At 61.1% G+C, this 55,823-nt stretch carries 53 protein-coding genes, 1 tRNA gene, 2 pseudogenes and 1 riboswitch (1 of these 57 running past the window's edge); of the genes and pseudogenes, 21 read left to right on the top strand and 35 right to left on the bottom strand.

Annotated features, from left to right (window positions below):
- The 6 genes from IHV84_RS06660 to IHV84_RS06635 form a co-directional block, all read left to right on the top strand.
- A protein-coding gene (locus tag IHV84_RS06660) for a monovalent cation/H+ antiporter subunit D (RefSeq protein ID WP_233099850.1) crosses the window boundary here: on the top strand, positions 1-1,119 show its 3' portion. It extends 600 nt beyond the left edge of the window; the window shows 1,119 of its 1,719 coding nt (coding positions 601-1,719); its start codon lies beyond the left edge, outside the window; its stop codon occupies positions 1,117-1,119.
- Positions 1,120-1,124: 5 nt separating this feature from the next.
- A complete protein-coding gene (locus tag IHV84_RS06655; RefSeq protein WP_198846336.1) occupies positions 1,125-1,616 on the top strand; it encodes a Na+/H+ antiporter subunit E in 492 nt (163 codons plus the stop codon).
- Positions 1,613-1,891 (top strand): K+/H+ antiporter subunit F, encoded by a 279-nt coding sequence (locus IHV84_RS06650; RefSeq protein WP_044398599.1) that lies wholly within the window; start codon positions 1,613-1,615, stop codon positions 1,889-1,891. The genes IHV84_RS06655 and IHV84_RS06650 overlap by 4 nt, the downstream gene beginning before the upstream one ends.
- Entirely contained in the window at positions 1,888-2,268 is a 381-nt protein-coding gene (mnhG, locus tag IHV84_RS06645; RefSeq protein WP_198846279.1) for a monovalent cation/H(+) antiporter subunit G, read from the top strand. Before IHV84_RS06650 ends, mnhG begins: the two co-directional genes overlap by 4 nt.
- Before the next feature lie 85 nt (positions 2,269-2,353).
- Positions 2,354-2,737: a fluoride efflux transporter CrcB gene (crcB, locus tag IHV84_RS06640; RefSeq protein ID WP_066693595.1), complete on the top strand. Its 384-nt coding sequence runs from the start codon at positions 2,354-2,356 to the stop codon at positions 2,735-2,737.
- 93 nt (positions 2,738-2,830) lie between these two features.
- Positions 2,831-3,694, top strand: a complete 864-nt coding sequence (locus IHV84_RS06635) for a TIGR00730 family Rossman fold protein (RefSeq protein ID WP_198846335.1) — start codon at positions 2,831-2,833, stop codon at positions 3,692-3,694.
- A gap of 73 nt (positions 3,695-3,767) precedes the next feature.
- On the opposite strand, the gene cobO is transcribed toward IHV84_RS06635, so the two are convergent.
- Genes cobO through IHV84_RS06600 form a run of 7 tightly spaced genes read right to left on the bottom strand, consistent with a single transcriptional unit; the run spans position 3,768 to position 11,056 of the window.
- Positions 3,768-4,337, bottom strand: coding sequence for a cob(I)yrinic acid a,c-diamide adenosyltransferase (gene cobO / locus IHV84_RS06630; protein WP_044398606.1), 570 nt, complete (start codon positions 4,335-4,337; stop codon positions 3,768-3,770).
- Positions 4,327-5,121, bottom strand: a complete 795-nt coding sequence (locus IHV84_RS06625; RefSeq protein ID WP_044398608.1) for an ABC transporter ATP-binding protein — start codon at positions 5,119-5,121, stop codon at positions 4,327-4,329. Before IHV84_RS06625 ends, cobO begins: the two co-directional genes overlap by 11 nt.
- A 44-nt stretch (positions 5,122-5,165) precedes the next feature.
- Positions 5,166-6,227, bottom strand: coding sequence for a FecCD family ABC transporter permease (locus IHV84_RS06620; RefSeq protein ID WP_370541211.1), 1,062 nt, complete (start codon positions 6,225-6,227; stop codon positions 5,166-5,168).
- Positions 6,224-7,183, bottom strand: coding sequence for an ABC transporter substrate-binding protein (locus IHV84_RS06615; protein ID WP_198846278.1), 960 nt, complete (start codon positions 7,181-7,183; stop codon positions 6,224-6,226). Before IHV84_RS06615 ends, IHV84_RS06620 begins: the two co-directional genes overlap by 4 nt.
- Positions 7,180-7,773 carry a bifunctional adenosylcobinamide kinase/adenosylcobinamide-phosphate guanylyltransferase gene (gene cobU, locus IHV84_RS06610; protein ID WP_198846277.1) on the bottom strand — a complete coding sequence of 198 codons (594 nt, stop codon included), beginning with the start codon at positions 7,771-7,773 and terminating at the stop codon, positions 7,180-7,182. The genes IHV84_RS06615 and cobU overlap by 4 nt, the downstream gene beginning before the upstream one ends.
- An 8-nt stretch (positions 7,774-7,781) precedes the next feature.
- Positions 7,782-9,152 (bottom strand): cobyrinate a,c-diamide synthase, encoded by a 1,371-nt coding sequence (locus tag IHV84_RS06605; protein WP_198846276.1) that lies wholly within the window; start codon positions 9,150-9,152, stop codon positions 7,782-7,784.
- 23 nt (positions 9,153-9,175) lie between these two features.
- Positions 9,176-11,056 (bottom strand): TonB-dependent receptor domain-containing protein, encoded by a 1,881-nt coding sequence (locus IHV84_RS06600; RefSeq protein WP_198846275.1) that lies wholly within the window; start codon positions 11,054-11,056, stop codon positions 9,176-9,178.
- Between the two features lie 84 nt (positions 11,057-11,140).
- Positions 11,141-11,379, bottom strand: a riboswitch (cobalamin riboswitch).
- 48 nt (positions 11,380-11,427) lie between these two features.
- Between IHV84_RS06600 and IHV84_RS06595 the strand changes: the two genes are divergently transcribed.
- The 3 genes from IHV84_RS06595 to IHV84_RS06585 all read left to right on the top strand — a co-directional run bounded on the left by IHV84_RS06595 (position 11,428) and on the right by IHV84_RS06585 (position 13,253).
- Positions 11,428-11,661: a hypothetical protein gene (locus IHV84_RS06595; protein WP_044398618.1), complete on the top strand. Its 234-nt coding sequence runs from the start codon at positions 11,428-11,430 to the stop codon at positions 11,659-11,661.
- Positions 11,658-12,005, top strand: coding sequence for a cell division protein ZapA (locus tag IHV84_RS06590; protein ID WP_198846274.1), 348 nt, complete (start codon positions 11,658-11,660; stop codon positions 12,003-12,005). Before IHV84_RS06595 ends, IHV84_RS06590 begins: the two co-directional genes overlap by 4 nt.
- A gap of 432 nt (positions 12,006-12,437) precedes the next feature.
- Positions 12,438-13,253 (top strand): sulfite exporter TauE/SafE family protein, encoded by an 816-nt coding sequence (locus IHV84_RS06585; RefSeq protein WP_044398622.1) that lies wholly within the window; start codon positions 12,438-12,440, stop codon positions 13,251-13,253.
- Between the two features lie 77 nt (positions 13,254-13,330).
- Here the strand turns inward: IHV84_RS06585 and IHV84_RS06580 are convergent, their stop codons facing one another.
- From IHV84_RS06580 to hemN, 4 genes are all read right to left on the bottom strand, one after another.
- Complete coding sequence (locus IHV84_RS06580) at positions 13,331-15,721, bottom strand: bifunctional diguanylate cyclase/phosphodiesterase (protein ID WP_198846333.1); 2,391 nt, start codon at positions 15,719-15,721, stop codon at positions 13,331-13,333.
- A 32-nt stretch (positions 15,722-15,753) separates the two neighbouring features.
- A complete protein-coding gene (locus tag IHV84_RS06575) occupies positions 15,754-17,076 on the bottom strand; it encodes an HD-GYP domain-containing protein (protein ID WP_198846273.1) in 1,323 nt (440 codons plus the stop codon).
- A gap of 316 nt (positions 17,077-17,392) precedes the next feature.
- Positions 17,393-18,130 carry a sulfite exporter TauE/SafE family protein gene (locus IHV84_RS06570; protein ID WP_044398627.1) on the bottom strand — a complete coding sequence of 246 codons (738 nt, stop codon included), beginning with the start codon at positions 18,128-18,130 and terminating at the stop codon, positions 17,393-17,395.
- Between the two features lie 17 nt (positions 18,131-18,147).
- Positions 18,148-19,530: an oxygen-independent coproporphyrinogen III oxidase gene (gene hemN / locus IHV84_RS06565; RefSeq protein ID WP_044398629.1), complete on the bottom strand. Its 1,383-nt coding sequence runs from the start codon at positions 19,528-19,530 to the stop codon at positions 18,148-18,150.
- A gap of 188 nt (positions 19,531-19,718) precedes the next feature.
- On the opposite strand from hemN, the gene fnr reads away from it, so the two are divergent.
- Entirely contained in the window at positions 19,719-20,441 is a 723-nt protein-coding gene (gene fnr, locus IHV84_RS06560; protein WP_066782453.1) for a fumarate/nitrate reduction transcriptional regulator Fnr, read from the top strand.
- Positions 20,442-20,529: 88 nt separating this feature from the next.
- On the opposite strand, the gene IHV84_RS06555 is transcribed toward fnr, so the two are convergent.
- The 9 genes from IHV84_RS06555 to IHV84_RS06515 form a co-directional block, all read right to left on the bottom strand.
- The gene (locus IHV84_RS06555) at positions 20,530-20,823 is read right to left on the bottom strand and encodes a hypothetical protein (protein ID WP_066782455.1); all 294 of its coding nucleotides are present in this window, start codon (positions 20,821-20,823) and stop codon (positions 20,530-20,532) included.
- A 67-nt stretch (positions 20,824-20,890) separates the two neighbouring features.
- Positions 20,891-21,166 (bottom strand): FixH family protein, encoded by a 276-nt coding sequence (locus IHV84_RS06550; protein ID WP_044398696.1) that lies wholly within the window; start codon positions 21,164-21,166, stop codon positions 20,891-20,893.
- A gap of 45 nt (positions 21,167-21,211) precedes the next feature.
- Positions 21,212-22,669, bottom strand: coding sequence for a cytochrome c oxidase accessory protein CcoG (gene ccoG, locus IHV84_RS06545; RefSeq protein WP_066693625.1), 1,458 nt, complete (start codon positions 22,667-22,669; stop codon positions 21,212-21,214).
- A 77-nt stretch (positions 22,670-22,746) separates the two neighbouring features.
- Positions 22,747-23,655 carry a cytochrome-c oxidase, cbb3-type subunit III gene (gene ccoP, locus IHV84_RS06540; protein ID WP_198846272.1) on the bottom strand — a complete coding sequence of 303 codons (909 nt, stop codon included), beginning with the start codon at positions 23,653-23,655 and terminating at the stop codon, positions 22,747-22,749.
- A 24-nt stretch (positions 23,656-23,679) separates the two neighbouring features.
- Positions 23,680-23,817, bottom strand: coding sequence for a cbb3-type cytochrome c oxidase subunit 3 (locus IHV84_RS06535; protein WP_044398638.1), 138 nt, complete (start codon positions 23,815-23,817; stop codon positions 23,680-23,682).
- A gap of 14 nt (positions 23,818-23,831) precedes the next feature.
- The gene (gene ccoO, locus IHV84_RS06530; RefSeq protein WP_066693629.1) at positions 23,832-24,464 is read right to left on the bottom strand and encodes a cytochrome-c oxidase, cbb3-type subunit II; all 633 of its coding nucleotides are present in this window, start codon (positions 24,462-24,464) and stop codon (positions 23,832-23,834) included.
- Positions 24,465-24,482: 18 nt separating this feature from the next.
- Complete coding sequence (gene ccoN / locus IHV84_RS06525; RefSeq protein ID WP_066693632.1) at positions 24,483-25,922, bottom strand: cytochrome-c oxidase, cbb3-type subunit I; 1,440 nt, start codon at positions 25,920-25,922, stop codon at positions 24,483-24,485.
- A gap of 64 nt (positions 25,923-25,986) precedes the next feature.
- A complete protein-coding gene (gene ccoS / locus IHV84_RS06520; protein WP_066693634.1) occupies positions 25,987-26,124 on the bottom strand; it encodes a cbb3-type cytochrome oxidase assembly protein CcoS in 138 nt (45 codons plus the stop codon).
- Positions 26,124-28,640 (bottom strand): cation-translocating P-type ATPase, encoded by a 2,517-nt coding sequence (locus IHV84_RS06515; RefSeq protein WP_233099848.1) that lies wholly within the window; start codon positions 28,638-28,640, stop codon positions 26,124-26,126. The genes ccoS and IHV84_RS06515 overlap by 1 nt, the downstream gene beginning before the upstream one ends.
- A gap of 101 nt (positions 28,641-28,741) precedes the next feature.
- Between IHV84_RS06515 and IHV84_RS06510 the strand changes: the two genes are divergently transcribed.
- The 3 genes and pseudogenes from IHV84_RS06510 to IHV84_RS06500 form a co-directional block, all read left to right on the top strand.
- A complete protein-coding gene (locus IHV84_RS06510; protein WP_066691481.1) occupies positions 28,742-29,185 on the top strand; it encodes a universal stress protein in 444 nt (147 codons plus the stop codon).
- Between the two features lie 160 nt (positions 29,186-29,345).
- On the top strand, positions 29,346-29,474 hold the full coding sequence (locus IHV84_RS20615; RefSeq protein ID WP_255523531.1) for a hypothetical protein: 129 nt from the start codon (positions 29,346-29,348) through the stop codon (positions 29,472-29,474).
- A 184-nt stretch (positions 29,475-29,658) separates the two neighbouring features.
- Positions 29,659-30,195 (top strand): annotated as a pseudogene (locus IHV84_RS06500) (LysR substrate-binding domain-containing protein); the annotation flags it as partial.
- 136 nt (positions 30,196-30,331) lie between these two features.
- Here IHV84_RS06500 and IHV84_RS06495 read toward each other — a convergent pair.
- Positions 30,332-30,760 (bottom strand): DUF3592 domain-containing protein, encoded by a 429-nt coding sequence (locus IHV84_RS06495; protein ID WP_198846271.1) that lies wholly within the window; start codon positions 30,758-30,760, stop codon positions 30,332-30,334.
- Positions 30,761-30,917: 157 nt separating this feature from the next.
- On the opposite strand from IHV84_RS06495, the gene IHV84_RS06490 reads away from it, so the two are divergent.
- Positions 30,918-32,144 carry an AAA family ATPase gene (locus IHV84_RS06490; RefSeq protein WP_198846270.1) on the top strand — a complete coding sequence of 409 codons (1,227 nt, stop codon included), beginning with the start codon at positions 30,918-30,920 and terminating at the stop codon, positions 32,142-32,144.
- A gap of 44 nt (positions 32,145-32,188) precedes the next feature.
- Entirely contained in the window at positions 32,189-33,805 is a 1,617-nt protein-coding gene (locus IHV84_RS06485) for a VWA domain-containing protein (protein ID WP_198846269.1), read from the top strand.
- 230 nt (positions 33,806-34,035) lie between these two features.
- On the opposite strand, the gene IHV84_RS06480 is transcribed toward IHV84_RS06485, so the two are convergent.
- From IHV84_RS06480 to lgt, 6 genes are all read right to left on the bottom strand, one after another.
- Positions 34,036-35,610 (bottom strand): malonyl-CoA synthase, encoded by a 1,575-nt coding sequence (locus IHV84_RS06480; protein ID WP_198846268.1) that lies wholly within the window; start codon positions 35,608-35,610, stop codon positions 34,036-34,038.
- A gap of 22 nt (positions 35,611-35,632) precedes the next feature.
- Positions 35,633-36,436 (bottom strand): enoyl-CoA hydratase/isomerase family protein, encoded by an 804-nt coding sequence (locus IHV84_RS06475; RefSeq protein WP_198846331.1) that lies wholly within the window; start codon positions 36,434-36,436, stop codon positions 35,633-35,635.
- 138 nt (positions 36,437-36,574) lie between these two features.
- Entirely contained in the window at positions 36,575-37,573 is a 999-nt protein-coding gene (locus IHV84_RS06470; protein ID WP_198846267.1) for a tripartite tricarboxylate transporter substrate binding protein, read from the bottom strand.
- A gap of 87 nt (positions 37,574-37,660) precedes the next feature.
- Positions 37,661-39,160, bottom strand: a complete 1,500-nt coding sequence (locus tag IHV84_RS06465) for a malonyl-CoA decarboxylase (RefSeq protein ID WP_198846266.1) — start codon at positions 39,158-39,160, stop codon at positions 37,661-37,663.
- The gene (locus tag IHV84_RS06460; RefSeq protein WP_198846265.1) at positions 39,157-39,825 is read right to left on the bottom strand and encodes a GntR family transcriptional regulator; all 669 of its coding nucleotides are present in this window, start codon (positions 39,823-39,825) and stop codon (positions 39,157-39,159) included. Before IHV84_RS06460 ends, IHV84_RS06465 begins: the two co-directional genes overlap by 4 nt.
- A 507-nt stretch (positions 39,826-40,332) precedes the next feature.
- Positions 40,333-41,154: a prolipoprotein diacylglyceryl transferase gene (gene lgt, locus IHV84_RS06455; protein ID WP_044398671.1), complete on the bottom strand. Its 822-nt coding sequence runs from the start codon at positions 41,152-41,154 to the stop codon at positions 40,333-40,335.
- Between the two features lie 227 nt (positions 41,155-41,381).
- Between lgt and bfr the strand changes: the two genes are divergently transcribed.
- Complete coding sequence (gene bfr, locus IHV84_RS06450; RefSeq protein WP_067512193.1) at positions 41,382-41,858, top strand: bacterioferritin; 477 nt, start codon at positions 41,382-41,384, stop codon at positions 41,856-41,858.
- Positions 41,859-42,103: 245 nt separating this feature from the next.
- Here bfr and ilvD read toward each other — a convergent pair whose 3' ends face one another.
- The gene (gene ilvD, locus IHV84_RS06445) at positions 42,104-43,963 is read right to left on the bottom strand and encodes a dihydroxy-acid dehydratase (RefSeq protein ID WP_198846264.1); all 1,860 of its coding nucleotides are present in this window, start codon (positions 43,961-43,963) and stop codon (positions 42,104-42,106) included.
- Positions 43,964-44,148: 185 nt separating this feature from the next.
- Positions 44,149-44,391 carry a TIGR04438 family Trp-rich protein gene (locus IHV84_RS06440; RefSeq protein WP_044398679.1) on the bottom strand — a complete coding sequence of 81 codons (243 nt, stop codon included), beginning with the start codon at positions 44,389-44,391 and terminating at the stop codon, positions 44,149-44,151.
- A gap of 113 nt (positions 44,392-44,504) precedes the next feature.
- Between IHV84_RS06440 and IHV84_RS06435 the strand changes: the two genes are divergently transcribed.
- Positions 44,505-44,810: a c-type cytochrome gene (locus IHV84_RS06435; RefSeq protein WP_066699349.1), complete on the top strand. Its 306-nt coding sequence runs from the start codon at positions 44,505-44,507 to the stop codon at positions 44,808-44,810.
- Between the two features lie 129 nt (positions 44,811-44,939).
- On the opposite strand, the gene IHV84_RS06430 is transcribed toward IHV84_RS06435, so the two are convergent.
- Positions 44,940-45,404 carry a LapA family protein gene (locus IHV84_RS06430; RefSeq protein WP_198846263.1) on the bottom strand — a complete coding sequence of 155 codons (465 nt, stop codon included), beginning with the start codon at positions 45,402-45,404 and terminating at the stop codon, positions 44,940-44,942.
- Positions 45,405-45,688: 284 nt separating this feature from the next.
- Positions 45,689-47,683, bottom strand: a complete 1,995-nt coding sequence (gene acs, locus IHV84_RS06425; protein ID WP_198846262.1) for an acetate--CoA ligase — start codon at positions 47,681-47,683, stop codon at positions 45,689-45,691.
- A 189-nt stretch (positions 47,684-47,872) separates the two neighbouring features.
- Here acs and IHV84_RS06420 point away from each other — a divergent pair, with 189 nt between their 5' ends.
- Positions 47,873-48,472: a TIGR00645 family protein gene (locus IHV84_RS06420; RefSeq protein ID WP_044402557.1), complete on the top strand. Its 600-nt coding sequence runs from the start codon at positions 47,873-47,875 to the stop codon at positions 48,470-48,472.
- Positions 48,473-48,522: 50 nt separating this feature from the next.
- Here IHV84_RS06420 and fumC read toward each other — a convergent pair whose 3' ends face one another.
- Complete coding sequence (fumC, locus tag IHV84_RS06415) at positions 48,523-49,926, bottom strand: class II fumarate hydratase (protein ID WP_198846261.1); 1,404 nt, start codon at positions 49,924-49,926, stop codon at positions 48,523-48,525.
- Between the two features lie 178 nt (positions 49,927-50,104).
- Here fumC and IHV84_RS06410 point away from each other — a divergent pair, with 178 nt between their 5' ends.
- A complete protein-coding gene (locus IHV84_RS06410; protein WP_066694756.1) occupies positions 50,105-51,661 on the top strand; it encodes a fumarate hydratase in 1,557 nt (518 codons plus the stop codon).
- A gap of 178 nt (positions 51,662-51,839) precedes the next feature.
- Positions 51,840-52,730 carry a glutamate racemase gene (murI, locus tag IHV84_RS06405; protein ID WP_066696930.1) on the top strand — a complete coding sequence of 297 codons (891 nt, stop codon included), beginning with the start codon at positions 51,840-51,842 and terminating at the stop codon, positions 52,728-52,730.
- Between the two features lie 81 nt (positions 52,731-52,811).
- Here the strand turns inward: murI and IHV84_RS06400 are convergent, their stop codons facing one another.
- From IHV84_RS06400 to IHV84_RS06390, 3 genes are all read right to left on the bottom strand, one after another.
- Positions 52,812-53,336 carry a M48 family metallopeptidase gene (locus IHV84_RS06400; protein WP_067512151.1) on the bottom strand — a complete coding sequence of 175 codons (525 nt, stop codon included), beginning with the start codon at positions 53,334-53,336 and terminating at the stop codon, positions 52,812-52,814.
- 114 nt (positions 53,337-53,450) lie between these two features.
- Positions 53,451-54,077, bottom strand: a complete 627-nt coding sequence (locus tag IHV84_RS06395) for a DUF6806 family protein (RefSeq protein ID WP_044402542.1) — start codon at positions 54,075-54,077, stop codon at positions 53,451-53,453.
- Between the two features lie 13 nt (positions 54,078-54,090).
- Positions 54,091-54,182 (bottom strand) — tRNA-Leu (locus IHV84_RS06390).
- Between the two features lie 929 nt (positions 54,183-55,111).
- On the opposite strand from IHV84_RS06390, the pseudogene IHV84_RS06385 reads away from it, so the two are divergent.
- Positions 55,112-55,777, top strand: a pseudogene (locus IHV84_RS06385) (hypothetical protein); the annotation flags it as partial.
- Between the last annotated feature and the right edge of the window lie 46 nt (positions 55,778-55,823).

Raw genomic sequence — 55,823 nt, 5'->3', positions numbered from 1 at the left:
ACGCTCAACATGGCAGACCTTGCCCGCAGCATCGCCGGCGTGGCCAGCACCGACCGGGGGCTGCTGCACGCTGCCTGCGCCATTCTGGGCGTGGCCTTTCTCATCAAGGCAGCCCTGTGGCCGCTCAACTTCTGGCTGGTGCCCGCCTACAGCGCCGCCACCGCCCCAGTAGGCGCACTGTTTGCGCTGATGACCAAGGTGGGCGTGTACGTCATCCTGCGCCTGTGGACCTTGCTGTTCAGCCCCGATGCCGGCCCCTCGGCCCAGTTCGGCAGTGCCTGGCTGGTGGGTGGCGGCATGGTGACCATGGCATTTGGCGCGGTGGGCATGCTGGGCTCGCAGCGGCTGGGGCACCTGGCGGGCTTTGCCGCCATCAGTTCATCGGGCACGCTGCTGGCGGCCGTGGGCATGGGCCACAACCAGCTCACCGGGGGCCTGCTGTACTACCTGCTCAGCTCCACCGTGGCCGTGAGTGCGCTGTTCCTGCTCACCGACCTGATTGAGCGCTGGCGCAACGACGGCTTCAGCGTGGCCCCCTATGAACGCAAGGACGACGCCCCCTTCCTCTCGGCCGACCTGGTGCACAGCGCCTCTGCGCCGCTGGACGACGATGAACAGGAAGTGATCGGCGAGGTCATTCCCGCTGCGGCCGCATTTCTGGGGCTGGCCTTCATCACCTGCACGCTGGTGGTCGCAGGACTTCCGCCGCTGTCGGGCTTCATCGGCAAATTTGCGCTCATCCACGCCCTGCTCAACCCGCTGGGCCTGGGCGCCGCGGGTGCCCCGCTGGCCATGAGCAGCTGGGTCATGGTGGGGTTGATGCTGGTGTCGGGCCTGTTCGCCCTGGTGGCGCTCACACGGGTGGGTGTCTTGCATTTCTGGTCGGCCCACGACCGCGCTGCACCCAAGCTGCTGGTAATGGAAGGCCTACCAGTGGCCCTGCTGGTGCTGATGTGCGCAGCCCTGGCCTGGAAGGCCGGGCCCGTGCTGCGCTACACCGAGGCCACCGCCAACGCGCTGCATGCACCGGCGGGTTACATCCGTGCCGTCATGTCTGCCCAGCCCGTTCCCAACCCCACGGCCGCACCCGCAGGGTCGCAGCAAGAAACCAGGCCATGAAACGCATCGTCCACGCCCTCTTGCCCACGCCCGTGCTGTCTATCGCGCTGCTGGTGCTGTGGCTGCTGCTCAACCGTTCGATGAGTGCAGGGCACATCTTGCTCGGCACGCTGCTGGCCCTGGCCATTCCCCGCCTCACGGCCGGTTTGCGCCCGCTGCCAGTGCACATCCACAGCCCTTGGGCAGCGTTCAAGCTGGCCTGCACGGTGGTGGTTGATACCACCCAGTCCAACATGGCCGTGGTGCGGCTGCTGCTGCGGCCCAGTTCCCGAAAGCACTCGGCGCGTTTTGTGCGCATTCCCCTGGAGATGCGCGACCCCAACGCCCTGGCAACGCTGGCCATGATTGTCTGCATCACCCCAGGCACCGTCTGGGCAGAGCTGGCGCTGGACCGCAGCGCCCTGCTGCTGCATGTGCTGGAGGTGGACGACCCCGAGGCCGTCATCGCCCATGTCAAGCAGCGCTACGAACGCCCCCTCATGGAGATTTTTGAATGACCCCCGTGCTGCAATGGGCCCTGCCGCTGGCCCTCATCATGCTGGCGCTGGCCATGGGTTGCGCGCTGCTGCGCATGCTCAAAGGCCCCTCGGCCCAAGACCGCGTGCTGGCGCTGGACTGCATGGCGCTGAACGGCATGTTGCTCATGCTGGTGCTGGGCTTGCACTACAGCAGCAAGAACTACTTTGAAGCCGCCCTTCTGCTGGCGCTGCTGAGTTTTGTGAGCACCATGGCCATGGCCAAATTTCTGCTGCGTGGCGAGGTGATCGAATGAGCCCCGCTGCCGTGGCTGCCCTGCCCCTGTGGGCCGAATGGCTGGTGGCGGCGCTGGTGCTGCTGGGCGCCGGGTTGGCGCTGCTGGGCACCATCGGCCTGCTGCGCCTGCCCACCTTCTTCGAGCGGGTGCACGCACCGGCCATCATCTCGACGCTGGCCTGCTGGTGCATTGTGTGGGGTTCAGTGCTGTACTTTTCGATGGAAAGCGGCGAGCTGGCGCTGCACGCCCTGCTGATTGCCGCCTTCGTGTCCATCACCGTGCCGGTGAGCACGATTTTTCTGATGCGTGCGGCGCTGTTTCGTGCGCGGCAGGCCAATGACAACGTGCCCCCCAACCTCAGCGCCCCGACCGGTAGCCCCCGCAAAAGCTCCTGATTTGATAGCACCTTGCGCTTGATGGACGAGCTTGCAGCCCGAAATTGTGCTGAATCCACCCCCGCTTGAGCACTAGAATCGCGCCATGATCGCTCCCCTTGCCATTTGCATCGGTGCCAGCCTGGGTGCTCTGGCCCGCTGGCGCCTGGGGTTGTGGCTCAGCCCCGGCGGGTTGATCCCCTGGGGCACCTTGGTGGCCAACCTCATCGGGGGTTACCTCATTGGTGTGTGTGTGGCCGTGTTCCAGGCCCTGCCCCAGCTGGACCCGGCCTGGCGCCTGGCGCTGGTCACCGGCTTTCTGGGCGCGCTCACCACCTTCTCCAGCTTTTCTGCCGAAGTGGTGGGCATGCTGCAGCAGCAGCGCTACCTGCTGGCCCTGGGCACCGCCGCTGCTCACTTGCTGGGCTCACTGCTGCTCACCATCGTCGGGCTGCACAACGCTACATTCTTGATAGCAGATCGCGCTTGATACACCTGCCTTGACGCCACTTTTCACTATCAAAACAGGCCGCGCGCCAAAGCACTCGCCATTCCTTTTGTGACCCTATCCGACGCCAAGACCATGGAAGCCAACACCCAACTCAACGAACGCCGCCTGGCCGATGCCTGGGCAGAGCTGCACGCACACACCACCAACGGAAACCCGCTGCAAGCCGACGCCAATCGCATTGCTTTTGCTGACCCTGAATTCCTCTTCCGCCGGGAAACGCGCGGCATCCGTTTCCAGCTCGAAATGCTCAAGCCCGACCTGGGGCAGGCCGAAGCAGGCATTGAAAGCACCGTGGTGGTGTTCGGCAGCGCCCGGTTTGTAGACCCGGAGACAGCCCAGCAGCGCTTGACCGATGCCGAGGCCAGCGGCGACGCAGCCCGCATCGCACTGGCCAAGCGCGACGTGCGCAACGCCCGCCATTACGACCTGGCACGCCAGTTCTCACGCCTGGTGGCGCAATACAGCAATGGCAAGCCTGAAGCCGAACGCCTGTACATCTGCACCGGCGGCGGCCCCGGCATCATGGAAGCGGCCAATCGCGGCGCGCACGACACGGGTGCCATGAACGTGGGCCTGAACATCGCCCTGCCCCATGAGCAAAACGGCAACCCGTACATCACGCCGTCGCTGTCCTTCAAGTTCCACTACTTCGCCCTGCGCAAGATGCACTTCATGATGCGCGCCAAGGCGCTGGTGGCCTTCCCCGGCGGTTTTGGCACGCTAGACGAGTTGTTTGAAGTGCTCACGCTGGTGCAAACCGGCAAAGCCAAACCGGTGCCCATCGTGCTGTTTGGCACGGCCTTCTGGAAGAAGCTCATCAATTTCGAAGCCATGGTCGAAGAAGGCACGATCTCGCCCCAAGACCTGGGCCTCTTCCTCTATACCGATGACCCGCAAGAAGCCTGGGATTTCATCAAGGGGTTCTACGGGCTGTAAAAAAGCCTGTTGACGGTCACTGGCCCGCACCGGCACCGCACCAGGCTGCCGGGTGCGAAGACGAAACCTCAGCTCAGTCCTCAATGCCGCGCTGTGCCGGCACGCCTGCCTTGAAGGCGTGCTTGATGAGCTTCATCTCGGTCACTGTGTCAGCCAGCTCGATGATCTCTTCGGGGCAGCGGCGGCCGGTGAGCACCACGTGCACGTCCTTGGGCCGGTCGCGCAGGGTTTGCAGCACGCCTTCCAGCGGCAGCCAGCCGTAAATCAGCGGGTAGGTGATCTCATCGAGCACCACCATGAAATGCTCGCCCCCCATGATGGTGGCGCGGGCCTTTTCCCAGCCGTCGCGGGCGAGTTGGGCGGAATGTTCCAGGTCCTGGCTCTTCCAGCTGAAGCCGTCGCCCAGCCCTTCGATGGGGATGCCGATCTGCTCGAACATGCGGTGCTCGCCAAAGCGGGCGGTGGGCACTTTCATGAACTGGTAAATCTTGACGGCCTTGCCCCGGCCATGGGCGCGCAGGGCCAGGCCAAAGGCGGCCGTGCTTTTGCCCTTGCCATCGCCCGTGTTGACGATGATGAGGCCACGGCGTTCGCCCTCGGGTTTTTCGTAGCGCTTTTCTGTGGGGGCGGCTTCAATTTGCATGGGATGGGTTCTCGTTCAAATCAGGGGAAGGCGGCGCAGCCGCGGGATGCAGTCGCGGCAGCGCCATCCATTGCCCGGCCACGCTGTGGATGGCAATGCGGTGGTCAAACACGCGCTCTACGGCGCGGTGTGTGTCGGGGTCTGCCGCGGCGCCGTGGTGCACGATGCGCCCGCGCGCCAGCACGGCCACATGATCCGCCTGCAGCGCCATCGATACCTCGTGCAGCACGCTCACCACCGTCTTGCCTTCGGCCACCAGGGCGCGCACCAGCAGCAGCCAGTCGGCCTGGTGGGGGGGGTCGAGGTTGGCCAGGGGTTCGTCCATCAGCAGCACCTGCGCCTGCACGGCCAGGGCGCGGGCCAGCAGCACGCGCTGACGCTCGCCGCCCGAGAGGCCGCCCAACGTGCGCTGGCGCCAGTCCCACGCGTGGGTGGCGCGCAGGGCTTGCTCTACTGCGGCGTGGTCGGCGGCACTGGGCGGGGCCAGCCAGGGCTGGTGCGGCAGGCGGCCCAGCATGGCCACGTCATACACCGTGAGGTCGTCCGCCGCCGCTTCGTTCTGCCCCAGCCACGACAGCGCCCGCGCCTTGTCGCGCCGGGGCCAGTCGGCCAGCTCACGGCCCAGAAGGTGCACCGTACCGGTGTGCGGCATCAGCCCCGCCAGTGCGCGCAGCAGGGTGGATTTGCCGGCGCCGTTGGGGCCGACGATGCTCGTCCAGCACCCCGCCAGCACGGGCAGGTGAATGTCTTGCAGTACAGGGCACGGACCGACGCTAGCGCCCATCTGGTGGGCATGGATAGCTATCAATTGAGGAGCATGCAACGTGGTCACAGCACGCCCCCTTGGCCGGTGCGCCGGTGCATCAGCCACAACAGGTAGCCGCCGCCCAGCACGGCGGTGAGCACGCCCACCGGCAGCTCTTGCGGGGCAATCACCCAGCGGGCCAGCACGTCGGCGCCCATCAGCAACACGCCGCCCATCAGGCTGGCCAGCAACACCAGCCAGGCGTGGGTGACTTTGGCCATGGAGCGCACCAGGTGCGGCGCGGCCAGGCCCACAAAGGCGATGAGCCCGGTTTGCGCCACGGCCGTGCCAGTGGCCAGGGCCAGCACCACCACCAGCGCCAGGCGCATGGGGGCCAGCGGCAGGCCCAGGCTGGCGGCCGTGGCCTCGCCCAGGCTCAGCCCATCCAGTGCACGGCTGAACACCCACGCAGCCAAGGCGCACACGCACCAAGCCGCTGCCATCAGCACGCAAGACGCCCAGCCAATGAAGCCCGCACTGCCCAGGTTAAAGCCCTGCATGGACGGAATGATGTCGGGCGCGGCCAGCGTGATGAGGTCTTTGACGGCGCCCAGCACCACGCCCACGATCACGCCGGCCAGCAGCAGCCGCAGGGTGTGCTGCACGCCCCGCGCCAGTTGCAGCGTGAGCAGCACGGCCAACACGGCGCCCACAAAGGCTGCGCCCGTCAGGCCCAGCTTGGCAAGCCACACCGTGGCAGGCGCCACGCCAAACAACGCCAGGGCCGAGGCCACACCCAGCGATGCGCCCGAGGCACTGCCCAGCAAGAACGGGTCGGCCAGCGGGTTGCGAAACAGCCCCTGTGCCACGGCGCCTGCCAGGCCCAGCAAGGCCCCCGCCAGCCAGGCGCCCAGGCTGCGCGGCAGGCGAATGTCCCACACGATGCGAGCGGCCAGGGGGTCGTCGGCCACGCGCAGCACGCTATCAAAACCCGTGCTGCCCACGCTGGCGCCCAACCCCGCCAGCAACACGGAAAGCGCCATCAAGCCCAGCAACAGCCAGGCCGCGCGCTGGCGTGCCGTGGCAATGCGGGCGTGGGGCGTGGGGCTGCGGGCAGCGGCTGGGGGCATGGTGGATTCGCTCATGGCCGGGCCGCCGTTGGCTTGGGTTGGCGGGCCATCTTGTCGTTGATGCACTGGGCCATCAGCCGAGTCGCCTCGGCCATGCGGGGGCCGGGGCGCACCACGGTGTCTGAATCGTCAGGCCCAAACACGCACACGCGCTGCTCGCGCACAGCCTTGATGGTGTCCCACCCCGGGTACGGCACCATGCTTTGCATGCTGCGGTTGCCCATCATGATGAGGTCGGGGTTGGCGCGCACCACAAACTCGGGGTTCAGGCGCGGAAACGGCCCGAGCGATGCGGGCACGATGTTCTTCACGCCCAGGCGCGTGAGCGTCTCGCCAATGAACGACGACTCGCCCGCGCCGTAGGGGCCCCGGCTCACTTCAAAGTACACGCGGGTGTTGCGCGCCTCGGGCGCCAGGCTCTGGGCGGCGGCAGACACAGCGGCATCGATCACGCGCCACACCTTGCGCGCGGCATCGTCCGGCTGGCCGAGCAGGCGGGCCATGGTGGCCAGCACGCGCTGCACGTCGGCATGGGTCTTGGGCTCCAGCGTGACGACTTTTACGCCCAGCGCCTCCAGCCTCTCGCCCGCGCGGGATGAGACGGACATCACCACCACGTCGGGCCGCAGGGCCACGATGGCCTCGATGTTGGGGTCCAGCCCACCGCCCACCTTGGGCAGCTTTTGCACGCTGGCGGGGTAATTGGAATAGCGGTCCACACCCACCAGGCGGTGACACTGGTCCAGCGCGCAGACGGTTTCGGTCAGCGATGGCAGCAGGCTGACGATGCGCTGTGGCGCCTGTGGCAAAGCCACGGTGCGGCCCCGGTCGTCTGTGACGCGCACGCCCGTGGCAGCGGGCGATGCATTCGCCGCAGCGCCCTGCGCGCGCGCCAGTGACACCATCAGCACCAGCAAAAACAGCACGATGGCCAGCACCATCAGAATGCGGCGCACGGGGGTGGGTTTCATCGCAAGGGTTCTTTCAAGGTCAGGGGCAAGCCAGCCGCCATCAGCGTGACGCGTTCGCACGCCTGCGCCACTTGCTGGTTGAGCACGCCCAGCGCATCGACAAAGGCACGCACTTCGCGGCCCATGGGGATGACGCCCAGGCCAATCTCGTTGCCCACCAGCACCACAGGGCCTGGGGCTTGCTCAATCGCTATTAAAAAGTGAGCTGCTTGCGCTTTCCAGTCAAGCGCCAGAGCCTGTTTTTGCTTTAAATCCAGAGCCTCATCGCCTGCAGGCATGAGCCAGTGGGTCAGCCACAGCGTGAGGCAGTCCACCACCACCAGCGTGTGCGCCGTGCTGTGCTGCGCCAGTGCGGTGGCCAGGTCGCGGGGTTCTTCCAGCGTTTGCAGGCCGGGCACGCGCTCGGCCCGGTCGCGCTGGTGGCGGGCAATGCGCTCGCGCATCTCGCCGTCCCACGGCTGGGCGGTGGCGATGAGCAGGGCGTGGTGCGCGGGCGATTGGGCCAGCCAGTCACGCGCCAGCAACTCGGCACGGCGGGACTTGCCGCTTTTCTGGCCGCCGAGGATCAGCTCAGAGCGGCTGACTTGCATGGCGCGGCTCACGCAGCCACCCCACCCAGCAGCCGCGCCACCGCCAGCGAATTGGAGGGGAACCAGGCGTGGAAGTAGCTGGCGTGGATGCTGCCCAGGCGGTACAGCGCCTCGCCCGCACCGGCGGCCACGGGCTCATCGGGCCGCGAGGTGCGCGACACCACGGGGGCATCGCTTTGCACGGTGGAATAGTGGAAGGTGTGCCCACGCAGCGTGTGCCCGTCCACCACCAGTTGCTGCGGGCCCAGTGCGGCCAGGCGCTTGTGCACCGTGACATGGCCGGGCAGCAGGCCCCACACGGGGTGCTGGGTGCCATCGGTATGGGTGATGGATTCGAACAGCGCCATCATGCCGCCGCACTCGGCCCACAGGGGTTTGCGCTGCAGCACATGGGCCATCAGGCTGGCCTTCATGCCGGTATTGGCTGCGATGCGGTCGGTGTGCAGCTCGGGGTAGCCGCCGGGCAGCCACACGGCGTCGCATTCGGGCAAGGCGGCATCATCCAAGGGCGAGAAGAACACCACGCGCGCGCCCAGTTGCTCCAGCGTTTGCAGGTTGGCCGCGTAGGTAAAGCAAAACGCAGCATCACGCCCCACGGCCACGGTGCGGCCCGCAAGCAAGGTGGGTACAGGCGTTGTGTTGTCAGGCACAGGGAAGTCCACCGCCCAGCGCTGCAGGTCTTGCGCGGTCATCTGGCCCAGCGGGGTGGCGGCCAAGGCATCGGCCGCAGCGTCCAGGCGCTGGGCGCTGTCGGCCAGCTCGTGTGCCGCCACCAGGCCCAGGTGGCGCTCGGGCAGCAAGGCGGCGCCCTGTTTGCTGGCGGCGGGGGCATCGCCATGGCTCACGCGCATCAGCGCGCCCATCCAGTCGGCGCTGTCGCGCAGGCCATCGCGCAGCATCTGCGCATGCCGCTCGCTGCCCACGCGGTTGGCCAGCACACCCGCCCAGGGCATGCCGGGGCGGTAGTGCTGCAGGCCAAAGGCCAGCGCGCCAAAAGTGCCCGCCATGGCCGATGCATCGACCACCGCCAGCACCGGCACGCCAAAGTGCTGTGCCAGGTCGGCCGCGCTGGGGGTGCCGTCGAACAGGCCCATCACGCCTTCGATGAGGATGAGGTCGTTGCTTTGCGCCGCCGCATGCAGGCGCTGGCGGCAGTCGGCCTCGCCATTCATCCACAGATCCAGCTGGTGCACCGGCTGGCCGCTGGCGAGCTGGTGCCAGTGCGGGTCCAGAAAGTCTGGCCCGCACTTGAACACCTGCACGCGAAGACCCCGGCGCGCATGCAGCCGCGCCAGCGCCGCCGTCACCGTGGTCTTGCCCTGCCCCGAGGCCGGGGCGGCAATCAGCAAAGCGGGGCAGCGGGCGGCGGGCTGTGTCATGGCATTCCAGGGCGATGGTGTGGTCACTGGGGAGCCCACTTCAGGCCCACAAACAGCGTGCGGCCGGGCGTGGCATAGGTGCGGGCCAACTGGTAGTCCTTGTCGGCCAGATTGTCCACGCGGGCCAGCAGGGTGTAGTCGCGCGCAATGCGGGTGCTGGCGTACAGGTTGACCAGGGTGTAGCCGCCCAGCACGTTGGTGTTGGCCACCGTGTCAAAGCGGCGGCCCGAGGCCTGCACCTCGGCCCCCAGCGTCCAGCCAGCCCATTGCGCATCAGCCCCGAAAGTGCCGTGGTGCTTGGCGCGGCGGGCCAGTTGCTTGCCGGTATCGAGGTCACGCGGGCGCTGCACATCAAGCGAGCCGTGCAACTGCACGGAGCCGATGCGGTGCGAGGCTGCGAAGGTCACGCCCTTGTATTCGGCGCGGGCCGTGTTGGCATAGCAGCCAAACGTGGAGGCACAAGGCCCTGCCCCGGCGAACGAAATCAGGTCACGCACCCGGTTGCGAAACGCCACCACCGAGAAGCTGCTGCTGCCCTGGGCATAGCGCAAGCCCAGCTCGGCGTTGCGCGCGGTTTCAGGGCTCAGTGAAGCCACGCCGTACTGGCTGAAGCGCTGGTACAGCGTGGGCGCACGGAAGGCCGTGCCCACCGATGCCGTGGCGCGCCACTGGGGCGTGATGGCGTAGCCATAGGCCACGCTGCCGGTGCCCTTGCCACCAAACTCGCTGTCTTCGTCGTGGCGCAGGTTCACCTGCACCGTGTGCCCACCGGCGTTGTAGCCATAGCCCAGCGCCACACCGTTTTGCGAGCGGTCGCGGTCGATGGGGTTGTTCTCCAGGTGGTCTTCGCGGCGCTCCAGTGCTGCCGTCAGCTGGTGAGCACCATGGCGCCATTCGTTCTGGAACAGGTAGCCGCGCAGGCGCGTGTCCGACAGGTAGACCGAGGGCTTGGTTTCGTATTCGTCGCGCGAATCGGTCACGCTGAACTTGGTTTTGTAGGCGCTGCTCCACTGTGCCTGCCAATGGAGGCCCAGCGCATGCATGGTGTGCAGGGCGCGGTCATCCTTGCCCAGGCCACTGTCGTAGCCGCTGTTGGTGTCGCCCACCATCAGCGTGCCTTCGAGGCGGTGCACGCTGTTGAGCTGCACGCCCACGCGGGCATTGCCAGCGGTATTGCGGTAGCCATCCTTGTCAGGGTTCTGGCCAGCGATGGGGCGGGCGTTGAAGCCATCGCTCTCGTCACGCAGCAGGCCCAGTGCGTAGTCCACGGTGCCACTGGCACCGCTGACACCAGCTTCGAGCTTGGTGGTGCCCCGGTTGCCTACGCCCACGGAGACAAACGGCGCAAAGCCCTTCTCACCGCGTTTGGTAAAGATCTGGATCACACCGCCCAGGGCGTCCGAGCCGTACACCGCGCCTGCCGGGCCGCGCAGCACTTCGATGCGGTCAATCAGTCCGAGCGGAATGGATTCCCACGCGGCGCCGCCGGTGGATTGCGAGTCCATGCGCACACCATCGATGTACACGGCGGTAAAACGTGATTCGGCACCACGCAAAAAGAGGCTGGTGGTCGTGCCAGGGCCGCCATTGCGGGACATTTCCACCCCGGGCAGACGGGCCAGCAAATCACCAAGGCCTGTGGCGCCACTGCGTTCAATGCTGTCGCGGTCCACGATGGACACATCGGCCACCAGGTCGGACAACGGTTGCGCAGTGCGCGTGGCGGTCACCACGGTTTCAGACAAAGCGGGCGCGCGCAGGTTCTGCGCCAGCAGCGCGGAATCTGCCATGTTGACCTGGGCCTGGGCCGTGAAAACGCACAGCCCTGCACAGGCCAAAGCCAGCCGACGGGGGCGCAAGAACGACAACGCCTGGGTGCGGGCGCGCGGTGTGAAGTACTTCATGATGGGAACGCAATCATCAAATAACCCGTGCCGGCCTCCCCGCCAGCGTCTGGGTGATACGGCTGCGCAGCGTCTTTTATCAACGCTGGCAACCACCATGTTGGCCGGTATCCGGGCTGGCAGAGCACCCTCCAATGCCTTCCCAGGGCTTGTTCAAGGCTCCCAGTGGCGTGTGAGTGGAGAGGGGATCGGGCGATCCGTCTGCTGACCGTTGCGGGGGCAGCGCAGGTGGGGCTTGCCACGGCGGTGGGGTTACCTTCCTGCTTCCCGTTGAACTGCAGTCTGTGAACCAGCCTGCGAGCACCAACCGTCGGATTTTAGAACCTTGCGGCACCCCGTCCCAAAAAGACAACCCTACAATTGCGATCTCTATGGCTGAACCCTCCACCACCGACCAGATCGCCGAGCGTGTCGAGCGCCTGCTCTTGCGCCACGCCGAGTTGCAACGCACCAATGCCTTGTTAGCAGATCAGGTCAGCGCCCTGACGCAGGAACGCGACTCCCTGAAATCGCGCCTGAACGCGGCTCGCGCCCGGATTGACGCACTGCTCGAGCGGCTGCCTGCCAACGCCCCTGCCACCCCTGTCCACAAGGACGCCGAATGAAGCAAATCGAGGTCCAAATCCTGCAGCAAAGCTACCTGCTGGCCTGCCCAGACGGACAGGAATCACGTTTGCTGGACGCCGTGGAACGGGTGGACACGGCCATGACCCGAATCCGCGATGCAGGCAAGGTGCGTGCACGCGAGCGCATTGCTGTATTGGCGGCGTTGAACCTGGCTTTTGAAGTGGCCGACCGTGATGCCGCCGCAGCCCAGGCAGCCGCGCAACCTGCGCCAGCCGCTGCACCCACCTCTGCAGTCGCTCCAACTGAAGAAGATACATTGCGCCTGCAGAGCTTGCTGGGTCGGCTGGACCAAGCCCTCGGGCAAGACGGACAGTTGTTGTAACTCCCTTCCAGCTGGGTGAGGCCATCGCTACGCGGTGCACTCCCCCCCCGCGCCACCCTCACAGGGGTGATGCCCCATGGGCTTGAAGATGGGCACGCACCAGCGACCTGACCCGAGCGCCCGCCACGGTACTGCCTATCCTCCTGCAGGGCGATAGCCAAGCGCCTACAATGCAAGGGTCTGCGGTGCTGCCGGGCTTTATATTTCCTTGAACCAATGCTCACTGAGCACGGGCTTGGTACATCGCCTGATGAGCGTGATCGTCTCGCGTCAGATGAACCCAACGTTAGGCTGCCCTCGCCCACCTGAACCCCCGGTTCAGGATGCCGGTCCGGTGGCATTCGCAGACACCTTCTTCCTGGCTGGTGGCCCCACTCATCATCTCGGGTGTGGCCTCTACGCCCCCTTCAATGCCCCTCCTGTGATTCTTCGATGCTGGATCCCCTATTGATTGTTGAGCTGGGTTTATTGGGTTTGTGCACCGGCTTCCTGGCGGGGCTCTTGGGCATTGGTGGCGGCATGCTGCTGGTGCCTTTTCTGACCTACCTGCTGGGCGCAAGGCAGGTGGCACCAGACCTGGCCGTCAAGATGGCCATCGCCACATCGATGGCCACCATCGTGTTCACCTCGGTATCCAGCGTGCGTGCACACCACAAGCGTGGAGCCGTGCGTTGGGACATCGTCACCAAGCTCGCTCCAGGCATTGTGCTGGGTGGCTTTGTGGCCAGCCTCGGTGTGTTCGCACTGCTCAAAGGCAGCTTCCTCGCCGTTTTCTTTGGCCTGTTTGTGAGTTTCTCAGCCGTGCAGATGTTTCTGGACAAGAAGCCTGCCCCCACTCGCCAGATGCCTGGAACCGCAGGCCAACTGGGCGCTGGTGGCTTCATCGGCTTTCTGTCTGGGCTGGTCGGTGCAGGGGGTGGCTTTGTCAGCGTGCCCTTCATGACATGGTGCAACGTACCCATCCACAATGCGGTTGCCACCAGTGCTGCCCTGGGTTTTCCCATCGCGCTGGCCAACGTGGTGGGCTATGTGATCAGCGGCCAGTCGGTTACCTCATTGCCTGCAGGTTCTTTGGGCTATGTGTGGCTACCTGCTCTGGGCGTCATTGCCACCTGCAGCGTGCTCACTGCCCCTCTGGGAGCCAAGGCAGCGCATAACCTTCCGGTCAAAAAGCTCAAACGGGTGTTTGCCAGCCTGCTCTTCGGCTTGGCCGCGTACATGTTCTGGAAGGGCGCCTTCGCGTCCTGACGCGCCAGCGGCTGGGCGGGCTCTGACTGCATTGAACGGCACCCCGCCATGCGCAGGGCGCAGCGCCTCGGAACTGGTCAACCCTGAATCCGCTGCTGCACCAGCTCAGGGTTGAGCAGCAGTTCACCCAAGTCCTCGGGCGTAAGGCCCGGGGCACATAAAAAACCTTGGAATTGGTCGCAGCCCATGTGCTGCAGCAGCTCTTTTTGGGCCAACGTTTCCACCCCCTCGGCCACCACTTCTATGCGCAGTGCATGCCCCATGCTGATGACGGCACCCACGATGGCACGGTCGCCCTCATCTTCAGGCAAGCCACGCACGAAGGACTGATCCACCTTGAGTTTCTGGATGGGCAGCTTCTTGAGGTAGCCCAGGTTGGAGTACCCCGTCCCGAAGTCATCAATGGCCAGGCGCACACCCAGGTCGCCCAGAAGTCTCAAACGCTGCTCTGTTTCATGCGCATCTTGGAGCAGGATGCTTTCCGTCAACTCCAATTCCAGCCAATGAGCCGGGAGCTGGTACGTGGCCAGCAACGCAGTCAGCCGATCGATAAAGTCAGGCTGCCTGAACTCCAGTGCAGATACGTTGACCGACACCACCATGGGGTGCCCCAACTCCACCCATCCGGCGCACTGACGGATGGCCTGCTCCATGACCCAGGCGCCCAAGGCAACGATGTAGCCACACTCCTCCGCCAAAGGAATGAACACTGCAGGAGACACCGCACCAAGATCAGGATCCCGCCACCGAAGCAAGGCTTCTGCCCCCGTGATGCGACCTGTCTCCAGATTGACCTGAGGCTGGTAATGCACAGCCATGCGATCCAATCCCAATGCCTGCCGCATGGAATGCTCCAGCTTCATACGGGATAGCAAGTTGGCATTCATTTGGGGTTGGTAAAAGCCATAGCTGCCGCGCCCCCGGTCCTTGATACGGTACATGGCCGTATCTGCCTGCTTGATCAGATCGTCCAGTGACAAGCCATCGTGCGGATACAACGCAATACCGATGCTGCACTGAATGGAGAAGCCCATGTCATCCAGCGTGAACGGCCGCAGCATCTCATCCAGAATACGCCGCGAGACACCCTCGGCCACCGTGGCATTTCCTCCATGCAGGTAGATCACAAACTCATCTCCACCCAGCCGACAGAGCATGTCGGTCTGGCGCAGGCAGGTTTGCAGTCGCTCCGCCACCAGCTGAAGAACCCGGTCACCAAAGGGATGCCCCAGCGAATCGTTGATGATCTTGAAACGATCAAGATCCAAAAACAACACGGCGAAGCCACCAGACTGCTCATGCGCATCCGCAATCGCGGTTTCCACGCGCTGTGACAGCAACAATCGGTTGGGCAATCCCGTGAGAACATCGGTGTAAGCGAGCTCCTTGATCCGCTTTTGAGCGTTATGCTGGGCAGTCAGATCGCGCATGAAGCCAATGCTCTGCATGACCTTCCCGCCATCGTCGTACACGACGACCCAGGAAAGCTGCACCGGACAAGGCGGCAAGCCGACCCGCGGCAGCCAAAGCTCCCCCTCCCAGAAACCCGATGTTTCCCATCCCGCTTTCACGTCAGTCATCCAGCGGGCTGGGCTTTCTAGCTCAAAGAGCGAGACTGCGGCCTGGCCCACGTGCAACTCTGTTGCCGAGCCAATCAGCTTCAGGCAACCAGGGTTCATGCGCAGGATACGGTGCTGGCTGTCTGCGATGAAAATGGCGTCGAGACTAGATTCGAACACCCGGGCAGCCAGACGCAAATGGGCCTGCGTTTCTGCCTGACGCGTGACGTCACGGAATGAATACACCCTGCCCACCGGCAGACCATGACTGAACTGCGGTACCGAGCGGCGCTCCAGCACGGTGCCTTCGGTCAGTTCAAGGATGTCCGAGCTCTCCTGCATCGGATCGGCAGCAATCTCCCGCAACCGCTCGGAATACAGCTCTGCCTCACGCACCTGTTTTGCCATGTGCGCAAAAACGGCCGGATCATCACGTCGCGTGAGCAGTTCCGCAGGGATACGCCAGATGTTGACCAACCGCTGGTTGAAAGCTCGAATGCTGCCATCCATGGCGCACACCAGCATGCCATCTGCTGCGGAGTCCAGGGTAGCCCTCAATTCCGATAGCAAAGTCTCCAGCTCTCGCTCGGTAGAACGTTGAGCCGTCAGATCAATCATGGTCAGGAGGAGAGCCGCTCCCCCATTTGGGAGGGTCACTCCGCGCACGCTTCGCTCTACAGGCACGAGGACACCGCTGGCATGCAACACGCTGGTCTCTGAATGAATGCCCTCTGCCAGGGCCTGCACCGACTGAGACCAAAACACAAAGTCTTGAGGAGTGGCTGCCAAATTTTGAACGGGCGTGTTTACCAATTCATGGACGGGCTTACCCACCAGCTCGGCCACAGCGCGGTTGGCGGCAAGAATGTGCAGGGAGGTCTCATCTACCAGGCAAACCGCTTCCAGCATCGCGTCCAGCCAGGACTGCGGCAAGGAATAAGTCACGACGCCTGGGCCTCTGAGTCAGGAGCGTCGGAGTTCACGGCACGCTCAAAGAAATAGCAGATGCGCTTGCGTGGAGACAGATAGTCCAGCGCGTCACGGGGCAACTGAGATGGCTTAAGGCTGCGACGAATACCCAGTTCGGGGACGGACTCCAGGTCCAAGATCGGGGCCTCGTCTTTGGGAATGCGCGAGTCGTGCACGATCACCCGAGGGCGCAGGGGGCGCGAGGAGTTGACGGAGGTAACGATTGCATAACGGTCATTCACCAATTGCACGATGGAGCCGGGGGGATAGACCCCCATCATGCGGATGAAAGCGCCGAGCACAACAGAATCGAACCGAGACTTGTGCTGCGCAAAAATGATCGACAGGGTTTCGTGGGGGGTCAGACCTCCGCCCCCGACCGGACTGCACATGCGGTCGTAGTGATTGACCAGGGCCACCACCTGGCTGGAGCGCCCCAACTCTGAAGCACGCCTTTGCAGAGGGAATCCAGAACCATCCACCATTTCGTGGTGCTGGGCAATCGTCGCGAGAATTGCCTTGCCCCATCCCATGCGGGTGGCAAGAGTGACCGATGCAGCAACATGGCTTTCATACTTCACACGCTCTGCTGGGGTCATGGCGGGTGAGGCAAAAGCGACGCGCAACGGCATGCCGACCTTGCCGATGTCATGCAACAGCGCTGCGACTCCCAAATCATGGAGCTCAGCGCTTTTCATCCCCAGTGCCTTGCCCAGCAGCAGACTGAGAACCATCACATTGACGGGGTGCAAGGCCCCGGGTTCTCCTACCCCCTCGGAAAGAAGACGAATGGCCGAGTCACCATTTTCCAGAAGGTCTGTAACGCACTCGGCAACCAGCGACTGCCCTTCTGCCTGAGCCAGCTGGGGCTGCTGGGCCACCAGCTTTTCCATCGACATGTATTGCTTGGTAGCCTGGCGAAACCGCCGGTCACAAGCGAGGAGCGATGCATTCTGAGCTGCGAGCAACATTCTGCGGCGCAACGCTGCCGACTCGCCTGGCGAGGAGTAAGTGGGCTGTTCTGCAGGCGCGCCGCTGGAGTCCGCCGAGCCATCAGTTGCATTGCCAGATGAATCTGCAGGGGTGGCCAGCAACCCATCACGAAATTCTGGATCGCTCTTTTTGGGAAGAACTTTGACGCTTGTGAGCCCCAATTCGCGCAAAGTGGCAATCTGCTCTGCCGAACCAATACGAAAGCTGCTCACCGGAAAGGGATGGTGCATCCAGCCCAGATCCAACTGGATATACATGCCAATACGCAAGTGGCTTATATCGATGAGAACGAACGTATTCACAACAGCCCGGGAATAGGAAGCAAAAGGTAACAATAGAACCACAATTGTTGGGGCCCATTATCACCACTTCTGATGCTTCCTTGAGGAACGTGGTGTCTCGCCTCGGATGCAAATGTCTTTTGCATGCCCAGTGCAGACAGCCTCTTGTACAAGGGGAAAGATTGGTTCACGTTAGCTGCGATGACATGCTCCTGGCGTATACAGAGCGCGGGCTCACCACACAAAGGAATGCGGAGCGGCTCGAACGTCAATGCGCACGGTCGCCCTTCGACACGCTCGGTCCTGAAAACGCTGCTGCCTCAGGCCTACGAACACCTCAACGGCACCAGAGCGAGGGCTTGTATACCAAATCCATCCACAACGCCCACACGGCGACACCGCAGAGAAGAGCGCCACTGATGCGCGTGCCCCAGTCACCCCGCAGTGAACCCAGACGCTGCCGTACCCACCGCCAGGCCAAGGGGCCACCCACGAGCCAAAGACCGCTGCCCACAGCAAACAGCGCCATGGTCCAAGCACCCTGCAAAGGCCCGCCGCTGAGTGCCGCCACCAGCAAGGCCGAATAGAGCAAACCGCACGGCATGAATGCCCACAATGCGCCAGCACTGGCCACACCTGTTGACGAACCAAGCAGCGGCTGGACACGCCCCCAGACTGAACGGCCCGCCTGTTCAATCCAGGCTGGCTGTCGCGACTGGATCAGCATCATCAACCCCCACGCCAGAATGGCCACGTGCGTCAGGGTCCACAAGGGCCGAAGCGCCATGGTTTGCTGTGTGAGCCAAGCCAAACTGTCCATGGCCCAGGCCGCCATGGCACCCAGCGCCGCATACCCAACGATGCGCCCCCCATGAAAAACCCCTGTGCGCAACCACGGCTGGACGGAACGAGGCTTTTTATTTGTCCATTGAATAGGCTGCTCAAGCGCAGTCAAGCCTTCCGGCTTGCGCCCTGCCCCCACCACCGCAGCGCACGGAGCGGAGCACATGGCCAAGCAGTGGCTACCACCCACCAAACCCATGACCAGGGCGGTCCATGCAACAGTAGCCGACATGCTGTTCGTAGCCCTGCTCAGATGATGCGGGAGAAGCGGGCGCGGGTGCGATCGGCCTGCAGGTAACGATCAAAGACCATCGCAATACCGCGCACAAAGAACCAGCCCATGGGCGTCACTCGAACCCCTTCACTGCCCAACTCCACCAGACCTTGGGTTTCCATGTCCTTCAAACGGTCCAGTTCAGCAGCAAAGTACTTTTTGAAGTCGATCAACCATGCTTGCTCCATCGGCTCAATCAGCAGTTCACCTTGGCACATCAACGCCATGATCGCAGCGCGTCTCACCAAGTCATCCCGGTTCAATGCCAGCCCCCGAACGACTGGCAGGCGACCCTGGTCAAGGAAATCGTAATACTCATCCAGGGTCTTGGCGTTTTGGCTGTAGGTCGCCCCAATGCGTCCAATCGCTGACACGCCCAGCCCAATCAAATCGCAATCGGGTTGGGTGCTGTATCCCTGGAAATTGCGGTGCAGGCGCCCCTGCCGTTTTGCAATGGCCAACGCATCGGTAGGCAAAGCGAAATGATCCATGCCGACGTATACATAGCCAGCGTCAATAAATGCATCCAGCGAACGCGAAAGCATGGCGACTTTGGCACCTGCTGTGGGCAACTCCGCTGAAATGATGCGACGCTGGGGCTTGAAGCGCTCAGGCAGATGTGCATATGCGTACAACGCAATGCGATCGGGTCGAAGCTGGGCAATCTGTGACAACGTCCGATCAAATGACTCAGGGGTTTGGCGTGGCAAGCCGTAAATCAAGTCCACATTGATGGAGTCAAACCCGATGGTGCGTGCAGATTCGACCAAAGCAAAAACTTGCTCTGCGGGCTGAACACGGTGGACTGCCTTTTGGACTTCAGAGTCGAAGTCTTGGACGCCAAAACTCAACCGGTTGAAACCCAACTCTGCCAACAATGCCAGACGCTCCGCGTTGACCGTGCGGGGATCCACTTCGATGGAATATTCCCCACCGGGAGCCAGAGTGAAGCTGCGCTTGAGCATGGACATCAACTCACGCAGCCCATCATCAGACAGGAACGTGGGGGTCCCGCCGCCCAGATGCAACTGGCTAACCACCTGCCCCACACCGCATTGGGCTGTATGCAAGTCGATTTCGCGGCTCAGGTACCGCAAATAGACATCAGCACGATCATGGTGTTTGGTAATGATCTTGTTGCAAGCGCAGTAGTAGCATAGCGACTCGCAAAATGGGATGTGTACATACAGCGACAACGGCATGGCTTTGGAGCCTGTCCCCAAATGCCTTTGGGCCAACGCCAAGGCATAGTCCTCCTGACCAAAAGCCTCCACAAAACGGTCTGCCGTTGGATAAGAGGTGTATCGGGGACCCGGCACATCAAACCGGGTAAGGAGTTCTGGGGTAACAGCGGTCATGAGATATCCTTGCGTACTCGGTTACTGTGCCGCACCTTACCCCCTTCGTCCTTGACCTGAATCAAGTGAACCCACTGCTGGTGGAGCGACAATTTGATGCATATCATCCGCTTCTAAGCACTGTGCGAGGCACTTCGGCCTCTCTCGTCGAGCACGATATGCTCGAACAACCAACTGGTTTCTGCGCCATGAATCCGCTCACCATCAAAGTCGCCTGCTCCAACTGCAATCTCCGTGAGCTTTGCATGCCTGTGGGGCTCAACGAAGAGCAGCTGCAACGCATCGACGAAGTGGTAGCCGTGCGGCGCAAGATCAAACGCGGCGGAACGCTTTTCCGCAACGGAGAAGCTTTCACCTCTTTGTATGCCATTCGCACGGGCTTCTTCAAGACCTGCGTGGCGACAGAAGATGGTCGCGACCAAGTCACAGGATTCCAGATGGCCGGTGAAATCATTGGTCTGGATGGCATTGTGAATGACCATCACACCTGCGACGCCGTCGCTCTGGAAGACGCGGAAGTTTGCGTCATGCCCTTTGATCGCATAGAGGAACTTTCGCGCGAAGTCACTGCGCTACAGCACCATGTGCACAAAATCATGAGCCGTGAAATCGTGCGTGAGCACGGCGTAATGCTGCTGCTCGGAAGCATGCGTGCAGAAGAGCGTCTGGCGGCATTTTTGCTCAATTTGGTGCAGCGCCTGCACGCGCGAGGCTTCTCTCAATCAGAACTGGTGTTGCGAATGACGCGAGAAGAAATCGGCAGTTATCTCGGCCTCAAGCTTGAAACCGTGAGCCGCACGTTCTCCAAGTTCGTGGAAGAAGGCACCGTGGAAGTGCGGCAAAGACATGTCCGTATTCTGGATACCGATGCCTTACGCCGCATCGTGAACAACCAACAAGCTTGCCACTGAAAAAATTTCGAGAGAGGTGCCCGAAAACTGCCGAGCACCTTGCTGACGCAGCCGACCATGCCGCGCTCTACAGCGCGGCATTTTTTATTCATGTACAGGAGGGGTGCTTGCGGCAATCGTCAGGGCGCTCCTCGTCTGGCACCGGGCAACGATTCAGCTCAAAGGGAGACATCGCAAGCAAGGTGGTGAGCGCGCTGGACACCATGGTGAGCGCCCAGAACCCAAAGAACGCCAAGGTGTAGACGCCTGTTCTCGACAAGGTAACAGGCTGCCCGAACCAGTGAAGGTCTTGCGGGTCCACCATCGCAAAAACGAGCATCTCAATCACGCCTGCCACCAAAAAGGCTGGCCAGGCAATCCACATCAGGCGCTGTGTCCACATCGTGCTGTTTCCTTGCGGTGTTGTATTGGGTCGTTGCGAAATTCAGTGAACCAGAGTGACTTCACAATCACCGGGGCTGCGCTTCTGGCGGGGTCGCAGCGTGATTGCGCCCTTTCATCGCGGGCGCCAAGCTCTTCTCTGGGTGTTCCAGGGTCTTGTTGATGTCGATACCTCGCTGGTAGTAATCCTCCGCGACCACAGGGTCTGGGCGCGACATCGCAAGCCACAAAGTAATGAACCCCGCAACAATGACCACCAAGGGGCCCGCCAATACCAGCCACACATGGCCAAACTTCCACCATGGGGCTGCGGCTGGCGTGGCTGAGGAAGAAACAGTAGACATAGCAAACTCCATTAACTCAGGCTTGTACGTTGAATGAGAACGGTACTACCTGGGAACCAAAAATACGGTTTTTTCTGCCACGTGGGCACCGCCACCCTCGGCACCAATTTCAAAGGTGATGGGATGAGACCCAGGTGAAGCAGACCCATAAGGCACCTGCAATCGCACAGCGACCCAGCGAGACTGAGCGGGATCGACCTCCACCGACACTTCAGACACCACTTCAAGCCCCTCAAGACCCTTGGCATCTATGCGGTAGCGCTGCGGAGTTTCGGTAGCGTTCATGATCTGAATGCGGTAGATGTTTTCCAACTTACCCCCAGCCACGATGCGCGACAAGGCGGCCCGGTCGCGAACCACGTCCACTTTCAGCGGTGTTCTCGTCACCAGGCTCGCCAACATCGCCACACACAAGGCGACAAGCACGGCACTGTAGACCAAGACGCGGGGACGCAGCACACGCCGCAACATCTGCGATTGGGTCCAGCGTTTGACCACACCATTCTGGGTAGTGAAGCGAATCAACCCGCGTGGGTACTTCATCTTGTCCATGACGGTATTGCACGCATCAACGCACAAACCGCAACCGATGCACTCGTACTGCAAACCCTTGCGGATATCGATGCCCACAGGGCAGACCTGAACACACAACGTGCAATCAATGCAATCGCCCAGGCCTTTCGCCTTGTAATCCACCGTCTTGTTACGTGGGCCACGAGGCTCACCGCGCTCTACGTCATAGCTGACGATCAAGGTGTCCTTGTCGAACATGGCGCTCTGGAAGCGGGCATAAGGGCACATGTACTTGCACACCTGCTCGCGCATGAAGCCAGCGTTCCCATAGGTAGCGAACCCGTAGAAGAGCACCCAGAAAATCTGCCAACCGCCCTGCCATGCCAGCAACTCCGCACCCAACTCGCGGATCGGCACGAAGTAGCCCACAAAAGTAAAGCCTGTCCACAAGGCTACGGTGATCCAGACAATCTGCTTGAAGAATTTTTTGCGGATCTTCTCGAAAGTCCAAGGCCCACCATCCAGGCGCAAACGGGCACTGCGATCACCTTCGATCTTGTGCTCGATCCACATGAAAATTTCGGTGTACACCGTTTGCGGGCATGAAAAGCCACACCACAAACGCCCAGCCACGGCGGTGAACAGGAACAGCGAGAGTGCTGAAATGATCAGCAAACCCGTCAGGTAGATGAAGTCCTGCGGGTACAGCACCAAGCCAAAGATATAAAAGCGACGCGCTCCCAAATCGAAGAGCACCATCTGGCGCTGCCCCCACTCCAGCCAGGGCAAGCCATAAAACACCAGTTGTGTGAGAAATACCATCGCCCAGCGCCACCGGGCAAATACTCCGCTGATGGATCGCGGGTAGATCTTCTTTTGCGCTTCGTACAGGGAGACGATCTCGACCTGGCTGCTGGGCACTTCCGAACCATCTGCGGCAACAGGAGCGATAGGAATAACCTTGCGAGGAGACTCGCTGGGTGGCTTCATGGTGGCGCTCTCTACTTAATCCAAAACTTCAGAAACAACAAAGGGGCGGCGCCCTCAGGCACCGCCCCGCGTTCACATCACTGCGCCTTGTTGTTTGACAATCCCCAAACATACGAGGCCAGCACCTTGATCTGCGCTTCGGTCAACTTGTCTGCCTGTGCAGGCATCTGGTTGACCTTGCCGTTGTTGATCATGGCGGTGATGGCGGCCTCGCCCCAGCCATGCAGCCAGATGTCATCGGTCAGGTTGGGCGCGCCCAGTGCCTGGTTGCCCTTGCCGTCCATGCCGTGGCAGGCTGCGCAGGCCGCAAACTTGGCTTTGCCCAGCGATGCGCGCAGCGAGTCATGGGGGCTGCCCGACAGGCTCAGCACGTAGTGCGACAGGTTACGCACGTCTTCCGGGGAGCCCACGGCGGCCGCCATGGGAGGCATGTTGCCAATGCGGCCCTTCTCCAGCGTCTCGCGGATCTTTTCGGGTGTGCCGCCATGCAGCCAGTCGTTGTCCGTCAGGTTCGGAAAGCCCTTGCTGCCGCGCGCATCCGAGCCGTGGCACTGTGCGCAGTTGTTCATGAACAAACGCTCGCCAATGGCATGGGCCTGGGGGTCGGCGGCCACGTCTTCAGGCTTCATGGAGGCAAAGCGTGCGTACAGCGGCTCCAGCTCCGTCTTGGCCTTGGCCATTTCGGCTTCGTACTCGCCCTTCTGCGTCCAGTTGAGCTTGCCGGCTGAACTACCCAAACCTGGGTAGGCAGCCAGGTAGCCCAAGCCAAAGATGATGGTCAGAACGAACATCCACACCCACCAGCGCGGCAGGGGGTTGTTCATTTCCACCAGGTCTTCATCCCAGACGTGGCCTGTAGTGTTGTCGGCCGTTGATACGACCTTCTTGCGGCCTGCCATCCAAAGCAGCACGGCGCAGCCAATGATGCCGACCAAGGTCAGCGCGGTCACAAAGACCGACCAGAAATTGCTGGTGAAGTCACTCATGGGTTTTTCTCATTCTGGTGGAGTTCATTCTTGCTCAAAGGGCAAGCGAGCAGCCTCATCAAATTTGGCACGGTTGCGGCCCATGTAGGCCCACACCCAGATGCCGATGAAGCAGACCATTGAAGCCAGCGTGGCCACAATGCGCATGGTGGTGATGTCCATATGCCAACCCTCCCTTACTTGAGCGCGCGGCCCATGACTTGCAGATAGGCGATCAGTGCATCCAACTCCGTCTTGCCCTTGACCTCATCAGCGGCAGCGGTGATTTGCGCGTCGGTGTATGGAACGCCCACAGTGCGCAGCGCCTTCATGCGAGGAGCCAAATCGGCCGGATTGACCAGGGTCTTCTCAAGCCAGGGGTAGGCAGGCATGTTGGACTCAGGCACCACGTCACGTGGGTTGTTCAAGTGGATGCGATGCCATTCGTCGCTGTACTTGCCGCCCACGCGATGCAGGTCAGGACCTGTGCGCTTGCTGCCCCATTGGAAGGGGTGGTCATACACGAACTCACCCGCCACCGAGTAGTGGCCATAGCGCAGGGTTTCTGCACGGAAGGGACGGATCATCTGCGAGTGGCAGTTGTAGCAACCCTCACGGATGTACACATCACGCCCGATCAGCTGGGTGGCTGTGTAGGGCTCCACGCCCTTCACAGCTTCCGTGGTGGACTTCTGGAAGAACAGGGGCACGATCTCCACCAGACCGCCAATAGCGATCACCAGCAGGATCAGCACGATCATCAAGAAATTGTTGGTTTCAATCTTCTCGTGGCTGAAACCGGCAGAAGCTTGCTTGTTGTTTTGAGACATGGGTTAGCTCCTTGAGGCTCAAGCGTGGGCAGTGTTCACGGCGGGGATAGCCACCTTGACCGAACGGCCAGAGATTGCGGTTGCCCACACGTTCCATGCCATCACCAGCATGCCGCCCAGATACAGCAGACCACCGGCCACACGGATCACATAGAAGGGATAGGTAGCCTTTACGCTTTCAACGAAGGTGTAGGTCAGCGTGCCATCAGGGTTCACAGCGCGCCACATCAGGCCTTGCATCACACCGGCAATCCACATTGCCGCGATGTACAGCACGATACCGATGGTGGCCATCCAGAAGTGCAGTTCAATCGCCTTGATGGAGTGCATCTTTTCGCGGCCAAACAGGCGGGGCACCAGGTAGTACAGCGAGCCCATGGAGATCAGACCCACCCAGCCCAGGGCTCCAGAGTGCACGTGGCCCACGGTCCAGTCGGTGTAGTGGCTCAGTGCGTTCACGGTCTTGATGGACATCATCGGACCTTCGAACGTGGACATGCCGTAGAACGACAGCGACACGATCAGGAAGCGCAGGATAGGATCGTCACGCAGCTTGTGCCATGCGCCCGACAGGGTCATGATCCCGTTGATCATGCCGCCCCAGCTGGGAGCCAGCAGGATCAGCGAGAACACCATACCGACGGATTGCGTCCAGTCAGGCAGCGCGGTGTAGTGCAGATGGTGAGGACCTGCCCACATGTAAGTGAAGATCAGGGCCCAGAAGTGCACGATCGACAGGCGATACGAGTACACGGGGCGGCCAGCCTGCTTGGGGATGAAGTAATACATCATGCCCAGGAAGCCTGCGGTCAGGAAGAAGCCCACGGCATTGTGGCCGTACCACCACTGCACCATGGCGTCTTGCACACCGGCGTAGGCCGAGTAGCTCTTCATGAAGCCAGCGGGCACTGCAGCGCTGTTCACCAGGTGCAGCAACGCCACAGCCAGAATGAAGGCGCCAAAGAACCAGTTGGCCACATAGATGTGCTTGACCTTGCGCGTACCCACCGTGCCAAAGAACACGATGGCGTAGGACACCCAGACCAGTGTGATCAGGATGTCGATAGGCCACTCCAGTTCAGCGTATTCCTTGCCGGAGGTGTAACCCAGCGGCAGGCTGATGGCGGCAGCCAGAATGACTAACTGCCAACCCCAGAACGTGAACGATGCGAGGGCCGGCGCAAATAACCGAACCTGGCAGGTACGCTGCACCACGTAGTAGCTGGTGGCGAACAAAGCGCAGCCACCAAAAGCAAAAATCACTGCATTGGTATGCAGTGGGCGCAAACGGCCATAACTAAGCCATGGAATGCCTAGGTTGAGTTCTGGCCATGCCAGCTGGGCGGCAATGATGACGCCCACCAGCATGCCGACCACCCCCCAAACCACGGCCATGATTGAGAACTGACGCACGACCGTGTCGTTGTAATGCGCAGCATTTGTTTTTGGAAAATCCATCGGACACCTCTTTGTATTGCGATACAAGTTTTAACCAGACTGCCATTGCGGTTATTGACGAAAGTCAACCGTCTCGGAGAATGCGCTCCCCCTCTTGTTCCACACTTTCAAACTGTCCGCGGTACACGGCCCACCACAAGCAGGCCAGGATCATCAGCACCAGAACCACTGACAGAGGAATCAATAAATAAAGGATGTCCATCAGGCGGGCTCCGCAGTTTGAAATGACGACACGGCAGCAGATGAAGAACCCCCTGCTGCCTGCGAAATAGAAGGCGACGGATCGCCATGTGCGCCACACGGCGCCTCTGGCAATCCCTTGGAAAGGCGGGCGGCATTGAGCACCACCAACAGCGAGCTGAGCGCCATGCCCAATCCCGCAAGCCAGGCAGGCATCCAGCCCACCACAGCCAAGGGAACGCACAGAGCGTTGTACCCAGCGGCCCACCATAGATTTTGCCGCACGATCTGTAGGGTTTTGCGCGCCAGCAGCACTGCTTGGGGTACCTGAGTCAAACTGTCCCGCAGCACCACGAAATCTGCCCGAGAGCGCGCCAGGGGAACAGCCCGGCCAAAGGCGAATGACACGTGGGCTCCCGCCATCACAGGGCCATCGTTCAGGCCATCGCCCACCATGGCCACATGGTGACCCTGGGCCTGCAGGCTTTGCAGCGCCGCCAGTTTGTCTTGCGGCGTGCAAGCCCCGCGGGCCTCGGTGATACCCGCCTGCGCAGCCACGCGCTGCACGGCTTCTGGGCGGTCGCCAGACAGCATCTGCACACTCAAACCCGCATCGGCCAGCGCACGCACCACCGTGGCGGCCTCTGCGCGCAGATCTTCAACCAACCCAAACCGGGCCATTTCCACCGTCTGCGCGTGGCCTGGCTCACCGCGCTCTTCGGCCAAGACGACCCACAGGGCAGCGCCGTCCGCACCTTCCGCGAATTCGGTAGTACCAGCCTCACCCGCCACCACACCGGCATGAATGGCAGAGCCCAGGCGCACGCGGCGTGGCGGGCATTGCCCCGTGCGGTCTTGCACATTAGCACTCAAACCGAGCCCTGCCTGCTCTTCCAGATTGGAGACCAGCCAACGACCATCATCCGCGCCAGCAGCTTCCACCAGGGCACGCGATGCCGGGTGCAAGGACTGCCGCGCCAACGCGGCAGCCAACGACAAGGCACTTGCCCGATCCAGATCGCCACCTGCCAGCCGCACCGTGTGCAATGCCATCGCATCGCGCGTGAGCGTGCCCGTTTTGTCAAACACCACCGTATCGATCTGCGCCAGGGCCTCCAGCCCTTGCAGGTTGCGCACCAGCACGCCCTGGCGCGCCAGCGTGCCAGCTGCCGTCAACATCGCCACCGGTGTGGCCAACGACAACGCACAGGGACAAGTGACGATGAGCACCGCCACCGCCACCATCAGCGCGTGCCCCGGGTCTTTGGGCCACCACCAGGCGGCAGCAGCAAAGGCAGCAAGCAACACAGCCACCAAAAACGGTTTGGCGATGCGGTCGGCCAACTGGGCCAGACGTGGCTTTTGCAGCCCCGCGCTCTCCATCAAGGCCACGATCTGTGCAAAGCGGGTTTGGGCGCCCACACATTCCACGCGAACTTCTACCGACGACTGCAGGTTGTAGCTGCCAGCAGTCACCGCGCTGCCTTCGGGCTTGTGCACCGGGGTCGATTCGCCGGTCAGCAGGGCTTCGTCGGCCTGGGTGCTGCCTTTGAGAATCGTTCCGTCGGCCGGAAACGCCTCGCCCGGCAAGACGCGTACCGTGTCGCCCACCACCAGGCGCCGCACCGCCACGCGGGTGAATGCACCATCAGCGCCCAAGCGTTCCACGCTGTCGGGCAGGCGATTGAGCACTGCCTCCAGCGCACCGGCCGTGCGGTCACGCAGGCGCAACTCCAGCCAGCGCCCGGTGAGCAGGAAGAAAACGAACATGGTCAGCGAGTCAAAGTACACCTCGCGACCAAAGATGCCATTGGGGTCGAATGTGCCTGCAGTGCTCACCACAAAGGTGATGCCCATGCCAAGCGCCACGGGCAGATCCATGCTCACCTGCCGCTGGCGTACATCGCGCAACGCACTGGTAAAGAAAGGGCCGCAGGCAAAAAAGACCACGGGCAGCGAAATCACCCACGAGGCCCAGCGCAGCAGCGTTTCCATCTCTTGCGACAAATCGCCGGGCTGTGCCACGTACGCAGGCCATGCGTACATCATCACCTGCATCATGCAAAAACCGGCCACCAGCCAGCGCCACAGCGCACGGCGACTTTCCACCAGCCGCTGGCCGCGCACAAATGCATCCATGGCCGGAACCGCGCGATACCCCGCGCTGCGCACCGCTGCCATCCACTGCGATGGCAGCACCCTGCCCGGCTGCCACACCACGCGGGCGCGACGGGTGGCGGCGCTCACATCGGCCTGCAACACACCGGGCACGGACTTCAAGGCATCTTCAATGGTGAGGGCACAGGCCGCGCAATGCATTCCATCCAGCACCACATGCGAATCCCAGGTGGTGCTGGAAGGGTCTGCCACGGCACTTGCGTGCAGCGCAGAGCCTGAAGGCGTGCAAGGCCGACCAAAACCCAGCCACTCTTGCGGGTCATCCAGAAGAGACACGGCTGCTGGGTCCACCGCCGCCTCGGAAGCGTCAACCACAGGCGCCACCGGAATTTCCGGCGCACCGGAGCGAAACATTGACATGGTTCAAGCCTATCCGCGGAACATGACATCCTTATTGACCTGGATCAAGCCGCAAAAGATGATGCATCCTAAGCTTGTTACATCACTTTGAGGGGCCCCCCATGTACAAACGCATCCTGATTGCAACCGACGGTTCACCTTTGTCCGACAAGGCTGTTGAAAGCGGCCTGTCTCTGGCGGCCTTGTCCGGCGCCTCCGTGGTCGCACTCAAAGTGGTGCCCCGCTACCCCCGCAGCTACTTTGAAGGGGGCATGCCGGTGGACGCAAGCGATGTGAAACGCATTGAAGGCCAGTGGGGCGACGCCGCCCAGGCCATGGTGGATGCCGTCAAGGCCCAGGGCGCAGCCCAAGGCGTGACTGTGAAAGCCGTGACCGCCAAGTCCGACCTGGTGGCCGAGGCCGTGATTTCTGCCGCCAAAAAGCACAAGTGCGACCTGATCGTGATGGCATCGCACGGCCGCAAGGGCCTCAAGCGCCTGCTGCTGGGCAGCGAAACCCAGCACGTGCTGACGCACTCGCACATCCCTGTGCTGGTGCTGCGTTAATCACCAAGTTAAGTATCAAAACAGGCTCTAGCGCTTATTCAACAAGCGCTACCAGCTATTGAAACCATAGCAAAACACCGGGAAGGCTCAACGCCTTTCCGGTGTTTTTCATTCCCGCCTGGGCGGCGGGTGACTCAGCAATACCCACGTTTGCGGCGCAGTGGCTCTTCCCCGCCTGGGCCACTTCAAGCGCACGCTGCCGCAGGTGTCGCTGAACCTTGTGCGCTACCAGCACGCGCACGACTTTGCGACGCCACACGAATTCGACGCCGCCATCCAGTACGGCTAGGGATGTCCTGCATAACCCTCGCGAGTCGGTGGTAGTGCGGATCGGAATGGGCCGCAAGGCGTCTTTTTGCTGCCAATAGCCGAGCTATTGGCAAAAAAAGCAACGCAGCGGACCGCCCGAGACCGCGCTATCACAGACCGCAGGGAGTTATGCAGGACATCCCTAGGGCAACTGGCCCAGCGCCAATGCGCACTACCTGATTGGCAAAGAAACCAGCATCGTCTGCAGCCCCCAACTGCGCGACACCCTGCCCTTGCACACCCCGCAAGACCTGTTGCGCGCCACGCTGCTGCAACACATCGAAGTGCCCCTGGCCTGGCAAGACTGGATGGAAGCCCACGGCCTGGACACCAGCGCCAGCCGCTTTGGGCCGGGCTTCAACCTCTATTCGCTCATCATCCGCGCCGCCGTTTCAGGCTTTGGCGTGGGCATCGTGCCCACCTGCCTGGTGGAAGACGAGCTGGCAGCAGGCTCGCTGGTAGAGCCGTTGAAAGACCGCTTTGACAGCCCGCTGGGCTACTACCTGTGCGCGCCCACAGCCCGCACCAACTTGTCGGTGTACCGGCTGGTGGCCGGGTGGCTGGAGCATTGCTGCAACCATGCGGAAGGGGCGGCTGCTCCTGTGGCTGTAGAGGCTGGGGCGGGCTGCATCTTTTGCGCACCACCGCACGGGGCGAACGGCGCCAATGCCGTCACCACGGCTGCAGCCATGGCCGGTTGACTGCGCCAGCGCGATAGCGGCGCCGGGCGTTGCGTGAACAGCTTTTACAAAAATATGACTCTAGCGCTTATAAATAAAGCGCAAGCAGCTATCAATTAAATAGCAATCACCCTTGCATCACCAGCCAATACAGGCCTCACTGGGCCCGGCATTGAGACGAGGTGCCGGACACCACGGAGTAATCAAACTCCGCATGAATGGAGATGCACGCCGACTCTGGCGATGAGGGAGCAAACCACGCCACCACCTCCGCGCCGTTTTCAGCATCGTGAAAGAAGCGGTCCACCGTGGACCAATTCACTTTCACGACATCGTTGGCTGCGCAAAACATCCTTGTGCTGGTGTAGCTCTGGCCTGAGACCACGTAGCTGTACTCCACCTCGGGAAACGGACGGGTGCCTCGACTTACTTTCACTGGGCGGCTGTCCATTTTGAGGAAGCGCACCGGGGTGCTGAGGTAGGTGCATGGGGTCACCGGCGGGGTCAGAAAGACTGGAGCAAGGGATGCACCGATGATCGCGACCAAAGCGATTGCGAGGGGGATGGCGAGGATGCGGCGATTCATTGCTAAGGTCTGACGGGGCTGCAGAAAACGGCATTTATGTTGCCACCGACTGCACATGACGCAACGCATCTGACGGTGCGCATAGCTTTTTGCGGTCATCTTTGATGCGGTGGCCTCGATAGTTCGGCCCAATCCAAATTCGTGCAACATCTATAGTTTGAAACGTTCTGTTTCAGCCCCTTCAATCTCAATCCAAATGCGCGAAAAAATTCAAACACTGTTATCCCACCTCAACCATGGCCTTGTAGAGCGCGAGGCAGTCATCAAGGCAGCTTTGTTAGCGGTACTGGCTGGCGAAAACATCTTGCTGATCGGCCCACCGGGCACAGGTAAAAGCCTCATCGCTAGGCGCATTGCCGAAAGCCTGGGTGGAGCGCAGCAGGGTAGCTACTTTGAGTATCTGCTCACCAAGTTCAGTACACCCGAAGAAATCTTTGGCCCTCTGTCGATCAGTGCTCTGAAGCAGGATGTTTTCCGACGAAACACTGCGGGCTACCTACCCAGCGTGCGCATGGGCTTTCTGGACGAAATTTTCAAGGCCAGCTCGTCCATCCTGAATGCGCTGCTCACCATCCTCAATGAGCGCAAGTTCCACAACGGAGCGCTGGTCGAAGACGTTCCCTTACAAGCACTGATTGCAGCATCCAACGAACTGCCAACGGGGCAGGATGAGCTGGCAGCGTTGTATGACAGGTTTCTGGTTCGTGGATTTGTGGACTACGTCAGCGCCGAGGGACTACGGGAAATGCTGGCAGACATGGGCAACCAGCCCAAAAGCACAAAGATCACACCAAAGGAAATAGAAAATTTGAAGACGCAAGCGCTTGAGGTGTCAGTACCGGATGCCATTCGGCAGGCGCTCGTTGAAATATGGCAGGCACATAAAAAAGCATTTAAGGAAGACCCGCGTGAGCAGATTTCTGACAGGCGGTTGATGAAATGCCTGCGCCTTCTCCATTTTTCGGCTGCTACAAATGATCGAATCGAAGTTGATCTTTCGGATTTACGACTGCTGGGAAATTGTCTTTGGAATCACCCTGACAACATTCAAAAGATCAATAATTTGATCGGCAATGTATTATCCTCTTACGAATCAGTTGGCGACCACGTAGAAATAAATCTCGGCAATGATTTTCATGGATGGTGGAGAGTCACAAAAATCAATCACAACACAGGCTCTTCAATCGGTGTCAAAGACAGCATCATAGATGTCGTGTCCGTTAAAAGTGGAGAGCATTGCCACGTACTAAGCACAAAATCCGGATCCATAAAAGAATTATCAGTTGCAATTGGCGATGAGATACGTGCTGGCGCCGTTATAGCCGAGATTGAGGAAAGATTTGACAATCATTTAGATTTAATAAAATCCAACATCTGGCTTTAGCTCAACAAAAATAATCATTGCCACTCTATAAAATATATTTTTGCATGCTACCGCTCATTACCCTGCCTCTCACCCTCAAAAGCATCAAATACTTTATAGACAGCACCTTTCGCGCTCATGTTGAACCGATATTAGGCAGCGTAATTTATTGCGACTTATGGGTTGCGGCAGAGCATTCAGGCATCTACGTGGGCGACGGAAAAATATCAAATATCGTTGTAGATAACCTGCTCATGGCGGACAGCACGGTGCGTTCTAGCGACCCATACAGCTTCACCTCCAAAAGTTTTTTAGGCACAAAAATCTACGTCTCGTGCAACGAGCAAGGTGCCGTAGGCAACACTCTCATCGCTCAGGGGGCAAAACTACATGTGGGTGAAAAATCATTCTATGGACTAGTATTTAAAAACTGTCACCAGTTTTCAGAAAAATGTGTGGGATATGCCAACAACTCCATGAGCGATGAATCATTTGTGGAACGGCTGGAAGCTTTCATACCTGATGGCACTTGGGAGCCGACGATAAACTCCCTAAAAACTACTGCCCGCAAGAAGCTAGGAGCAACCAAATGGCGCTTATGGGATTGGGATGACAGCCTAGCAAACAATCCACCTGTCGAGCCCAACTGGAGAAACATCGACAAACAATATACGCGCCAGGCGCTTAATGAAGAAAGCGTGGCGCGCATTCGCGAGGAGTTGCTCGAAACAAGGGCTTACATGGCAGAGATTGCAGATGAATCTATTCCAGTGTCAATACGCAAAAAGCTGCAAAGTTTTGCAAAGATACTGGAAACCATCACGGCTAAGTATGAAGAGATAAAGGATTTTCTGGCCCAATGCCCTGATGCAGATTTTTCCTATGAAGATCTGAGAAACCTGGATGGTGAAGATTTCACCGCCCTGGCCCGTGCCTTGCGATGCAACGCCAAAATCAAGGAACTGTCCCGCAAAATGGGCCGGGCCTATATCTCAGAAGATCACAAGAAAAAAGCCCGCGTACCCGAGGCGAGTCGCAGCGAAGTGCACGGTACGCACCGCAGCGACGACCTGATGCGCATGCTGCCTAGCGAATTGCTGAATCTGGAAGATGAATCGCTGGAATATTTGTTCTATGCCCGCCTACTGGAGAAGCAGTTACAGACCTATGAACTCAAGGGCACCATGCAGATACCCGGCGAAATGACAGACACCCAGCGGCAACGCACTGGCCCTGTGGTGGCGTGCCTAGATACGTCTGGCAGCATGCAAGGCAAGCCGCTCATCCAGGCCAAGGCACTGCTGCTGGCCGTGGCAAACCTGCTGGCGCAGGAGCGGCGTTCACTGCACGTCATCCTGTTTGGCAGTCATGGCGAGACACGGGAGTTCGCGATGGAAAACGCCGATCAGATAGCAGGACTGCTGGGCTTCTTTCGCAAGGGCTTCGGAGGGGGCACCGATTTCGAGACGCCACTGAAACGTGCTTTCGACATCATTGCGAAGCAACCCGGCTATCAGAAGGCGGATGTGTTAATGATTTCGGACGGTGATTGCCAAATATCCGAAGCATTCATCAGCACAGTACAAATGCGCAAGCAGGCGCTGGATTGCATGGTCTATTCGGTGCTCTGTAATGGCAAGCGGGTGATTGACGATTTCAGTGATGAAGTGATCGTTCTTTAGATCGAAAACAAAGGCTATCGGCTCAAGTCTTTTCATTAACCCTCTGACCCCTTTCCCAAATCAAATTCAGGTTCAATCGTCATCAATCAGGCGCAAGCAGCTATTGAATGCATAGCTCGCGCTTTTCTGCATCACGACTACCAACCCGAAGTCAACAGCACAGTTAAACAAATCAGGCCCGCGATTGCGGGCCTGTAAAAGTGGAGGACTGTGATATCCGCTTTAGTGGGTCAAGCAAACAACCCCTTGTACTGATCCCGCAGCAAATTCTTCTGCACCTTCCCCATCGTGTTGCGCGGCAGTTCCGCCACCACAAAGCACTTCTTCGGAATCTTGAAGTTGGCCAGCTGTGACTTGAGCTGGGCCACGATGGCGTCGGCATCCAGCTTGGCGCCGGGTTTGGCAATCACCACGGCCACGCCCACTTCGCCAAAGTCGGGGTGGGGCACGCCGACCAGGGCGCTTTCGGCCACGCCGGGCATGTCGTTGATGTAGCCCTCGATCTCTGCGGGGTAGACGTTGTAGCCGCCGCTGATGATCAGATCCTTACTGCGGCCCACGATGTGGACGTAGCCGCGTTCATCGACCTTGCCCACGTCGCCGGTCTTGAAGTAGCCGTCTTTGGTGAACTCTTCGGCCGTCTTTTCAGGCATGCGCCAGTAGCCCTTGAACACGTTGGGGCCCTTGACCTGGATGCCGCCGATCTTGCCCACGGGCAGGTCTTTGCCGTCGTCGCCCTGCACGCGCAGGCTCACGCCCGACAGGGGGAAGCCCACGGTGCCGCCACGGCGTTCATCCTGGCCGTTGTAGCGCTTGTCGGCGGCGTAGGGGTTGCTGGTGAGCATGATGGTTTCGCTCATGCCGTAGCGCTCCAGAATGGTGTGGCCAGTGCGCTGCTGCCATTCCTTGAAGGTTTCGATGAGCAGCGGTGCAGAGCCTGCGATGAACAGGCGCATGTTCTTCACCGCATCTTTGTTCAAGCCCGCCTCTGCCAGCATGCGCACGTACAGCGTGGGCACGCCCATGAACACTGTTGCGCGTGGCATGGCGGCGATGACGGCCTTGGGGTCGAACTTGGCCATCCAGATCATCTTGCTGCCGTTGATGAGCGCGCCGTGGATGGCGACGAACAGGCCGTGCACATGGAAAATGGGCAAGGCGTGGATGAGCACATCGCCCCGGCCATCAGGCCCTCCGGTAGCCGTCCAGCCCCAGTAGTCCTTGAGCATGACGGCGTTGCTGAGCATGTTGCCGTGCGTGAGCATGGCGCCCTTGCTGCGGCCGGTGGTGCCGCTGGTGTAGAGGATGGCGGCGAGGTCGTCGGCACTGCGGGCCACTGCCTGGTGCTCGTCGCTGTGGTGGGCTGCGCGATCGAGCAGGCTGCCGGTGCGGTCATCGCCCAGGGTGAACACATGCTGCGTGCCCAGGGTGAAGGCGATTTTGCTGACCCAGCCAAAGTTGCCGGGGCTGCACACCACCACGGCGGGCTCGGCGTTGCCGATGAAGTATTCGATCTCGGCGCTTTGGTAGGCGGTGTTGAGCGGCAAGAACACGTAGCCCGCGCGCAGCGTGGCCAGGTACAGGGCCATGGCTTCGACGGACTTTTCGACCTGCACGGCCACGCGGCTGCCTTCGGGCAGCTTGAGCGAGGCGAGCAGGTTGGCGATGCGGGCGCTGGCGCGGTCCAGGTCGCGCCAGGTGTAGAACAGCGGCGTGCCGTCTGCGGCGGTGGTTTCGACGGCGGTGCTGTCCAGGTCAGACGGGAAGGCGGCGCGCAGGGCGCTGAAGAGGTTTTGGTTGCTCATAAGTAGGCGGGCAGTTCAGCGGTTAAAACACAGGGGGTCTTTTGGCAAGAAACGCGGTGATGCCTTCGCGGTGCTCGGCGCTGTCGGCGTAGGCATAGGGGTCGTGCGGGCCGTTCACTATCATTTCAATAGCTGCTGGCGCTTTCCCATCAAGCGCCGGAGGCGTTTTTAATGCTCGAAGCACTTGCTTGTTCATGCGTGCGGCGCCAGGGGCCAGGGCGGCGATGCGGCGGGCGCTGGCCAGGGCTTCGGCGGGCACATCGTCGTCGGGCACCACGCGGCTCAAAAAGCCGCGCGCCAGCATGTCGGCGGCGGTGAAGGTGGCGGCTTCCAGCAGCATTTGGCGGGCGGCGGTTTCGCCCACAGCGGCAGCTACCAGCTGCGCCTCGCGCGGGGCCATGGGAAAGCCGAGCTTGGCAATGGGCGCGCCAAAGCGGGCCGCAGCGCCCGACACGCGCACATCGCAGCAGCTGGCAATCTCAACCCCCGCGCCCATGCAGGCGCCGCTGATGCTGGCGACGATGGGCACATCGCACGCCAGCATGGCGTTCAGGCCGCCCCAGACGTCGTTTTCATGAAAGTCGCGCAGCGCGGCTGCGTCAAACCGGAAACCGGGGTATTCCGAAATGTCTCCCCCGGCGCAGAAGGCACCGCCCTCACCCGCAATTACCACGCAGCGCGCGTCCGTGCGGCGCTGCACGTCTTCAAACACCGCACGCAACTGCCGCCACATGGGCCGCGACATGGCATTCAGACGCCCGGCGTGGCGAAGGGTGACATGCACCACGCCGCCCTCACCAGCATTCATCAACACTTCACCCGACATCTTGGTATCCATTTCCTTCACATTCCCCGCAACCTTCGCACCCGCACTGCACTATCACCAGCGCCACCGTGGAACTGGCTCTGCCAGGCCACGGGTGGCGTCCCCCTTCAGGGGGAAGGCGCAAAGCGCCTCAGGGGGTTAGTCCAATTTGGCGCCAGAGGCCTTGACCACGTCAGACCAGCGCTTGACTTCGCCGCTCACGAAGGCGGCAAATTGCTGCTGCGTCATGCCGCCGTAGTCTGCGCCGTTGTTGGCCCAGATGGACTTGAGTTCGTCAAACGAACCGAGCTTGCGAATTTCTTCCACGATTTTGGCCTGCACGTCGGCGGGCGTGCCCTTGGGGGCCCACAGGCCGTACCAGGTGGTGACGGTGTAGTCGGGCAGGCCCACTTCGGCGGCGCAGGGCACATCGGGGAAGGCAGGGTTGCGCTTGGTGCCCGACACCATCAGCGCCTTGATGCGCCCGCCCTTGATGTGCGCGGCCGATGAGCCCAGGCCGTCAAACATCATGTCCACATTGCCGCCAATCAGGTCTTGCAGTGCGGGGCCCGCGCCGCGGTAAGGAATGTGCGTGATGAAGGTGCCCGTTTGCTGCTTGAACAACTCGCCCGCCAGGTGGTGCGACGTGCCTGCGCCGGCCGAGCCATAGTTGAGCTTGGCAGGGTTCTTCTTCACATGGTCGAGGAACTGCTTGAAGTTGGCCGAGGGCGTCTTGGGGTTGACCACCAGCACCTGGGGCACTTGGGCCAGCAGGGCCAGGGGGATGAAGTCTTTCTCGATGTCGTAATCGAGCTTGGGGTACATGGCGGGGGCAATGGAATGGTGCACGCCGCCCATGAACAGGGTGTAGCCATCGGCCGCCGCGCGGGCCGCAAAGCTGGCGCCCACGGTGCCGCCCGCGCCGCCGCGGTTGTCAATCACCAGCGTTTTACCGGTGGCTTTGGAGAACTGCGCGGCCAGGGGGCGCGCAAAGGCATCGGTGCCCCCACCGGCAGGAAACGGCACCACCAGGTTCACCGGCTTGGTGGGCCAGGCCGATGCCTGCGCCCACACGCTGCCCGCGCCCAGCAAGCCCAGGCCAGCACCTGCGGCGGTTCGCAGCACGTCGCGGCGCTGCACCATGTTTTCTGTTGTCATTCCTTGTCTCCTGTCGTCGTTATAAAAAAGGAAGTCCGTCCCTGGCGGAGCCTCTGAGAACCTGTTCAGAGGCTCGCGAACCGACCATCAATGGCGGCAAAGGCTGTCGATGTCTCCCGACGCTGGCACTTTGCCTTGCGCCAGCAAGCTGCGGTGCTTGTCAATGCGCTTCAAGTCGTACAGGTAATTCACCATCAACCCATACGATTGTTTCAATCCCTTGGCAGACGGGTCGCCCGCCCAGTTCAGCCGTTCTACCCGCGCGCCGTTGCCCAGGTGAAAGCGTGCCACGGCATCCACCGGCTTGCCGTCCACCATTTCGCGGGCGAGGTAGTGGGCGGCGCATTCGAGCAGCATTTGCCGCACGGGCGATTTGGCGTCCAGGTCGAGCGGCTTGTCCACCGCCGCCAGGAAGTGCGTGGCCTGTGGCGGCTCAAACCCCACGGCCCGGCCCAGTTCGCTGCGGCGCTTGTCGTCCAGGCGGTCAAGCATGGCCCCCGCGTTCTTGGAAAGCCAAGCGCGGAAACCCGGGATGGGCGACAGCGTGGCAAACGTGCGCAGGCGCGGAAACTCCTGCGTCAGCGTCTCCACCACATGCTTGATGAGCGAGTCGCCAAAGCTCACGCCGCGCAGGCCGGTTTGCGTGTTGCTGATGGAGTAAAAAATCGCCGTGGTGGCACGGGTGATATCGACGGGCGCGGCAGATTCGTCCAGCAGCGGCGTGATGCTGGGCGAGATTTTGTCCACCAGCGCCACTTCCACAAAAATCAGCGGCTCGTTGGGCAGCCGGGGGTGGAAGAAGCCATAGCAGCGGCGGTCGCTGTCCAGCCGGTTTTTCAGATCGGCCCAGCTGCGAATGTCGTGCACGGCCTCGTACTTGATGAGCTTTTCGATCAGCGACGCGGGCGAGTCCCACGACAAGCGGCGCAGCTCCAAAAACGCCACGTCAAACCAGGTAGAGAACAACTGCTCCAGCTCGGCATCGAGCGCCAGCAGGCGCTTGTCGCTTTTGAGCAGGGGCAGCAACTCGGCGCGCATGTCCACCAAAAAGCGCATGCCATCGGGGAACACCGCAAACCGCTGCAGCAGCCGGGTGCGCGGCGACACCAGCGCGCGGCGCAGCGAGATTTCGGCCTGCCCTTCTTCGGCCGTGCCTGCGGCGGCCTCGTAGCGCTGGCGGGCCGATTTGAATTCGGTGGCGTCGGGCGCAAACTGCTCACACAGCAGCAGCCACATGTCGCGGCGCTCTTCCAGCTCGGCGGTGGCATACCACTCGGCCACGGCCTGGGCGCGGCGGCCACCTTCGAGCTCGCTCACCTGCGGGGCCACCACGGCTTGCAAATCAGTGTGCAGGCGGCGCAGCGCGCGGGGCGACAAGGCCTCTTGCCCGCGGCGCAGCGTGGCCTGCAGCCGTTCGTGCGTGGAGCGCGGCGCGGCCACCTTGGGCACCACATCGGTCACGCCCGATTTATCGGTGCTGGCACGGGCCAGTTTTTCGGCGCCCTTGGCGCCCTCCTTGTCGGCCACGGGGGCGGCAGCGCGCAGACGGGAGACACTGCGGGAGATCCATTCGGCGGTGCTGTTCATGGTGTCAACCTCGATTGCTGGTTACGGGCCACATCGCGCAGCGCATCGCGCTGGCGTAACAAATGGGTGCGCATGGCGTCTTCAGCGGCCGCGCTGTCGCCCGCCTTCAGGGCGGCAAACACGGCCAGGTGCTCGGCCAGGCTTTGCTGCAACCGGCCCGGCGCATGCAACTGCTGCAGGCGGGCCAGCCGCAAAATCTTGCGCAAATCACCAATCACCTGGGCCAGCCAGCGGTTGTCGGCCAGGGTGATGAAGGCCTCGTGGATGGCGTGGTTGGCGGCATAGTAGTCGGGGATGCGGCCTTCGCTGGCGCATTGCTGCAGGCGCTGGTGCAGGGTTTCGAGCGCTGCCACATCGGCACTGCTGGCCTTTTGTGTGGCCTCGTGGGCGGCACGCCCTTCCAGCAAGGCGATCACGGGGAAGATCTCGTCCAGATCGCGGTCCGTCACCTCGGCCACAAAGCAGCCCCGGCGGGGTTCGTGGCGCAGCAGCCCCTCGGCCACCAGCACCTTCAGCGCCTCGCGCAGCGGCGTGCGCGAAATCTCCAGCCGCTCGCACAGCGCAGCCTCGTCCAGAAAGCTGCCTGGCGGCAGTGCGCCACCAAAAATCTGCTCGCGCAGCCGCGAGGCGACTTCATCGTGCAGTGAATTGGGAACCGGGCGCATGGTGTGAAACAGCTCCTGGAAAATGAAAGCAAGCCCCGAATGGGGGGACGACGGATGCTGAAGAACGTAAGCCGGGGGTGTTTTTTCACCCTACCGCGTTCAACAGCACGGCATCTGTCGATTTCATTTGTAATTTCTCATAATTATGAAAAATCACAAGGTGGAAACTCCGAGTTTTGGCCCGGGCGGGGTAAATAGCCGCAGTCTGCGGCGGTTGCACAACACTTGGAGGGTGATGAGTGGGCGGCCGGGTCTGGGCGAAGCGCCAGCGGTGCTTGGCTGAAATTTGAGCCAAATAAGGCTCTAGCGCCCGATAGAAAAGCGCAAGCAGCTATTAAAATAATAGCAATTCACGAAGGCGGTCGATGCGCAGCAGGATGCACGGCCAGCAACGTTGCGTTGCTGGCACTGAGGTCGGACCACAAAGATTTCAGCGCACAGAAAGCGCTTGGTAGGCAGAGCCCCCAGCTCGCCAACCCGGAGCCGGGGAATTGAACGCCGCGCAGCTCAGCGGCGTGCAGCCACCGGCTGGCGCTGCGCCCACACCCACAGCGCAATGCCTGCGGCCACCATGGGCACGCACAGCCACTGGCCCATGCTCATGCCCAGCGACAAAAGGCCCAGGAAGCTGTCGGGCTCGCGGAAATATTCGGCAATGAAGCGGAAGCTGCCGTAGCCCACCAGGAAGGCGGCGGCCACCTGGCCTTGTTTGCGCTCGCGCCGGGCATACAGCCACAGCAGCACAAACAGCAGCAGCCCTTCCAGCAAGAACTGGTAAACCTGCGAAGGGTGGCGCGGCTGCAGCGAACCGCTGTGCGCAAACACCATGCCCCAGGGCAGATCGGGGCTGGCAAAGCGGCCCCACAGCTCACCATTGATGAAGTTACCCACGCGGCCTGCAGCCAGGCCAGTGGGCACGCAGGGCGCCACAAAATCAGCCACCTGCAGCCAGGGGCGTTTGCGCGAATGGGCAAACCACAGCATGGCGGCAATCACGCCCAGCAGGCCACCGTGGAAAGCCATGCCGCCCTGCCACACCGCAAAAATCTCCAGCGGGTGGGTGAGGTAGTAGCCGGGCTTGTAGAACAGGCAGTACCCCAGTCGCCCGCCAATGACCACGCCCACCACGCCGAGGAAAAGAATGTCCTCGACATCCTTGCGCGTCCAGGCGCTGGGGCCGGTGATGGAGGCAAAGGGCTCGTGCCGCAGGCGGCGCGTGCCCAGGAACATGAACAGCCCAAACGCCACCAGATACGTGATGCCGTACCAGTGAATGGCGAGGGGGCCCAACTGCAGGGCAACGGGGTCAATGTGGGGGTAAGTCAGCATGGTGGGCGGTATTGTGCCCGCAACCCATGACGGGCCTGGAGCCAGTGTCCACATGGTGTTGAGCCTCTTGCGCGCTATGCACCTGGCGCCTCGTTTTTTGGGATGCGCACGATCACAGTCAACTGATGCATGGTCGATCGCGCAGCGGCATCCATTCGTCAATGCATTGGACGCGATACTCTCGACCCAGAGCCTTCGGCTTCATGAACCCAAAAAAGGAACACGCCGTGCAAGGCAACCCACAAGTCATCGAATATTTCAAAAACCTGCTGCGCGGCGAGCTGGCGGCGCGCGACCAGTATTTCATCCACTCTCGCATTTACGAAGACCAGGGCCTGGTGAAGATGTACACCCGCCTTGACCACGAAATGCAGGAAGAAACCCAGCACGCCGACGCGCTGCTGCGCCGCATCCTCTTTTTGGGCGGCATGCCCGACATGCGCCCCAACCCCTTCACCCCCGGCACCACGGTGGTGGAGATGCTGCAAAAAGACCTGGCTGTGGAATACGAAGTGCGCGATGCCCTGCAAAAAGGCATGGAGCTGTGCGAGAGCGTGCGCGACTACGTGAGCCGTGACCTGCTGCTGGCCCAGCTGCGCGACACCGAGGAAGACCACGCCTACTGGCTGGAGAAGCAGTTGGGCCTGATCGAAAAAATGGGCCTGCCGAACTATCTGCAAAGCCAGTCGCAAGCTGCGGCCTGAAGGGTCTTAATGGGCTGAGCCCAGGGCAACCGCTCACTTCGCAATATTTGATCAAATCAAGCTCTAGCGCCCTCCAATCAAGCGCAAGCAGCTATTAAATCAATAGCATAACCATCAAAAAGGCCGCCAAGCATCACTGCTTGGCGGCCTTTTGCATGGGGTCAGTGCATCCAACCAAGCCACTCCAGGTGCGCCGCAGCGCGGGTGGCGATGACTGGAGCTTATGACTGCCGAGAGGGAGCCTCTCAGTCGTCCAGCAACGACAAATCGCGCACAGCGCCCTTGTCGGCCGACATGACCAGCTTGGCGTAGGCCTTGAGTGCGGCAGACACCTTGCGAGGACGTGGCTGCGCAGGCTTCCACCCCAGCTTGTCCCGCTCCACACGCCGCGCTGCCAGCTCTTCGTCAGACACCAGCACGTTGATGCTGCGGTTGGGAATGTCAATGCGGATGCGGTCACCGTTCTTCACCAAGCCAATGGCGCCGCCAGCAGCGGCTTCGGGCGAGGCGTGGCCGATGGACAGGCCCGAGGTGCCGCCCGAGAAGCGGCCATCGGTCAGCAGCGCGCAGGCTTTACCCAGGCCCTTGGACTTGATGTAGCTGGTGGGGTACAGCATCTCTTGCATGCCGGGGCCGCCCTTGGGGCCCTCGTAGCGCACGATGACCACATCGCCTGCCTTGACCTTGTCGGCCAGGATGTTGGCCACGGCTTCGTCCTGCGACTCGACCACATGGGCGGGGCCTTCAAATACCAGCAGGCTGTCGTCCACGCCTGCGGTCTTGACCACACAGCCGTTGACGGCGATGTTGCCGGTCAGCACCGCCAGGCCGCCCTCCTTGGAGAAAGCGTGCTCATAGGCGCGAATGCAGCCTTCGGCGCGGTCTTCGTCCAGGCTGGGCCAGCGGGTGCTTTGGCTGAAAGCCACTTGCGTGGGGATGCCAGCGGGGCCGGCCATGTAGAAGGTCTTGACGGCGTCGGACGGGTTGCGCTTGATGTCCCACGCGTCCAGCGCTTCCTTGAGCGTTTTGGTGTGCACGGTGGGCACATCGGTGTGCAGCTTGCCCGCACGGTCCAGCTCGCCCAGGATGCCGTAGATGCCGCCTGCGCGGTGCACGTCTTCGATGTGGTACTTGTTGGTGTTGGGCGCCACCTTGCACAGCTGGGGCACATCGCGCGAAATGCGGTCAATGTCGGCCATGGTGAAGTCGATCTCGGCTTCTTGCGCGATAGCCAGGATGTGCAGGATGGTGTTGGTAGAGCCGCCCATGGCGATGTCCAGCGTCATGGCGTTCTCAAAGGCCTTGAAGCCCATGGAGCGCGGCAGCACGGTGGTGTCTTCTTCTTCGTAGTAGCGCTTGCACAGCTCTACCGCCAGACGGCCAGCGCGCTTGAAGAGTTGCTCGCGGTCGGCGTGCGTGGCCACCACGGTACCGTTGCCGGGCAGCGACAGGCCCAGGGCTTCGGTCAGGCAGTTCATCGAGTTGGCGGTGAACATGCCCGAGCAGGAACCGCAGGTGGGGCAGGCAGAACGCTCGACCTCGGCCACGTCGGCATCGCTCACCTTGTCGTCGGCGGCCATCACCATGGCGTCGATCAGGTCGAGCTTTTTGAATTCGATTTTTTGTGTCTGTGGGTTGGCCAGCTTGACCTTGCCAGCTTCCATGGGGCCACCCGAGACGAACACCACGGGGATGTTCAGCCGCATGGCAGCCATCAACATGCCGGGGGTGATCTTGTCGCAGTTGGAGATGCACACCATGGCATCGGCGCAGTGCGCGTTGACCATGTATTCCACCGAGTCGGCAATGATGTCGCGGCTGGGCAGCGAGTACAGCATGCCGTCGTGGCCCATCGCAATGCCGTCGTCCACGGCAATCGTGTTGAATTCTTTGGCTACGCCACCCGCCGCCTCGATCTCACGCGCCACCAGCTGGCCCAGGTCCTTGAGGTGAACGTGGCCTGGCACAAACTGTGTGAACGAGTTGACCACCGCAATGATCGGTTTGCTGAAGTCGTCGTCCTTCATGCCGGTGGCACGCCACAGCGAGCGGGCACCAGCCATGTTGCGACCAGCGGTAGAGGTTTTGGAGCGGTAAACGGGCATCGTGATGTCGGGTGAAGTGTTGGAAAAAGGCGAAAGAGCGCCGGGGAATTATCCCCCAGCAGAAAAAAACCGGCCTTGCGAGAAGCCGCAGGTTAACCCTGAGCCATTCGCCATGGCCCCAAGAGCGCAAAGGCGAGGAAACGAAGCTGGGGCCACCCAAGAACGGGTCTTGACGCCACACAGCCTCAGCGGGGCTTGCGTGGGCGCATGCCCAGGGCTTCCTTGTTCTTGTTGATGCGATCCTGCTTGCGCTTTTCCATGCGCTCAACGGCCTTGCGCTTGGTGTACCCGGTGGCATCGGCCCACATCCACCATGCGGCCGTGGCGCCGAAGGAGCCCACAATCACCCACCAGGACCATGTAGCCACGGGGCCAATCTCCATGTACTTGAGCAGTAGCAACAGAAGTGAAATGCCTAAAAGATACATAACCGCCCCCTCAAAAAATGTGATTGCATTCGTTGACCAAACACAACCGGAAGTCAACGCGCATCACTACAATCGCGTTGAAATAACTGTAACCCAACCACAGGAAACCCACCATGAAACGTGCCCTGATCACCATCGCCATGACGCTTGCCGTTGCTGCCCCTGCCATGGCCGACCAAGCCCTCGCAACTTCCAAGAATTGCATGGCTTGCCACGCTGTCGACAAGAAGCTGGTGGGTCCTTCTTACAAGGACGTGGCTGCCAAGTACGCTGGTCAAAAAGACGCTGTGGACAAGCTGGCCGTCAAGATCATCAAGGGCGGCTCTGGCGTGTGGGGCCCCGTGCCCATGCCAGCCAACGCACAAGTGAACGAAGCCGAAGCCAAGAAGCTGGCTGCCTGGGTGATGGCCCAGAAGTAATCAGCGCATCGCGCTACTTCGGCGGGCCGCAAGCCCGCCAAGCAAAAAAGCCGCAAACCTTTGGGTTGGCGGCTTTTTTGTTGCTGTGGGGTAAGACAGTGCAGCAGGCGAATACGCGTGTACCCAGCCTCAGGCCATCGGTTCGCTGCGCCCCACCAGCTTTTGTTCCAAGTGGCCCACGTAGGCCGCCGTGGTGTTGTCAGACTCCTGCGCACGCGCAGTGAGCCGGGTTTCCATGTTGTCCAGCCGGTTCAACAATGCAGCATGGGCCTGGCTTTGCTGTTGCTCCAGAAATGCGCGAAGCTCGGTAAAGCGCGATGCTTCGGCCTTGTCGGCCAGCTCCCGCTGGGCCTGCATTTCCTTGGTATGACGACGCGTTTCCAGCAATACCGAGCCTTGCAAAGACAACACGTAGGCCACCAGCAAGACGGCCAGCAGCGCGGTAAGCCCCAGCATGAGCAGCCCCAGAGGGGCGTCAAAGGTCGCCAAGCCCACAGACACCGCTGTCACCACGGACAAGGCGTCCCAATTGAGCAAGGCCAAACCTGCAATCGCCACGATGATCAGTAGCAACAGGGTGGACAACATCTTCATAAAAACTCCTTCGCAAACCAGACTGGCACCTTGTAGCCCTGACTGGAAGAGCGATTCACACCATCAAACGCGTGGGCGAATCCTCTAAGGCCAGCGGCAGGGCATGTAGAGGGCGTTTGTACCCCAACTGCGGAGCTGGCAGCGATGCCAAGCCAAAGTTGCGCCTCCATCCTACAAAGGCGCAGCGATGCGCCCGATGAATGGGCCAAGCAAGCGCAAATCGCGCAGGCCATAAAAAAAGCGCCTGCTTGGCAGGCGCTTTGTGAGGTCAGACCGTAAAAGGGTCAGTTGGTCTGGGCCAGTTGATCCAGGATTGCGGGGTTTTCCAGCGTGCTGGTGTCCTGCGTAATGGCCTCGCCCTTGGCAATGCTGCGCAGCAAGCGGCGCATGATCTTGCCGCTGCGGGTCTTGGGCAGGTTGTCACCAAAGCGGATGTCCTTGGGCTTGGCAATGGGGCCAATTTCCTTGGCCACCCAGTTGCGCAACTCGTTGGCGATCTGCTTGGCTTCTTCGCCAGTGGGACGTGAACGCTTGAGCACCACGAAGGCGCAAATGGCCTCGCCCGTCACATCATCGGGGCGGCCCACCACAGCGGCTTCAGCCACCAGATCGGTCTTGGCGACCAAGGCCGACTCAATCTCCATCGTACCCATACGGTGGCCCGACACGTTCAGCACATCGTCAATACGGCCAGTGATGCGGAAGTAGCCACGGTCAGCGCTGCGCACAGCGCCGTCGCCTGCCAGGTAGTAGCCCTTGAGTTCTTCGGGGAAGTAGCTCTTCTTGAAACGCTCGGGGTCATTCCAGATCGTGCGGATCATGCTGGGCCAAGGGCGCTTGATGACCAAAATGCCACCCGAGCCGTTGGGCACGTCGTTGCCCATCTCATCAACGATGGCCGCCTTGATGCCGGGCAGGGGCAGCGTGCAGCTGCCGGGCACCAGTGGTGTAGCGCCGGGCAACGGGGTGATGACGTGGCCGCCAGTCTCGGTCTGCCAGAAGGTGTCCACGATGGGGCAACGCTCGCCGCCCACGTTCTTGTGGTACCACATCCAGGCCTCGGGGTTGATGGGCTCGCCCACGCTGCCCAAAATGCGCAGGCTCGACAGATCGGAGCGCGCGGGGTGCACGGCCTCGTCGGCTTCGGCTGCCTTGATGAGCGAGCGGATGGCCGTGGGAGCGGTGTAGAAAATGGTGCACTTGTGGCGCTCGATCATCTGCCAGAAGCGGCCTGCGTTCGGGAAGGTGGGGATGCCTTCGAAGATGATCTGCGTGGCGCCTGCCGCCAGCGGGCCGTAAGCCACGTAGGTGTGGCCCGTGATCCAGCCAATGTCGGCCGTGCACCAGAAGATATCGTCTGCACGCAGGTCAAACGTCCAGTCCATGGTCATCTTGGCCCACAGCAGATAACCGCCGGTGCTGTGCTGCACGCCCTTGGGCTTGCCGGTGGAGCCGCTGGTGTAGAGGATGAACAGCGGGTGCTCGGCGCCCACGGCCACAGGTGCGCACTCGGTGCTTTGGCCTGCCAGCGCTTCGGCAAAGGTCTTGTCGCGCCCGGCCACCATGTTGCAGGTCGTGGCCGTGCGCTGGTAGACGAACACGTTGCGGATGGTGTCGCAGCCGCCCATGGCCAAGGCCTCGTCAATGATGGCCTTCAGCGGCAACTCTTTGCCACCACGCATCTGGTAGTTGGCGGTGATCACGGCCACGGCGCCTGCGTCGATGATGCGTTCATGCACAGCCTTGGCGCTGAAGCCGCCAAACACCACGCTGTGCGTGGCACCAATGCGGGCGCAGGCCTGCATGGCAATCACGCCCTCGATGGTCATGGGCATGTAGATCAGCACGCGGTCGCCCTTGGCCACGCCGTGGGCCTTGAGCGCGTTGGCAAACTGGCTCACGCGGGCCAGCAGCTCCTTGTAGGTGATCTTGGTGACCTCGCCGTCATCGGCTTCGAAAATGATGGCGGTCTTGTTCTCGGTGGGCGTGCCAATGTGCTTGTCAAGGCAGTTGGCACTGGCGTTCAATTCGCCATCATCGAACCAGCGGAAAAACGGGGCGTTGGACTCATCCAGTGTGCGGGTGAAAGGCTTGGTCCACTGCACATTGGCGCGCGCCTGCTTGGCCCAGAAGCCTTCGAAGTCAGCTTCAGCTTCTTTGCACAGAGCCTCGTACCCGGCCATGCCGGAGATGCGCGCAGCTTTGACCACTGCGTCGGCTGGCGGAAACACTCGGTTTTCCACCAACACAGACTCAATTGAAGATGTTGTTGCACTCATGGTGTTGTCTCCTGGGTCATTGGAATAAGAATTCGCAGGTACTGTCTTCTGCCCCACTTACATGCTACTGACTCGCAGGTGACTATTCGGCTCAGGGTTAGCCCTTGGTTTCGACGGCCGTCACAGAGCGCCCCTAGAATCGCGCGTTCGCTTTTCGCCCCTTAACTTTCTTGCCTCACGCAGGTTCGCATGTCCAAATCCCAGCATAAAACCAGCGCCCCACTGCGCCCCCTGCCCTCACTCATCTTTGCCAGCCGCTGGCTGCAGCTACCGCTGTACCTGGGGCTGATTCTTGCGCAGGCGGTGTATGTCTTTCACTTTTGGGTAGAGCTGGTTCACTTGGTGGAAGCCGCATTCGGCAACACCGCCGCCCTGAAACAACTGGTTACCAGCATTGGTTACAAGAGTGACTTCGAAGTCACTGCGCTCAACGAGACCATCATCATGCTGGTGGTGCTGGCGTTGATTGACGTGGTGATGATCTCGAACCTGCTGATCATGGTGATCGTGGGGGGCTATGAGACTTTTGTGTCGCGCTTGCACCTGGAAGAGCACCCCGACCAACCCGAATGGCTGAGCCATGTGAACGCTTCAGTGCTCAAGGTGAAGCTGGCCACGGCGATCATCGGCATCAGCTCCATCCACCTGCTCAAGACCTTTATCAATGCGGCCAACTATGACCTCAAGGTGCTGATGTGGCAGACCATCATTCATGTGGTGTTCTTGCTGAGCGCCCTGGCGATTGCGCTGACCGACCGATTGATGTCACACCCCAGCGACTCGCATTGAGCCGCTGACGCCCCGGTCCATCTCTGAACGCCCCGGGGTGCTTCCTTCCATCAGACCATATTGCGCGGCACGACCCAGGCGTCAAACTCCTGTGCCGTCACATGGCCCGAGGCCAGAGCGGCCTCTCGCAAGCTGATTCCTTGCTGGTGGGCCACCTTGGCAATGGCGGCAGCCTTGTCATAGCCAATATGGGGGTTGAGCGCGGTCACCAGCATCAGAGACTGCTCGACCAGCGCTTCAATCCGTTCGTGGTTCGGCTCAATGCCCGAGGCACAGTGCTTGTCGAAACTGACCATGCCATCGGCCAGCAGGCGAACGCTCTGCAAAAAGTTGTGGATCACCATGGGCCGGAACACGTTGAGTTCGAAATTGCCCGACGCCCCACCCACCCCAATCGCCACATCGTTACCCATGACCTGAGCACACAGCATGGTCATGGCCTCGCACTGCGTCGGGTTGACCTTGCCGGGCATGATGGACGAGCCAGGCTCGTTTTCAGGAATGGATATCTCGCCCAGCCCGCTGCGCGGCCCGCTGGCCAGCCAACGCACATCGTTGGCAATCTTCATCAAACTGACCGCCAGCCCCTTGAGCGCGCCGTGAGCCTGCACCAGGGCATCGCAGCTGGCCAGGGCTTCAAACTTGTTCGGTGCCGTCACCAGATTCAAGCCGGTCAAATCGGCCAGTTCTTTGGCCACGGCCTGGGCATAGCCCGCCGGGGCGTTCAAGCCCGTGCCCACGGCCGTGCCGCCCAGGGCCAGCTCACACAAGTGGGGCATGGCTGCACGAACGTGGCGCTCGGCATGGTCTAGTTGTGCCACCCAGCCCGATACCTCCTGCCCCAAAGTCAGCGGGGTCGCGTCCTGCAGGTGGGTGCGGCCAATCTTCACGATGTCGGCAAACGCTTCAGCCTTGGCGGCCAGCGTCATGCGCAACGCATGCAGGGCGGGCAGCAGCTTATGGGTCAGCGCATCCACCGCCGCCAGGTGCATCGCCGTAGGAAAGACGTCGTTGCTCGACTGGCTCTTGTTCACGTCGTCGTTGGGGTGCACCAGGCGGCCTTCCCCACGCGGGCCACTGAGCAATTCACTCGCCCGGTTGGCCAGCACCTCGTTCATGTTCATGTTGGTCTGGGTGCCCGAGCCGGTCTGCCAGACCACCAGAGGAAATTCCTCTTCATGCGCGCCAGCCATCACTTCATCGCAAGCCGCCACGATGGCCGTGGTGCGGGTGGCATCCAGCAAACCCAGGCTGTGGTTCACATACGCGCTGGCACGCTTGACCTGGGCCAGCGCCCGGATGAGTTCAGGGGCCATGCGTTCGCCCGAGATGGCAAAGTGCTGCAAAGAGCGTTGGGTTTGCGCACCCCACAGCCGGCGCGCGGGCACGTCGATGGGGCCAAAAGTGTCGCGCTCCGTGCGGTAGGCCGATGCTTTGCCGTTGTGCAGTGTCATGTGCAGGATCCTGGCTTGCGAGTGAAGGACGGTACTCAGCATAACCAGTCCATCCCATGGCGCACAAGCCAGTGGCTCAAAGCAGGCATGCAAGCGACCAGATAACCCTGACAGAACCACGCAAGCCCGCAGAGGGATAATCGAAGGCTGTCGATTTCATCCCCACAAACTTCCCGCCATGACCACGACATCCATTCGCCAAGAAGACCTGATCGAATCCATCGCTGGTGCGCTGCAGTACATCAGCTACTACCACCCCACCGACTACATCGCCCACCTGGCCCGCGCCTACGAGCGCGAAAAGAGCCCAGCGGCCAAGGACGCGATCGCCCAGATCCTCACCAACAGCAAGATGAGCGCCACTGGCCACCGCCCCATCTGCCAGGACACCGGCATCGTCAACGTGTTCCTGAAGGTGGGTATGGATGTGCGCTGGGAAGGTTTTACCGGCAGCCTGGATGACGCCATCAACGAAGGCGTACGCCGTGGCTACAACCACCCCGACAACACGCTGCGCGCCTCGGTCGTGGCCGACCCGCAGTTCGCCCGTAAGAACACCAAGGACAACACCCCCGCCGTGATCTTCACCGAGATCGTGCCCGGCAACACCGTGGACATCACCGTGGCGGCCAAGGGCGGCGGCTCGGAGAACAAGTCCAAGATGTACATGCTGAACCCCGGCGACAACGTGGTGGACTGGGTGCTCAAGACCGTGCCCACCATGGGCGCTGGCTGGTGCCCGCCCGGCATGCTGGGCATCGGCATTGGCGGTACGGCTGAAAAAGCAGTGCTCATGGCCAAGGAAAGTCTGATGGACGACCTGGACATGTACGAGCTGCAGGCCAAGCAAGCCAGCGGGGCCGAACTCGACAATGTCGAAAAGCTGCGCCTGGAGTTGTATGAAAAGGTCAACGCCCTGGGCATTGGCGCGCAAGGCCTGGGCGGCCTGACCACCGTGCTGGACGTCAAGATCAAGATGTACCCCACGCACGCGGCCAGCAAGCCGATTGCGATGATCCCCAACTGCGCCGCCACGCGCCACGCCCACTTCGTGATGGACGGCTCGGGCCCCGTGTACCTCACGCCCCCCAGCCTGGACCTGTGGCCCAACGTGGACTGGGCGCCCGACTACAACAAGAGCAAGAAGGTCAACCTCGACACCCTGACCAAGGAAGAAGTCGCCAGCTGGAAGCCCGGCGACACGCTGCTGCTCAACGGCAAGATGCTGACCGGCCGCGATGCCGCGCACAAGCGCATCCAGGACATGCTGGCCAAGGGCGAAAAGCTGCCCGTGGACTTCACCAACCGCGTCATCTACTACGTGGGACCTGTGGACCCCGTGAAGGGCGAGGCCGTGGGCCCCGCAGGCCCGACCACCGCCACACGCATGGATGGCTTCACAGAGATGATGCTGGCCCAGACCGGCCTGATCGCCATGGTGGGCAAGGCCGAGCGCGGCCCGGTTGCCATTGAAGCCATCAAGAAGCACAAGTCGGCCTACCTCATGGCCGTAGGCGGCGCCGCCTACCTGGTCTCCAAAGCCATCAAGACCGCCAAGGTGGTGGGCTTCGAAGACCTCGGCATGGAAGCCATTTATGAATTCGAAGTGGTGGACATGCCGGTGACCGTGGCCGTGGACTCTGGCGGCACCAGCGCCCACATCACCGGCCCGGCCGAATGGCAAAAGCGCATTGCCTCGGGCGAGTTCAAGGGCATTGAAGTGGCTGCAGGCTGACGCTCTCAGACGGCCAGGCGCCCTTGCTTGCCACTTGGCCGTATCTTGAAAAGCCGCCTTCGGGCGGTTTTTTCATTTCTGCATAGTGACTGACATCCTGATTCAAGCTAGCGTGTCCGCGCAGGCTCCTCGTCTTTCCTACAATGCTTGTTTCCCCACTGCCAGAGCTTGGTTCACGATGCCGCAGGCTTCTTCTCCCATCGGTGTATTTGACAGCGGCGTCGGCGGGCTGAGCGTGCTGCGAGCGCTGTTGGCAGCCCTGCCCCACGAACGTTTTGTGTACCTGGCCGATAGCGCCAACGCCCCTTATGGCGAGCGCGGCGACGCTTTTGTGGCTGCGCGCACCCACGCCATCACCCAGTACCTGCGTGAGCAGCACGACATCAAAGCGCTGGTGGTGGCCTGCAACACCGCCACGGCGGCGGCCATCCACGAAGTGCGCAGCAGCCACCCCGACCTGCTCCTGGTGGGGCTGGAGCCCGCCATCAAATCGGCTCTGGCAGTCACCAAGACTGGGCATGTGGGCGTGATCGGCACGCGCGGGACGCTCACCAGTGCCAAGTTTGGCAAGCTGATGGCTTCATTGGCCGATCAAGCCCATTTTGTGGTGCAACCCTGCGATGGGCTCGCACACGCCATTGAACGCAGCGTGGCATTGCCTGTAGCCCCAGCCTCCTACCCAGTTGAAAGCACTGAAACGGGCGCATTGTGCAAACGTTATGTGAATGCCATGGGTGCCTTTGGTACAGCGCCAGGAGAAATGGATACCCTGGTTCTGGGCTGCACCCACTACATTTTTGTAGCCCACGAGTTGCGCACGCTGGTGGGCCCAGACGTGCAATTCATAGAAACCGGTGAACCTGTTGCTCGCCAAACCAAGCGCCTGCTCGACGCTGCAGGCTTGTTGCAAACAGCAGGCTCCGCTGGCGGCAACCTCTCCGAGGAAAGTGCGGACGTTACTCCTTCCGTACTCCTGCTGACCACAGGCCCAGTGGCCATGATGGAAGCGGCTGCCAAGCGTTGGCTAAACCTGCCAACGGAACACTGCCGGTCCGTATCAGTGCGCTGAAAAATATAGATAAAAAGTGGCCCTAGCGCTTGATGAATAAGCGCCACAAGCTATTAACTTTATAGCAATCAACCAACAATTTCAAACAAGCTCATCGCCCCACAACCGGGCACCTGCGTGGTCCATGTGTGTGAGGTACAGGCGCAGGTCAAACTCGTACTGGTGATACTGCGGCTCCATGTGGCTGCACAACTGGTAAAACGCCTTGTCGTGGTTCTTTTCACGCAGGTGAGCCAATTCGTGGACCACGATCATGCGCAGAAACTCATCAGGAGCCTGCTTGAACATCGAGGCGATGCGAATCTCATGCTTGGCCGCAAGGCGGCTTCCTTGCACCCGCGAGACCGCAGTGTGCAAGCCCAAGGCATTGCGCACCACGTGGATCTTGTTGTCAAAAAGCACCTTGTTGACCGTACCAGCGTTGCGCAAGTAACGAGTCTTCAGCTCTTGTACGTAGTCGTACAAGGCCTTGTCGCTGCGTACGCTGTGGGGCTGGGGATACTTGCGCAGCAGCACGTTTGCCAGTTGCCCCTGCTCCAACAAATCGCGTGCCTGCTCCTGCAGCGCCACAGGGTAGGCGCGCAGATACGGAAGATCAGAAGCCATGGATGACTAAAAACAATGGCAGCGCCCTGGAACATTGTGCAGGAAGGCCATTTTCGTGAAAGGCCTTACCTGAGCGCACAAAACACCCGAGTCTTTTCACCTGCCGCCAGGGGCTCAATGCAGATGGCGGGGGCGACGACCGCCACCGTGCCCACTGCCCGAGCCACCAGGGCCCCTTGGGGGCTTGCCAATTTCTAGCGAGTTCACCAGCGCATCAAAACGCTGCGTGAACAGCTTGTCGATCTCGGCGACCACACCACCTAGCTCAGCGCCATCAAAGTGGCGCTCCATCATGTTCACCACGTCTTGCACCAGCAGGTCGCGCTGCACTTGCATGATGGCGGCCGGTGTGGGCCCAACGAAAAGCATTACAAAATCGTCACGGGATTCGGCGCCGTCTTGACCGTCCTCTTCTTCAAACTCTGCGTCGTAGAAGGTCACCTCCAAGGCAGCTCCTATTTCGCAAAGCTCGTTGAGGTTCATGCACATTTCATCGAGTGTCTGGCGAAAATCTTCATCGCCCCGCACGGTCCAGCAAATCTGCAGAAGGTGCTCTTTAGGGTCGAACTTGATGCCAGGTTCTTCTTCATAGGCACTGGTGGCGCCGTCAGCGAGAGAACGCGCTCCTGCATATTTCCACAAAGGCTTCAAGGCATCCTGCAGTTGCTCGAAACTGGCATCTGCCCGCAACTGCACCTGCCCGTGGACATGAATTTCGAAGGGAGCGTTGTAACTTGACATGATTGAATCGTAATGGTGCCCCGAGCCGGGGTCGAACCGGCACGCCCCTTTTCAGGAAGCGGCGGATTTTAAGTCCGCAGTGTCTACCAATTTCACCATCGGGGCGCCAGCCACCGAGTGCGTGTTGCCCGGCAGCGTAACCCGGACGTCGCCGCAGAGCAACGTCCCATCGAACAAGAGCAACGCAATCACTGAAGATTGGATGATTGCGTTGCACCAAGAAAAAAGGGAAGCCTGAGCTTCCCTTTGAATTTGGAGCGGGAAACGAGACGTTTACTAGAGCAGTAAGTCGTTGTTTCCCAAACACTTTCTTCGCTTGGGTGGTCAGCGAAGACCTCAATTGTAGCCTTATTTTTCGTCCTCGGCAACAAGGATCATCCAAAGAGCACCACTAGCGGCCACGGACACGTACCCGGCAAACGCGCCCTCAGTCCGCGACGGACCAAGGTTCGCTGGCTGACCCTCTTCTCCCGCTTCAAGACCACGATGCAGGCCAGCCAGATGCCTCCGATGTCGGCGCAGTTCGCATGTCGCCTTGAAGCGGCAACCGCGAAGCGTCGAGCGCACGTCCGCCATGTGGGCAGTTCACCATGAAAGAGCGCGCACCCTAGCCATCGTGCCTATGCGCGCGATTCTTTATCGGTATATCAGGATGCCTGGATGGGTATGACAGGCGTGGTTTCGCTGCGTTTAACGGGACGGTAGACGACAACAGCCATGCCACTGCGCCTTGTGACACCGCTGGCATATAAGGCCATACCGAGACAGTTTTGCAGAAGCCGCAACTTATTACGACGCTGATAGCGTGAGCGTCACTGTCGAGCCTCTATCTCGATGCTCGACCTTCTAGCGGTCGATGAATTTTTACACATTGGGCACATGACGGCTACCAGTAGAACGAACTGGTGGGAGGTGCTCAAGCCTCATGACGAACCGGGCCTCGGGGTTCGCTTCCTGCACAGACAACTGCCCGACCACGGGTTCGGCGACAAAGGAGTCGGCCATGTAGTTCTTCTCCTGGAAGGAGACGGAGCATGCACGAGAACAAGAATGATGCACCAACATCAAAGGTGTTCTATCGCCCGATTGAAGCGTCCATCCGTTGGGCTGGGCTGTTGCGGTACGAGCCCGTGATCCTGGCCTCGATTTCATCTCCCAGGAATCTGCCAGAGTCGTTGGACTGCCCACGCTGGGGCGAACTGCGGCTGTACACCGAACGTATCTACGACGGCATCCTCAATGGGGAACTGCCCTTCGGGGAGAACGGCATCACGACACGCGATATCGCATTGATCGAGTCCCCTGATCTGACGGTTCGCCATGTCGATCTGAAGCGCTGGATGCGCCAGCACTACCCCGAGCAACGTCCTGGCTTCCTGTTCTCGCGCGGCGAGCGTATCGCCCATCCTGTCATCTCGCTAGAAACGGGGCAAGCCATGCTGGTCGAACGACTCGCCCTTAAATCTGCCTTGGGTCTGTACAAGCGTCAACTGCAAGAATTGCAGGAGAAGCACGATGCTCTTCTCAAGCAGTCCACGGCGATCCCCGCGTGCGCTCAATGCCCCATCAGCGACCGGGCCGAAGCTACCTATCTGAACATCATCGGAGGGATGCTGGACCTGATGCTCGGCCAATCTCCATCTGGAACGCCGTACTCCAGCTTCAAGACCCAGGAAGCCGTTATCAGCGCACTAGTGTCCTGAGTTAGAAATTCGCAGACAAAATCTCTCGATGCTCGCCAGGATG

It is taken from the genome of Acidovorax sp. IB03 (assembly GCF_016406015.1).
Classification (GTDB): Bacteria; Pseudomonadota; Gammaproteobacteria; order Burkholderiales; family Burkholderiaceae_C; genus Acidovorax; species Acidovorax temperans.
The sequence above is the reverse complement of the archived record's forward strand: the minus strand, read 5'-3'. Positions and strand labels throughout refer to the sequence as shown.

What these genes read in the sequence shown, in the direction of transcription:
- IHV84_RS06650 (WP_044398599.1), top strand. Translation starts at nt 1,613, where the DNA reads ATGACCCCCGTGCTGCAATGGGCCCTGCCGCTGGCCCTCATCATGCTG.
- mnhG (WP_198846279.1), top strand. Translation starts at nt 1,888, where the DNA reads ATGAGCCCCGCTGCCGTGGCTGCCCTGCCCCTGTGGGCCGAATGGCTG.
- crcB (WP_066693595.1), top strand. Translation starts at nt 2,354, where the DNA reads ATGATCGCTCCCCTTGCCATTTGCATCGGTGCCAGCCTGGGTGCTCTG.
- IHV84_RS06635 (WP_198846335.1), top strand. Translation starts at nt 2,831, where the DNA reads ATGGAAGCCAACACCCAACTCAACGAACGCCGCCTGGCCGATGCCTGG.
- cobO (WP_044398606.1), bottom strand. Translation starts at nt 4,337, where the DNA reads ATGCAAATTGAAGCCGCCCCCACAGAAAAGCGCTACGAAAAACCCGAG.
- IHV84_RS06625 (WP_044398608.1), bottom strand. Translation starts at nt 5,121, where the DNA reads ATGGGCGCTAGCGTCGGTCCGTGCCCTGTACTGCAAGACATTCACCTG.
- IHV84_RS06620 (WP_370541211.1), bottom strand. Translation starts at nt 6,227, where the DNA reads ATGAGCGAATCCACCATGCCCCCAGCCGCTGCCCGCAGCCCCACGCCC.
- IHV84_RS06615 (WP_198846278.1), bottom strand. Translation starts at nt 7,183, where the DNA reads ATGAAACCCACCCCCGTGCGCCGCATTCTGATGGTGCTGGCCATCGTG.
- cobU (WP_198846277.1), bottom strand. Translation starts at nt 7,773, where the DNA reads ATGCAAGTCAGCCGCTCTGAGCTGATCCTCGGCGGCCAGAAAAGCGGC.
- IHV84_RS06605 (WP_198846276.1), bottom strand. Translation starts at nt 9,152, where the DNA reads ATGACACAGCCCGCCGCCCGCTGCCCCGCTTTGCTGATTGCCGCCCCG.
- IHV84_RS06600 (WP_198846275.1), bottom strand. Translation starts at nt 11,056, where the DNA reads ATGAAGTACTTCACACCGCGCGCCCGCACCCAGGCGTTGTCGTTCTTG.
- IHV84_RS06595 (WP_044398618.1), top strand. Translation starts at nt 11,428, where the DNA reads ATGGCTGAACCCTCCACCACCGACCAGATCGCCGAGCGTGTCGAGCGC.
- IHV84_RS06590 (WP_198846274.1), top strand. Translation starts at nt 11,658, where the DNA reads ATGAAGCAAATCGAGGTCCAAATCCTGCAGCAAAGCTACCTGCTGGCC.
- IHV84_RS06585 (WP_044398622.1), top strand. Translation starts at nt 12,438, where the DNA reads ATGCTGGATCCCCTATTGATTGTTGAGCTGGGTTTATTGGGTTTGTGC.
- IHV84_RS06580 (WP_198846333.1), bottom strand. Translation starts at nt 15,721, where the DNA reads ATGCTGGAAGCGGTTTGCCTGGTAGATGAGACCTCCCTGCACATTCTT.
- IHV84_RS06570 (WP_044398627.1), bottom strand. Translation starts at nt 18,130, where the DNA reads ATGTCGGCTACTGTTGCATGGACCGCCCTGGTCATGGGTTTGGTGGGT.
- hemN (WP_044398629.1), bottom strand. Translation starts at nt 19,530, where the DNA reads ATGACCGCTGTTACCCCAGAACTCCTTACCCGGTTTGATGTGCCGGGT.
- fnr (WP_066782453.1), top strand. Translation starts at nt 19,719, where the DNA reads ATGAATCCGCTCACCATCAAAGTCGCCTGCTCCAACTGCAATCTCCGT.
- IHV84_RS06555 (WP_066782455.1), bottom strand. Translation starts at nt 20,823, where the DNA reads ATGTGGACACAGCGCCTGATGTGGATTGCCTGGCCAGCCTTTTTGGTG.
- IHV84_RS06550 (WP_044398696.1), bottom strand. Translation starts at nt 21,166, where the DNA reads ATGTCTACTGTTTCTTCCTCAGCCACGCCAGCCGCAGCCCCATGGTGG.
- ccoG (WP_066693625.1), bottom strand. Translation starts at nt 22,669, where the DNA reads ATGAAGCCACCCAGCGAGTCTCCTCGCAAGGTTATTCCTATCGCTCCT.
- ccoP (WP_198846272.1), bottom strand. Translation starts at nt 23,655, where the DNA reads ATGAGTGACTTCACCAGCAATTTCTGGTCGGTCTTTGTGACCGCGCTG.
- IHV84_RS06535 (WP_044398638.1), bottom strand. Translation starts at nt 23,817, where the DNA reads ATGGACATCACCACCATGCGCATTGTGGCCACGCTGGCTTCAATGGTC.
- ccoO (WP_066693629.1), bottom strand. Translation starts at nt 24,464, where the DNA reads ATGTCTCAAAACAACAAGCAAGCTTCTGCCGGTTTCAGCCACGAGAAG.
- ccoN (WP_066693632.1), bottom strand. Translation starts at nt 25,922, where the DNA reads ATGGATTTTCCAAAAACAAATGCTGCGCATTACAACGACACGGTCGTG.
- ccoS (WP_066693634.1), bottom strand. Translation starts at nt 26,124, where the DNA reads ATGGACATCCTTTATTTATTGATTCCTCTGTCAGTGGTTCTGGTGCTG.
- IHV84_RS06515 (WP_233099848.1), bottom strand. Translation starts at nt 28,640, where the DNA reads ATGTCAATGTTTCGCTCCGGTGCGCCGGAAATTCCGGTGGCGCCTGTG.
- IHV84_RS06510 (WP_066691481.1), top strand. Translation starts at nt 28,742, where the DNA reads ATGTACAAACGCATCCTGATTGCAACCGACGGTTCACCTTTGTCCGAC.
- IHV84_RS06495 (WP_198846271.1), bottom strand. Translation starts at nt 30,760, where the DNA reads ATGAATCGCCGCATCCTCGCCATCCCCCTCGCAATCGCTTTGGTCGCG.
- IHV84_RS06485 (WP_198846269.1), top strand. Translation starts at nt 32,189, where the DNA reads ATGCTACCGCTCATTACCCTGCCTCTCACCCTCAAAAGCATCAAATAC.
- IHV84_RS06480 (WP_198846268.1), bottom strand. Translation starts at nt 35,610, where the DNA reads ATGAGCAACCAAAACCTCTTCAGCGCCCTGCGCGCCGCCTTCCCGTCT.
- IHV84_RS06475 (WP_198846331.1), bottom strand. Translation starts at nt 36,436, where the DNA reads ATGTCGGGTGAAGTGTTGATGAATGCTGGTGAGGGCGGCGTGGTGCAT.
- IHV84_RS06470 (WP_198846267.1), bottom strand. Translation starts at nt 37,573, where the DNA reads ATGACAACAGAAAACATGGTGCAGCGCCGCGACGTGCTGCGAACCGCC.
- IHV84_RS06465 (WP_198846266.1), bottom strand. Translation starts at nt 39,160, where the DNA reads ATGAACAGCACCGCCGAATGGATCTCCCGCAGTGTCTCCCGTCTGCGC.
- IHV84_RS06460 (WP_198846265.1), bottom strand. Translation starts at nt 39,825, where the DNA reads ATGCGCCCGGTTCCCAATTCACTGCACGATGAAGTCGCCTCGCGGCTG.
- lgt (WP_044398671.1), bottom strand. Translation starts at nt 41,154, where the DNA reads ATGCTGACTTACCCCCACATTGACCCCGTTGCCCTGCAGTTGGGCCCC.
- ilvD (WP_198846264.1), bottom strand. Translation starts at nt 43,963, where the DNA reads ATGCCCGTTTACCGCTCCAAAACCTCTACCGCTGGTCGCAACATGGCT.
- IHV84_RS06440 (WP_044398679.1), bottom strand. Translation starts at nt 44,391, where the DNA reads ATGTATCTTTTAGGCATTTCACTTCTGTTGCTACTGCTCAAGTACATG.
- IHV84_RS06435 (WP_066699349.1), top strand. Translation starts at nt 44,505, where the DNA reads ATGAAACGTGCCCTGATCACCATCGCCATGACGCTTGCCGTTGCTGCC.
- IHV84_RS06430 (WP_198846263.1), bottom strand. Translation starts at nt 45,404, where the DNA reads ATGAAGATGTTGTCCACCCTGTTGCTACTGATCATCGTGGCGATTGCA.
- acs (WP_198846262.1), bottom strand. Translation starts at nt 47,683, where the DNA reads ATGAGTGCAACAACATCTTCAATTGAGTCTGTGTTGGTGGAAAACCGA.
- IHV84_RS06420 (WP_044402557.1), top strand. Translation starts at nt 47,873, where the DNA reads ATGTCCAAATCCCAGCATAAAACCAGCGCCCCACTGCGCCCCCTGCCC.
- fumC (WP_198846261.1), bottom strand. Translation starts at nt 49,926, where the DNA reads ATGACACTGCACAACGGCAAAGCATCGGCCTACCGCACGGAGCGCGAC.
- IHV84_RS06410 (WP_066694756.1), top strand. Translation starts at nt 50,105, where the DNA reads ATGACCACGACATCCATTCGCCAAGAAGACCTGATCGAATCCATCGCT.
- murI (WP_066696930.1), top strand. Translation starts at nt 51,840, where the DNA reads ATGCCGCAGGCTTCTTCTCCCATCGGTGTATTTGACAGCGGCGTCGGC.
- IHV84_RS06400 (WP_067512151.1), bottom strand. Translation starts at nt 53,336, where the DNA reads ATGGCTTCTGATCTTCCGTATCTGCGCGCCTACCCTGTGGCGCTGCAG.
- IHV84_RS06395 (WP_044402542.1), bottom strand. Translation starts at nt 54,077, where the DNA reads ATGTCAAGTTACAACGCTCCCTTCGAAATTCATGTCCACGGGCAGGTG.